The sequence below is a fragment of the Halobellus salinus genome, from assembly GCF_014646875.1.
Taxonomy (GTDB): domain Archaea; phylum Halobacteriota; class Halobacteria; order Halobacteriales; family Haloferacaceae; genus Haloquadratum; species Haloquadratum salinum.
In genome coordinates this window covers 1-56621 of the sequence record NZ_BMOC01000010.1, presented here as the reverse complement: position 1 = coordinate 56621, position 56621 = coordinate 1, and the positions used below count along the sequence as shown (strand labels likewise).

Sequence of the window (56621 nt, the reverse complement as noted above, 5' to 3'; positions counted from 1 at the left end):
GCTCCACCTCGAAGTCATCACCCAACGCATCCAGAAAAACCAGGGCATCCCGGTCCAGACGGGTGAGCCGATCGTGGTGTTCCGCGAGTCGGCGCAGTCGAACTCCCGCGAGGTCGAAGGCGTCTCGCCGAACCGTCACAACAAGTTCTACATCACCGTTGAGCCGCTCTCGAACGACATCGTCGACGCGATCAAGCGCGGCGAGGTCTCGATGGACATGCCCGAGCTGGAACGCCGCGAGGCGCTCCAGGACGCCGGGATGGGCAAGGACACCTCCCAAGAGGTCGAACACATCCACGGCACCAACATCCTCATCGACGACACAAAGGGGATCCAGCACCTCAACGAGACAATGGAACTCGTCATCGAGGGGCTCGAAGAAGCCCTCGACGACGGCCCCCTCGCCAACGAGCCGGTTCAGGGCTCTTTGCTCCGGCTCCACGACGCGAAGCTCCACGAGGACACCATCCACCGCGGCCCCGCGCAGGTCATCCCTGCCGTTCGGGACGCGGTCCACCGCGCGCTGATCGACGCCGACATCAAGCTGCTGGAGCCGATCCAGGACGTCCGGATCGACGTCCCCTCGGCGCACATGGGGTCGGCCTCCGGCGAGATCCAGGGGCGTCGCGGCCGCGTCGACGATATGTTCCAGGAGGGCGACCTCATGGTCATTGAGGGGATTGCTCCCGTCGAGGAGATGATCGGGTTCTCCTCGGACATCCGCTCGGCCACCGAGGGCCGCGCGTCGTGGAACACCGAAAACGCCGGGTTCCGCGTGCTCTCGGACAACCTCCAGCGCGAGAAGATCATGGGGATCCGCGAGCGGAAGGGAATGAAACTCGAGCTCCCGGCGTCGGTCGACCAGTTCTAAAACGGTCGACACCGACGTCGTGTTCCGTCGGCCCACTCGCTTTTTGCGGCTTTCGCTTTTCATACTGTCGGCTATAACTACGTGAAGATTTTCGACACCCCGGGGTGTCGAAATACGTCACGCGACTATAGCCGACAGTATCACTTCGCACACCGGTAGTTGGTCGGCCGGATCCATCCGCGCTCACTGGTGCGGTTCGTGTGTCGTTGAGCTGGCCGGAAGGCCGTCGTTGGGTCGGGCTGAAAGGGGCCGCGCTCTCCTCCGCACCATCTGTCACGAGTCGGCTTCTCACGAGTCCAGCTTTCGCCACACAGTACCGTTCCGGCGGCGGCAACGCGTGCCACCGACGAAGGCTTATATCGGTCGGGGAGTTGAGGTAGTGGTATGCGTACGGGTACGACCCCACGACCGAGAGCCGTCGACGCGAGACCCGACCGCAGTGCCGCCGTGTCGCGCCCGACACCGGTCCGTGGGACGCCGTCGGGGGAGGGTCGACGGTGACGTCCACGCTCGGCTCCGACTCCGACTCGGAGGGATCGCGTGCGGGTGAGGACGCGGGCCACGACGGCGCTCCGCAGCCCCACACGATCCGGCTGGAACTCGCGGACGAACCGGGGGAACTGCTCGCTGCGCTCGAACCGATCTCCGAGAACGGCGGCAACCTGCTGTCGATCTTCCACGAGCGGGGGAGCATCACCCCGCGGGGCCGGATCCCGGTGGAGGTCGACGTCGAGGCCACCCCCGACCGCTTCGAGGCGATTGTAGCCGCGCTCCGCGACGCCGGCGTCAACGTGGTGCAAGCGGGCGCAGAGCAGTACGCTGAAGAACTCGTGGTCGTCCTCGTCGGCGACATCGTGGGTGCCGACCTTTCGGATACGCTCCGACGGGTGGAGGCGTGTCCATCGGCGTCGGTCGCGGACGTCTCCGTGAACGCCCCAGCGGGGAGGGGCGAGTCATCGAGCGCCCGGCTCCGGTTGGCGACTCGGGCCGGCGGTGGTTCCGAAGCGCTCCAGACCGTCCGAGACTTGGCCGAAGAGAAGGGGCTGCACGTGATCGAGCCGCTCGCCGGAGGTGGGGTATGACCGCGGGCAAGCGGCTCGCGGTCGTCGGCGCGGGCGCGGTCGGCGGGTCGGTGGCCGACCTCGCGGCGGCGTACGGCCACACGGTCGTCGCCTTCGCCGACTCCTCGTCGGCGGTCGTCGACAGCGGGGGCGTCGACACCGACGCCGCTATCGAGCAGAAGTCCGCAGACGGCTCCGTCGGTGACGCCGACCCCGAAGAGGCACTGCACGCCGACTACGACGTCTTGGTGGAGGCGACGCCGACGACGCTCGACGACGCCGAGCCCGGCTTTTCGCACGTCCGGGCCGCGTTGGAGCGGGACCGCCACGTCGTGCTCGCGAACAAGGGACCGGTGGCCGAGCGGTACAGCGACCTGCGGGGGCTGGAGCGCGACAGCGACGGCGCAGTCCGGTTCGAGGCCACCGTCGGCGGCGCAATCCCGATTCTCTCGACGGTGGGAGACCTCAACCCCACACACGTCACTGCAGCCCGGGGGGTGCTCAACGGGACGGCTAATTTCATCCTCTCACGCATGGCCGCGGAGGGAATCGACTACGAGCACGTGCTGGCGGAGGCTCAGGACCTCGGCGTCGCGGAGGCCGACCCAGCGTTCGACGTCGAGGGGACCGACGCCGCGCTGAAATGCGTTATCCTCGCGAACGTGCTCGCGGGTGACGACCAGGAGTTCACACTCGAGGACGCCGACGTTGCGGGGATCACTGACGTCCCCGGTAGCGCCCTCGAGTTGGCTGCTGAGGACGGCCGAACCATCCGGCTGGTCGGGGAGGCGACCCGCGAAGGGATCCGCGTGGGGCCGCGGTTGGTGCCGCAAAACGCCGCGTTGGCCGTGACCGGCACCCGAAACATCGTACAGTTGGAGACCGCCCACGCGGGGCAGTTGAACCTCAGTGGCCGCGGTGCCGGCGGCGAGGAGACCGCGTCGGCGGTGCTGGGCGACGTCGGACGGCTGGGATAGCCGAACGTCTCGGAGCCTGCACGGACTGACGGCACGCGGTGTCCCCGTGAGACGTGCTCGCACAAACCGCGATACATCGGCGCCTCGGCCGCCTACGTATCGAAATGGTTTTAGGTCTTTCTGGCAAAATATCACGGTACACAGCGCCTTAGCGCGTGACACACACCTATGAGTGACAAACCGCACCAGAACTTGGCCATCATCGGCCACGTCGACCACGGAAAGAGCACGCTGGTCGGACGGCTTCTGTACGAGACAGGCTCCGTTCCCGAGCACGTAATCGAGCAGCACAAAGAGGAAGCCGAAGAGAAGGGCAAAGGTGGCTTCGAGTTCGCCTACGTTATGGATAACCTCGCCGAGGAACGCGAGCGCGGCGTCACCATCGATATCGCCCACCAAGAGTTCGACACCGAGGAGTACTACTTCACCATCGTCGACTGCCCGGGCCACCGTGACTTCGTGAAGAACATGATCACGGGAGCTTCCCAGGCCGACAACGCGGTGCTCGTCGTCGCGGCCGACGACGGCGTCGCGCCCCAGACCCGCGAGCACGTCTTCTTGGCCCGCACGCTGGGCATCAACGAGCTCATCATCGGCATCAACAAGATGGACCTCGTTGACTACAGCGAAGACTCCTATAACCAGGTCAAAGACGAGGTCAACAAGCTCCTCAAACAGGTTCAGTTCAACTCCGACGACGCGACGTACGTCCCCATTTCCGCGTTCGAGGGCGACAACGTCGCCGAGAGCTCGGACAACACCGCCTGGTACGGCGGCGAGACGCTGCTGGAGTCGCTCAACAGCCTGCCGGAGCCGGAGCCGCCGACGGACGCGCCGCTTCGACTCCCGATCCAGGACGTGTACACCATCTCCGGCATCGGGACGGTTCCGGTCGGACGTATCGAGACGGGGACGATGAGCCCCGGCGACGATGTCTCCTTCCAGCCCTCGGACGTCGGCGGCGAGGTCAAGACCGTCGAGATGCACCACGAGGAAGTGCCGCAGGCCGGCCCCGGCGACAACGTCGGGTTCAACGTCCGCGGCATCGGCAAGGACGACATCCGCCGCGGCGACGTGTGTGGTCCCGCCGCCGACCCGCCGTCGGTCGCCGAGACGTTCACAGCCCAGGTCGTCGTGATGCAGCACCCGTCGGTCATCACCGCGGGGTACACGCCGGTCTTCCACGCCCACACGGCGCAGGTCGCGTGTACGGTCGAGTCGATCGACCAGAAGCTCGACCCCGCCTCCGGTGAAGTCGCCGACGAGGATCCGGACTTCATCCAGTCCGGTGACGCCGCGGTCGTCACCGTCCGGCCGCAAAAACCGCTCAGCATCGAGCCATCCGGCGACATCCCCGAACTCGGGTCCTTTGCCGTCCGTGACATGGGACAGACCATCGCGGCGGGGAAGGTCCTCGAGGTCAACGAGCGATAGATGCAGCAGGCACGTGTCCGTCTCGCCGGGACCAGCCCGGACGACCTCGATAACATCTGCGATGACGTTCGCGAGATCGCGTCGAAGACGGGGGTCAGCCTCAGCGGTCCGATCCCGCTCCCGACGAAGACGCTGGAAGTGCCCGCACGGAAGTCCCCGGACGGCGAGGGGACCGCCACGTGGGAGCACTGGGAGATGCGCGTCCACAAACGGCTCATCGACATTGACGCCGACGAACGCGCGCTCCGGCAGCTGATGCGGATTCAGGTGCCCAACGACGTCAGCATCGAGATCGTCCTCGAAGACTGATACGGATCGTTGCAACGAATCCCCGATCATCGCCGAATCGTGTGGGCGATAATCGTGGATTGACTACAACGGTCCGTATACCGGCGCGGACCGACGCACGGCGCTAAGGCGCGCCGCCGCGGGGTCGCCCGCGGCGCCCGATTCGAAAACAGAAGGTACAAACGGGACACCGCCGTTCCGTGTAATGCGGGCTCGTAGATCAGCGGTAGATCGCTTCCTTCGCAAGGAAGAGGCCCTGGGTTCAAATCCCAGCGAGTCCACTTAAGTTTCGAATCGTCGGACAGCGGCGGTCGTTTTATATTGGATTTGCTGGAGAGTTCGTGATGATTCGTACCAGGAGTACCCGCTGGCTTCCGATTCGTAGATTCAACACAGGGAGTCAGAGAGATACTCAATCGTCCATCGGTCAGTACAATCTAACGAAATGGTCCCTACAGCCGGGTGGGTGACTTTGATCCATCCACAGGTGAACAACCCAGCCACTCGGCGGACGGAGATCATTTCTCGTCGGCGTCCGGTGGCTGTTGTACTGGAACTCTGAACTTGACGCGTGTCTTCGTGCCCGTCGCCTGTGCTGTTATCTCACCCCCAACCGTTTTGATCATCGTTCTAACAACCCAGATGTCGAGTCCCTGTGCGTGTGTAAGTGCTGTCTCTTCTCCGGTGGCGAGTACTTCCGTATCCGTCTCAGCCAACCCGGATCCGGTAATGAATATCTCAACCTCAACCCACCTGTCAGTCGTATCCGATAATGACACCGTAACCCCGGTATCCGAATCCGTCGCCCGGCGGACTGCGATCGTGATCAACTTTTCCAGTGCTTCCTTGACCGCACCAGGGATCCATACGGTCTGGTCATCTGACACGGTTGAGTCTACGTCGAGAGTGAACTCAGTTTCTTGGTTCCACGCTGTCAGGTACTCTGTGACTGACCGCACGTCGATAGCTGGCCACTGGTCCTCAGAGGAGTTGGTGAGTTGCCGGATCTGTCTCATCCCTTCGGTCATTGCTTCCCACCCGTCAAGTATCGTCTCGATCCGGTCGAGATGTGCGGCCCTCGCATCGGCGTCTACTTCCTCTGCAAGCACCTGTGTCCACCCGCGTACCTTGTTGAGATCGTTTCGCATATTGTGTCGCATCACCCGTTGCACCATCGCCATCTGCTGTCGTTGGCGGCGCTGGTCCGTGATCTCTCGGCCCTCGACGACGAGCAGGGTCACTTCACCAGCGTCGTTCGTGACCGGCTTCGCTGAAAAATCGATGGTTGCAAGCCCCGAAACTCCACGAACGTCCGTCTCGTACCGCACAAACTCTCCGGTGGCCGCCGTGTCGAGCGCGTCACGAAGTCGCTCCTGTACTGCCGTCGAGTGAGTCCACCACGATGCCTCGTCGAACGGCTCACCAATAATCTCCTTGCGGTCAAACCCGCCGAACTCAAGTGCGGCGTCGTTGGCATTGAGTACCGTTCCGTCCGGTTCCAACAGCCCAGCGAAGCTGAACGTGCCGTTAAACAGGGCTTCCAACCGGCGCGTCCGTGCCTTCGTTGCCGTCACGTCACGGAGATACAAGAGCATCCCATCGATGGCGTCATCGTCAAGCATATTCCGACACCGAAGCTCCATCTCACGCCACGCGCCATCGTTCGACTGGAACCGGCAGTCGATCTGGAACGTCGCTTCAGGATCCTCGGTACCATTGAAGAACGCTTCCATCGCTTGGGTACGATCGTCCGGATGTAACTGGTCGAAGAGGTTCTTCTTTGTGAGGGCCTCGTGTTCATACCCGAGAACCCGGTCCGACGACCGGCTGGCATAGGTGATGGTTCCGTCGGGGTCAACGATGGTCACCACGTCTTCCGATTCCTCAACGAAGCGTTCAGTCCGCCGTCGTTGTTGACGTTCGTCCGTCATATCACGAACGATCTGAGCGTACCCCTTTGAGTCGCCGTCGTCACCTTCCAGAGCGGCATAACGGACATCAGCGTAGAACTCAGAGCCGTCGGCCCGCACGCGCCACCCCTCGTCGCTGGCCTCGCCGGCGTACCGGGCCTGCTGAAGCAGGCGGTCCGGCAGTCCCGCCTCGCGGTCTGGCGCAGGGTGAAGTTCACCCATCGGCATCCCCACTGCGGTTTCATCGTCATACCCGAAGAGGTTCGCTGCGCCGTCGTTCCATGTCGAAATCGCGCCGTCCTCGTCAACGACAAGGAAGGCGTACTCGTCGGTACTCTCGATCAACAACTCGAACCGTTCGCGCTCTGCCTGCAGCTCGCGTTGGCTCTCCCGCACCGCTGTCACGTCCTGTTGGATCCCGACGTGATTCACTAACTCGCCAGCCTCGTCGTAGATCGGGGCCACCGAGAGGCGGTTCCAGAACTGCTCACCGTCCTTCCGGTAGTTTCGGAGCTCAACGGTTATGGGTTCGTTACTGGTGATTGCCTCACGGAGATCATCAAGCGCGGGCTGGTCTCTATCATCTCCCTGCAGGAACCGGCAGTTTCGGCCGAGGACTTCCGCGCGGTTGTACCCGGTCTGATCGACGAACCCATCGTTGACGTAGATCAGCGGGTTGTCCTCTTGGGTCGGATCGCTGATCGTGATCCCCACACTCGCTTCGTCCATCGCGCGTTCTTTCAGTTCGAGTTCCCGCTTCCGGGACTGACGCTCGGTGACATCTCGAACGCTGGCGACCAACCCGACGGTTTCAGCGCCGGCAGTCATCCGATTAGCTATCACCTCGAAATACCGGGTGGACCCGTCGATGTCAACAGTGAATGTGTCTTCGCTATCGAAGCCGTCACCAACAGGTCTGAACGCCTGCTCAAAGGTCTCGACGGTTGGGCATTCAACGCCGATCTCCGACTGCAGCTTCTGGGCCTGATTATTCATTTCGACGAGCTTGCCGCCGGTGTCGTACACGAACGTGGCGTCGTCGGCCTCTTCGAAGAACTTTGAGCGAGCAGACTGCTCAACCTGGCGGAACGGCTCTTCGACAGTCACCAGTACCCCCAGTAGGAATGCGGTTACACCGACCGGTTCGAAGCTTAATCCCAGGATTAGGGGTGGAAGTATCTCGTTGGGGAGCGCTTGGATGGCGGCACGTGGCACAACCGGCGACAGCGAGAGGACCGCGAGTGCGCCGAGCCCTACGGTCGGAGACGACGACTTGCGGAACGTCTGTATCAGCCAGTAGAAACTGATCGCCACGAGGGTGTAGGTGAGTGAAAACGAGACCCAGTAGAACAGTTGCGGCTCAACGACGAGGTGAGGGTACGGACTCTGTTGCAGTTCCGTTGAGACGTACAGCCCGTACAACGGGTTCGTGAGCTTAACCCCGATGAGCCCAACGTAGATGCTGACGGCGAGCGCGCGATAGCGTCGGTCGCGGTGGTACGACCGGCCGGTGTACGCGGAAACGAAGTACACCCACGCGCCGACACCGGTGAGGCCACAGATCAGACCGCCAATGTAGAAGACACTACTCAGGCCCCCGTCGGTGGTCACCAATCCGAACACTTGGAAGCTTAACCACAATCCGTTCGTGATGAGTACTGCTCTAAGCCCAAGCTGCGTATCTCTCCCCTGCAAGCGCGATCCGCGGGCAGCACCGACGAAGCAGCCGATAGAGATGGCCAGAAATAGGATAATGAGCAGATAGTGGGTTGTGCTGAAGTTGTCAAATATGATCATAAGCTACTATACAATTTTCAACTGATAACCCTATCTACTATCCACACCTCAGGCTGAAAGACAACAGCGAGAGTGCCCGCATCAAGATCTGGCTTGCGGCGACCCGGAGCGACACAAGCCGCTGTTACGTGATACGGTATGATGCTGCCGCTGTTCAGCCTGTCGTCCAATTGAACGAACCCTTCGGCTCAAAAAACCTTAGCGATCAGATCTGAGCAAGTTGTAAAAAGAAACGGCTTCTCGTATCAATCGAACCGCCAGACAACGTGGAGATTTAACCAGTTCTTTCACACGATGTGACGAAACCCCAGCGAGTCCATCCCGAGGCCGCTTTCTCCGTACTCCGCAGCCGGTGTAGAGGCGCTTATAAAGAACGAGGAGAATACCCGCGGCTTTAGCCGCGAGATGAATCCGACACTCTGACTGTCACTCTACCGACGCCACTCCAACTTGACATTCAACGCTCGGTCGTTAGTTTCTAGCACTTATGTTCTCGTAATGTATTATGAAGCCAGTTCGATGCTAGAGACAACCCGCACCTACGTTGCACGCATCACGAACCACTCACAGGTTCGTGACGACCTCAACCAGTACGGGTTCTCCGCGTCCAAACTGTGGAACGTCGGCCGATACTACATCCGAGAACGGTGGGATGACTGCAGTGAGGTACCCGACGAACCCTCTCGAACCACTCGACCCCGAGGCAATTTACAGGCTGTTCAAGGCGAATGCCACGGGGCTTGACCCCGAGGCGGTTCACGTATTTAGCTTAGACACTCTCAGATATACTTCAAGCTTACTACCGTCTGAAAAATAAAAGATGACAGTAATGTCAGAGTTCGACTCGCTGTTGACTAAGTCGTAGGTGCTCTTCACATTCCCTTTGTTCAATTCACCCATTAACACATCAATTTCAGTTCCGTCTTCAAAAATAGCAGTCGTGTCTAGTGATTCCGCTCCATCAGTACCAATATTATATTTTCCGTTCCAATCGCCGGCTTGATTATTTCCTGTAGTGACCGTAGGGTCTAACTCCACCTCTTCCTCGTTCCCGGTTCTTTGTAAACTATTAATGGGATCAACATTATTCTGATTGCCTGGCTTTGTTACTTCGAAACTCACAATATCTGCATAAGCTCCATCCTCAGCCTTGAGTTTGAAATCAAGGAACGGCGACTCACCGCTTGGGGTTGAGCCACTAACGATGCTCACACCCTCACTTATGGGTTGAGCTGGTGCTGGAGTTGAATCTCCCTCCCCAGTGGTACTCTCACTACTCCCAGTACCCACTCCTTGACGTGCTGACTCTTGACGTTCGGGCGCCGAATTTATTCCAACGGTGTTGAAATTGAGTGCGTCGGCCTCGACAGTCAGAACCACCCAGTAAATGTCTGATTCTCCAGGGTATGACTCGGTTCCCTCATACGACAGGTTATCCGATTCGGTTGTATCAATCGCCTCATCCCAATACGTGGACCCATTCAATCGGCTGGGTACTTTGACCGTTATATCCCCGGTTAAATCGCTGGTGGTTATACTAGCGTTCTCGGTTGGATACAGATTTACTGTTACCCTACCGCTTGATGAGACGCGAAATTCGTTTTGTAATGCGGTTACACGCGCTTCCTCATTTCCGGAGACAATGTTCTGATCTTGATAAATTACTATTTCTCCGCCCATGCTTCGCTCATCGAGATAGAGAACAGAATGTTCGTACCATAGTGACCCAATGCGCATTTCATTGTATCCATTCTGGTATTTAAGAAAACGGGTTGACACAGTCTTTGGATCGGCGCCAGTTTGATTCGTTATACTGATATTATACGGTTGGCTCGTTCGCAAGGTCCCAGACGGTGGAGGGGGATTGACCGTGACCACACGCGTCGGATAATATGTCCCGAGTTTCACTGTCGGAAATTGGGAAACGTCTGCTTGTCCGGCCGTGGAAATCGAACTCCGGACTTCGATCATATCATTCCGCACTTCTTCGAAGTGCTGGAATTCCACCTCGCTGTTTTGCTGGGGAATTATATATGCTTGGTAGCTTGAGAGTGCGATAATAAAAAAACCGAAAAGTATGATAAATCCAATAAGCGGTGCTACCCCCCGATCATCTTGACGAAGTACTGAGTCAGATGGGGATTTTGTCACCTCAACCCGCACCTCCGTTTGCTGGCATTTCGGGAGTAACTAGGGCTGATCGAAGGTCAGCAGGGCTTGGTGAGGTATACAACAACCAATTGATCCCAACAAGATAGTGTAAGTAATACGGGCCGATATTTTGGAGTCGTTTCCACAATCCGCTTTGGGTAGCGACAACCACAACTATAATTCCGACAAACAGCGGGGCAAGTGCAACGAGTCGGCATCTACGCTGGCTAACGGGATGGTCAAAACCAACCTGCAATCGGAATGGGACGTATGAAACGATGTCAACCGAAACAGGAGATAGCGTCCGAGCGGCTGCTAGGTGCGTTATTTCGTGTAATCCAAGCATTATTACTGGCAATCCAACAATCAGAAGGGCGAGTTGAAGAGCGCCCACTATCTATTTATTGCCAACCCACGCATTTGAAATTGGTGGATACATAGCCCTGGTGTTCTGGTCTAATACTGTCGGCTATAACTACTGAGGCTCACAGCACCCCGTTGCGCTGCTATGAGAGCTACCGCTGGACGTCCGGATCGGGTCCAGAACATCGCCCGACTGGAACTTTTGTACATTGAGTGACTATACTCAGCACGTCGTCTGTATCACTTCCGAGGGTTCCAACAGAGCCACATGGATCCATACTGACCACCCGTTTCAGTAGGTGTTCCGACGTCCTAGCGGTCTTGCAGGCGGTTTTTTGGGGCGACGACCGCTTCCCGGTGGCTCCGGAGGCGCGGTCGGATCACAACGATGGCTGCAAACCCCGGGGCTCACACCGCCCGGTTGAGCCATCCCAGAGCGGGAGAGCCTCTTTGATCCGCGATTGGTACCAGTGAATCGGTGGCCTCGGCACTCATAGGGTTCGTCATTGCCGAGCGCCACCCCGGCTCGGAGCGGTGCCGTCGTCATCGGCCGAATGGGACTACGAAAAGCGAACAAAAGAACGTTCCGCGCCGCCGCTTCCGACCTACACCACGCGAGCGAACGCCAGCGTCCCGCTGGTCCGTTCGACGATCGCCCGGACCGTCTGGCCCTCTTGTGCGCCCGTGACGAAGATGGTGAACTTCCCCTTCTCGGCGACGCCGTCGCCCTTCCGGCCGGTACCGGTGATCTCCAGTTCGTAGGTCGTGCCCTCCTCAACGGCGGGCCCGGACTGAGAGGTCTGCGTGGACGCCGAGCGCTTCGCGACCGGCCGGAAAGCGCCGCAGGCCTCACACCGGAGCATATCCACGCCGTCCTCGGTCACCAACCGGGTGTCGGGGAGGCCACACTCCGAGCACGCCACGTACTCGGTGACGTACTCGTCGATTGCGGCCTCGAAGTCGGCCACCGTGAACGACCCGTTGTACCGCGCGCGGTCGTCCTCGAGTTGGCCGTTGGTCCCCAGTTCGCCCTGGATGTTCCGGTGGACGTGTTCGACCTCGCGACCGAGGGCGTCGGCGATCTCCCCGAGGTTCGTGAGGCGTGTGAACGCCCCATCGGTTTCGCCTTCCGGGTCGGGGACGTTCAGCCGCGACTCCTCTACGTTCCGTTCGGGCAACTCCTCGAGCGCTCTGTCGAGAGAATCGGCGTAGTTCATACTATGTGGTGTGGTTGGGGGCGTAAATCCGTTCCGTGAGACGCGTGTGCATCGTGCACTTTCGGGGGTGACGTGGCCGACCCCTCGAGCGATCGGGGTCGGACTCGCACACAAGCTATTTGCTTTACTCGGCGGAGACGGGTGTATGGCCCGGTTTCTGATCTCCGATCACCACTTCGGCCACGCCAACATCATCGACTACTGCGACCGGCCGTTCAGTTCGGTCGGGGAGATGGATACGACCCTGCTCAACAGGCACTACGAGACCGTCGACGCCGACGACCTCCTCGTCCATCTCGGCGACGTCGCGATGGACATGTCGACCGGCGAAGACACCATCGCGTACTTCAGCCAACTCGACGGGGACCTCCTGGTTCGCGGCAACCACGATGTCGGGTTGAATCCCGAGGACGCCCCGTTCCCGGTCGTCGACCACTGCACACTCTCCCACGACGGGTACGAGTTTTACTGCACGCACCGCCCGGCGGACGTCCCCGAGACGTGGGATGGGTGGGTGCTCCACGGCCACCATCACAACAACGACACCGAGACGTTCCCGTTCGTGGCTCACGACCGGCGGCGTGTCAACGTGAGCAGCGAACTCCTGGACTTCCGGCCGCTGCGACTGGACGCGCTGACGGCTCTCCTCGACGAGTGCCCCGACGGGTCCCGGTTCCGAGACGTCGACGCCGCAAGCGAGTGCCTCGACCGCGGTGAGTGATCGGCTCGGAGACGGGCGCCACGGGGACGCAGTCCGCGACTCCGCCCGACCGCGCGCTACTCCCGCTCGCCGGCCCGTTCGCGCGCGGCGGCGACGACCAGCGGCAGCGTGACCGTCGCGTCGCCGACCACAGTGGCGTTCCGCGCGGACTTCTCCAGTTTCCCCCACGACCGCGCCTCGTCGAGCGTCGCGCCCGACAACCCTCCCGTGTGGTCGGGGTCCATAGTCAGCTGGACGGCGTAGTCGTACGCGTCGGGAATCGTCAGCATCGTCTGGAGCACGTAGTTCTTCGGGACGCCGCCGCCGACCACCATCGCGCCCGCCCGGTCGGCGTCGAACGCCAGGTCCGAGAGGTGGGTCATATCGCTCAAGGCGTCCAGCCCGAACTCCGAGGTCTGCGAGTAGATCCACGCCTGGATCCCCAGCACGGAATCCTGGATCGCGGGGCAGTAGATCGGGACGTCGCTTTCGTACGCCGCGGCGGCGATCCCGCTGTCTTCGTCGACATCGCGCTCTGCGTTCTGCGCGGCGTTCGCGCGTCCGAGCTCTGCGGTAAACTCCTGAATCGACACCCGGCGCTCCACGGTCGGAAACACGTTGTCCCGGAGGTGGGTCTCGAACAGCGCGAAATGCTCCTGCGGGAGGTAGACGTTGTAGATGCGGTCGACACCCTCGTCGCGGAGGGTCTCGTCGTGTTCCCGCGCGGTCTCACTCCCGTTGCCGCTGCCATCGCCGGCCCCGCTGTCGCCGGCGGGGTGTGGATCGTGGGGGTCGGCGCGGCCGTGGTGGTGTTTTCCGCCGATCGCCTCGATCGAGTCGTGGGTGAGGTTCGCGCCCGTCGTCACCAGGGCGTCGATGTGGCCGTCACGGATCAGATCAGCGACGATCGCCCGCATCCCGGTTGGGACCATCGCGCCTGCGAGCCCGAAGAGGTTGGTCACGTCATCGCGGGCCAGCATCTCCGCGTAGATGTCGACGGCCTCGTCGACCGTCGCGGCGCCGATCCCGGCCTTCCCGTACTCCGTGGCGAGTTCGCCGACGGTCATCCCGCCGCGGACCTCCGCGTGGCCGATGGGTGCCTCGTGGAACTCCTCGCGGTTGGGGCCGTGCCCTCCCTGTCCGTGGGTGTCGTCGGAGTCGTCGTGCATACGACCCCGTGGACGGCCTGCGGGGTTAGGTGTCGCGGTCCGGCGCGGCGACGGTCTCGGAGGTGGCGTCCGGTGTCGGACCCGCTCGGTCCCGCTCTCCGATCACAGCCCGGTCGGGTGCGAGAGACTCGTCGTCTCGACGCCCCAGTCGGCGACGAGATCGGCGAGCCGTTCGACGCCGACGGTCTCGGTCGCGTAGTGACCGCCGAGCGCGACCGTGATGCCCGCCTCTCTGGCCTCGTGGTAGACCTGCTGTTTCCCCTCGCCGGTGACCAGGGCGTCGGCGCCCGACGCGACCGCCTCGTCGAGCCAGTCGACGCCCGAGCCGGTCACGATCGCGACCTCCTCGATCTCGTCGGGACCGAACTCCAGTACCTGCGGCTCCCGGCCGCCGGTGGCCAGCTCCGACAGTCGCTCGCGGAGGTCATCGGTCGAGTACGCGTCGGCCGCCCGGCCCTGTCGCCCGATCGTCACGGGGCCGATCGTCCCGAACGGTGTCTGGTCGTCGAGGTCGAGGTGGTCGGCCAGCCCCGCGGCGTTCCCCAGCGAGGGGTGACCGTCGAGCGGGAGGTGTGAGACGTACAGCGCGATGTCGTGATCGACGAGCGCGGCGACGGCGTCGTACTCCCGACCGGTCACCCGGTCCATCCCACCCCACACGAGGCCGTGGTGAGTCACGAGCAGGTCGGCGCCGGCGGCGGCGGCGTCCTCGATGGTCGCGGCCGCGGCGTCGACCGCGAACGCCGCGCGCTCGACGGTGGCGTCGTCGGGGCCGACCTGGAGGCCGTTGGCGCTGGCGTCGACGTCGGCGTACTCTCCCGTCCGGAGCCGGTCGTCGAGTCGATCGACGAGGGTCGAAAGCTCCATACCGCCTGTGTCGGCCGCCGGCGGCTTGTACCCCCCGGTCGGCGGCTCTCAGTCGGACTGTTCCCGGCTGTCGGCGTGCGCGTACACGAACGCCCGACACAGCTTCGCCGCGAGCGACGCCGCCTGGCCGTCGTCCCGGTCGTTGACTTCGACGACATCGAACCCCTCGGCCGACGGCGCGACGGTACGGACCACGTCGCGCATCGTCCGGGGCGCCAGCCCGAACGGCTCGGGGGTCCCCGTCCCCGGCGCGAACCCGGGGTCGGCGGCGTCAATGTCGACGCTCAGGTACGCACTCCGGCCGTTCACGCGGGCGTCGAGGTCGAACTCGGGAACGTCCTCGGGGGCGACAACGGTGACATCCGGCCGCCCGGCCCGATCCCACTCCGCAGGCGAGCCGGTTCTCGCCCCGATGATGACCACCTCCTCGACGCTGCTGGCGTCGTCTCTGCTTCCGTCTCGGCCGACGCCGGCGCCGACCCGGTCGAGAATCCGCCGGGTTACGGTGGCGTGGCTGTACCCGTTGCCGTCGTACTCCTCCCGGAGGTCGAGGTGAGCGTCGAGACAGACGAACACCTCGGGGGCGACCGCGTTCACGCCCGCCGCCGAGACCGTGTGTTCACCGCCGAGCACCACCGGGGTGGCGCCGTCGCCAACGACATCACGCAACGTACCCGCCAGCCACCGTAGGTACTCCGGGATGTCGTCCCACGCGCGGACGTCGCCGCGGTCGTGGACGGCAAGGTCAGAAAACCGCAGGCCGCTCGCCCGGTCGTAGTCGTCGAACGGCCGGGCGAACCGTCGGATCCGCTCGGGGCCGAACCGGGTTCCCGGGTGAAACGACGTGGACGCGTCGAGCGGAGCCCCCACAACGGCGTACGCCGCCTCCTCCTGTGACGCGGTCGCCCCTGGGAACATCCGCGTCGCCTCAGACGATCTTCCGCTGGCCCTCGTACTCGAGGTACTCGATCTCGTCGTCGGGCGAGAGCGCCTCGTCGTCGGGGATCAGCATCGTGAACGTCTGGTAGGTCTCGAGGTCCATGATCTGGGCGTCATCGCCGGTCACCGAGACGACCTGCCCCTGCTTCCGCTCGATGATCGGGACCCACACCTTCGCGTCGACCGGCTGGCTCAGCGATCGCTTCCGGCCGTCGAAGACGCCGCGACCCTCGACGCGGGCCTTCGCGCTCCCGTGTTTTCCCGGTTTCGCTGTGCTGTAGGCGTTGATCTTACACGGCGACTCGTCCATCATCACATAACTGCCCTCCTGCAGATCACGGACCTGCTTCTGCTCTTTCGGCATACCTCGGGATTGTCGTGTGGCCGGTATAAACGGTTTGGAAACGCGGCCTCACGGTGTTCGCCAGCCGGTACCGCCACCCCGGGTGATTGCTTCGCAGGCGGTATGAGGCGGATGCCCCGACCCCTGCACTCGGGTCGGAAGCCGACACCCGAAGACATAAGCCACGCTACGGTGGCAGTCTGACTCCCCAATCATTTGCGTGAGCGACACGTTCAGGCCTTTGCAACCAGTCACTGTTCCTGATCCTCGATTGGATTCACGGAAAATCGAAGATTTTCCTGAAGTCGAAAACGCTTCGCGTTTTCGGAATTCACCGCTGGCTTCGGAAGAAGCCGCCCTCGACGTTGGCGCGAACGACCTTATCGCCTGTTCCACGACCACTGGTTCGCAGTCCCGCTGCGACGGTCGGGAGTTGTTCGGACGGGTCCGCGAGACGACCGACGAAATCGCCCGGCGACAGTCGAAACTCGCCGAGGGACGCAGTCTCTCGGAATCACGGAAAACGGAGTCTTCCGGACGACTCCGAGAGAGACGCTACAGTTCCAAGCGGATTCGACGGCTGTACCGACAGCGGACGAGACGACGTGACCACGCACAGAACGCGTTGGTGCGCGATCCCGTCGAACGACTGTACGGCGACGGCGTACGTGGGCGAGTTGACCGACATGCCGGAAACGCACTGGTCGGCCAGGGTGAACGAGAGGGCGCACAACTCTCGGGCGTTCAAGAAGTTCATCCACTGTCTCGCGTGCGTCTGTGAGGAGTACAGCAGTAGTCTCGAAGCCGAGGCTGAAGCGTGGACTTCTCAAACGCGTCCTGCGTGTGGCGATCACGAGGAGACGGTTCGCCACGGAGAGACGCTGACGTGTTCGTGTGGCTCCGAGGGGCACGCCGACCTCACGGCGTCAGAGACGCTCCTTCGAGAACGCGGCGATTGCGAACTCAGGCCGATGGCACGGCCCGTGCGATTCGAGTGAGACGACCGCGGGTGGCCGGGGCAACCACACCACGACAGCCCCAACGAAGCGCGTACAAACCCGCAAGTTGCCTCTGCGGGTCGGTAGCCGACCCGCCCGACGCAGGAATCCTCGCGCTTTAGCGCGGGGAGGATGTCACGTCTCCTCGGCGTCGCCCCCGGACGGGGACTGCCCCTGTCGGTCGGTCGCGTCGTCGGACCTCTTGCGGTCGTCCTGCCGCCGCGTCAGGCTCCCGAACGCCCCGGCTGCGACGTTCGGGAGGCTGGCGCTCAACAGAAGCAGCGCGGTCGCCTCCCCGGCGGTGTCTAACAGCGGCACCAGAAACTCGATGGGGAACGGGAGCGGCGCGTCGGTGACGACCGACAGCACGACCAGCCCGGGAATGAGGACGATTCCCCACGCCATCGCGGTCAGGAGGCCGTGCCACGCCCCCTCGGCCAGTTCCTCTCCGACGACGTAGCCGGCGAGGGCGCTCCCCGCCAACCCCCCGATCAGGGTCACCCGCCCAGTCATAGCGAACACGAGCGCCTCGCTGGAGGCCGCAAGCGCGAACCCGGCCCCGACAGCCCGCCACCGAGCCATACCGCCCGAATCCACGCATCCGGACATAAAACCACGCGTCACACACTCAAACCTGATAACTGCGGCGGCCATCCACCGCGCGGACACACAGGCTCCGGTGTTCCACAGAAGACCAAGCCGAGTGCCTCGGGGCTTGACCCCGAGGCGGTTCACCTGCCCGGACGCTCCTCTTGATCGCGACCCTCGCGCATGCTCTGGCGAGTGAACTGGGGTTTCGCCTTGAGTCCGCGCTTCTGGCGGAACGACCGGTAGAGCGCGATCAGCGGCGGGATCGAAAGCGCGGCGGCCACCGCTGCCGGCAGGACGCTCGTCCCATCGAACGCAAAGAGGATCGCAGTCGAGAGCGCGCCAACCGCGACGAACAGCCCGTAGACGATCCGGCGCGCAAGCTGGTCGAGTACGTCGTTGTCGTCCTCCAGCCGGACGTTGACAGTGAGGTTGTCGTTTTCGACCCGGTCGAGCGTCCGGTTCAGCTTCGGCGGCACCTCGAACAGTGCCCGGGTGGTCGCCTGGATCTGCTGGCCGCCCTCAGTGATGAGCTGTTTTGCGGTCTCCTCGTAGTAGCCCTCCTCTTGGAGGTAGTCGGTCGCGACCGAAATGAAGTCGAAGTCGGGGTCGAGCGTGACACAGACGCCCTCGACCACGGTCGCGACCCGGAGGATCAAAGCGAGGTTGCGCGGCAGCCGGAGCGGGAACTCGTAGATGGTCGACTCCACCTGCTCGATGATCTGCTGGACGCGGTACTGCTCGATGTCTTCGCCCCGTGCGTCCGCGATGGCGAGTTCCATCACGTCGCCCATGACCTGGCGGTCGGCCTCCGGCGACAGCGTTCCCATCTCGATGAGGGTATCGAGGATAGCGTCGATGTCCTGGTTTGCGACCGCGAGATAGAAGTCGATGATCTTGTCTTGGATGAAGGGATCGACCGTCCCCGACATCCCGAAGTCGTAGAAGATGATCTCCCCGTTGTCGGTGACCGCGAGGTTCCCGGGGTGGGGGTCGGCGTGGAACACCCCGTCGTCAACGATCATCTGGAGGTAGACGCGCTGAAGCGTCGTCGCCAACTCGGTCCGGTCGATTCCCTTCTCGTCGAGGGTGTCGGTGTCGTTGATCTTGGTCCCCGGGAGATACTCCATCGTGAGCACGCGGGGGCCCGAGCGGTCATCGATCGCCCGCGGGATCCGGATCTCCGGACTCTCACGGAAATTCCCGCCGATCTCCGCTAAGATCCGCCTCTCCCGGCTGTAGTCCATCTCCTGACGGATGGTCTTCGAGAACTCGTCGGCGAGGTTCTCCAACGAGAAGGCTCGGCCCTGCCCGATGAACCGCTTCACGAGCGGGAGCGACCACTTGACAACCCGGAGGTCGGCTTCGACCAACGACTCGATCCCCGGCCGGCGGACCTTCACCGCGACGGGGTCGCCGTCGTGCTTTGCGGTGTACACCTGGCCGAGGCTGGCGCCGCTGATGGGGTCGCGGTCGAAGTCGTCGAACGCCTCGTCAACGGGGCCGAGTTCGTCCTCGATGACCCGCTGGGACTCGTCCCACGGGGCGGGCGGCACGTCGTCTTGGAGGCTGGATAGCACATCGATGTACGCCGGCGGGAGGATGTCCGGGCGAGTCGACAGCAACTGCCCGAGTTTGATGAACGTCGGCCCGAGCGTGAGAAGCGAGTTGAGCAGGATGTCCGCCCGCTTGAGCTGCGTCTCGGGGTCGACCCGCCGGGTCCCGCCGAAGAGGACGTACCTCCGACGGTCGCGGGTGTAGGCGACGATCAACGGGAAGAACTGCCGGATGACGCGGAGGAACCGCCAGTACGCGCGGAGATTCACGGGCGGCGGTTACGCGTCGTCTCCGGCCGACGTGATCGGGATTGACTCCTTGGGGGCTGCCTCCCGCTTCGGGATCTGTACCTCGAAAACCCCGCTGTCCGACTCCGCGGACGCCCCCGCACCGGTCGCGTCCGGTGGCAGCGGGAGTTCGGCGTCGACGAACAGCGACCGCTCCTCGTCGACGTAGCGGAACTCCCCCGGTACGTCCTTGCGACGCCGCGCCTCAACGACGAGCCGGCCGCCCTCGACGCGGAGCTCTGCGGTGTCGGCGGTCACCCCGGGGAGGTCGAGCACGATGAGGTAGGCGTCGTCGGACTCCAGCAGATCGGCGAACACCGACTCGGGGAGGTCCCGAAGCGCGTTCCGCAGTCCTTGCATACCAGTCGGTAGTGACGGGAGGTCGAAAAAGGCCGCGGTTGTGGTCGTTGTCCCGGCCACAAGGGATATACTGTTCTCGCCAGAGCAGGCCGCGGACCTTTTTGCGTCCGCGGGCGCAATCGACCGTATGGACTCCGCGGACACCGACGACGCCCCCGACCGCCGATCGGCCGGGTTCAAGAACCGCACCCGCATCGACGACGCCCGCGAGCGCGTTCTCGACGCCGTGACACCCCACGATCGGACCGAACGCCTCGCACTGATCCCCGCCGACGGCCGCGCGCTCGCCGACCCCGTCGAATCGCCGCGGGCGGTTCCCGACTACGACCGAGCCGCCATGGACGGGTGGGCTGTCCGCGCGCAGGACACGTTCGGGTCCTCGGACCGCTCGCCGGGCGCGCTCCGCGTCGCCGACGACACCGCCGAGTCGTCGCCGGAGACAGCGGTCGCCGACGGGTCTGCCGTTCGGGTCCACACCGGGAGCGAACTCCCCGACGGCGCGGACGCAGTCGTCATGATCGAACACGCCGACCACGTCGGCAGCGAGTTGGAGGTGTTCGATGCGGTCACTGCAGGCGAAAACGTCGCGCCGGTCGGCGAGGACGTCTCGAAGGGGCAGCCACTGTTCGACCGCGGCCACCAGCTTCGACCCTCCGATCTCGGGCTGTTGAAATCCGTCGGCGTTGACCGCGTGACCGCCTATGAGCGCCCGACCGTCGGCGTGATCCCCACGGGCGAGGAACTCGTCCAGTCGGATCCCGACCCCGGCGAGGTCATCGAGACCAACGGACTCACCGTCTCCCAACTGGTCCAGCGGTGGGGCGGCGTCCCCACCTACCGAAACGTCGTGACCGACGACGAAGCGGCGCTTCGCGCGGCGGTTCAGCGCGACCTCACCAAAGACATCGTGGTGACGACCGGTGGGTCCTCGGTCGGCGCCCGCGACCTCATCCCGGAGGTCGTCGACGACCTGGGGGAGGTCCTGGTCCACGGGGTCGCGCTCAAACCCGGCCACCCCGTCGCGCTCGGCGTGGTCGACGAAACGCCGGTGGTGATGCTCCCCGGCTACCCGGTCGCCGCCATCGTGAACGCGGTGCAGTTCCTCCGGCCGCTGGTGAAACGGCTGGGCCACCTCCCGGACGACCCGCCGCCGACACTCCGAGCGCGGCTCACGCGGAAGATCCCGAGCGAACCCGGCGTCCGGACGTTCGCGCGGGTTGAACTCGACGAGGAGGGTGACGCCGATACAGCGCCGGACGACGCCGGCGACGCCTCCGTGCCCGCCGCGACACCCACCCGCGCGTCGGGGTCGGGGGTGCTCTCCTCGGTCGCGCTCGCGGACGGGTGGGTCGCCGTCCCCGAGGGGCGGGAGGGGTACGACGCGGGCGAGACCGTCGCGGTCGAACGGTGGGAGTGGTCGGCGTGAGTGACCGGAAACAGTTCCGTGACCTCGCCGCGCCCGAGGCCGCCCACGACGCCATCGACTCGCTGGATCTCGCCCCGGACCCGGAGACGGTCCCGCTGTCGGACGCCCGGGGACGGATCCTGGCTGAGCGGGTCGACGCCGACCTCGACGTGCCCGGGTTCGACCGAGCGAGCGTCGACGGCTACGCCGTCCGCGGCCGCGACACCTTCGGCGCCGACGAGGCCGACCCCGTCGCGTTCGATCTGGTCGGAACCGTCCACGCGGGTGCGGAGCCCGATGTCGTCGTCGGCGAGGGCGAGGCCGCGGAGATCTCGACGGGAGCGGTGATGCCCGACGGCGCGGACGCGGTCGTGATGGTCGAGCGCACCGAGGAGGTGGAGGCCGACGGCGCGGTCCGCGGCGTCGAGGCCCGGACCGCGGTCGCGCCCGGCGACAACGTGATGCTCGCGGGCACCGACATCGCCGCGGGGGCCCGTGCGCTCGGCCCCGGGACCCGGCTCACGCCCCGGGAGATCGGGCTGCTGTCGGCGCTCGGGGTCGACGAGGTCCCGGTCCGTGGCCGGCCCACAGTCGGTATCGTCTCCACCGGCGACGAACTCGTCCGCCCCGGCGGAGACCTCCGGAGCGAGGCGGGACAGATCTACGACGTCAACAGCTACACGGTCGCGGCGGGCGTCGAGGAGGCCGGTGGGGAGGCGAAACTCTACCCACACGCCGGCGACGACTACGAGCAGATGGAACAGCTCCTGTTCGAGGCCGCATCCGAGTGCGATCTCGTGCTTTCCTCGGGGTCGACGTCGGCGTCGGCGGTTGACGTGATCTACCGAGTGATCGAAGAGCGCGGCGACCTCCTGCTCCACGGCGTCGCGGTCAAGCCCGGCAAGCCGATGCTAGTGGGCGAACTCGGCGGGGGTGCCTACGTCGGCCTGCCCGGCTACCCGGTTTCGGCGCTCACCATCTTCCGGACGTTCGTCGCGCCCGCGATCCGTGAAGCCTCGGGACTCCCCGAACCCGAGACCGCGACTGTCCGGGGTCGGATGGCCGTCCGCGAGCGGTACGCCGAGGGCCGGCTCCGGCTGATGCCCGCGGGGCTCGTGACCGACGCTGACGGCGACACGCTTGTGTACCCCGTCGACAAGGGCTCCGGTGCGACCACCTCCCTCGTCGACGCCGACGGCGTCGTTGCGGTCGACCCCGACACCGAGTATCTGGGCGCGGGCGACGAGGTGGCGGTCCAGCTCTTCTCGCCGGATGTCCGTCCGCCGACGCTGCTTGCGGTCGGCGAGGACGACCCCGCGCTCTCCCGGCTGCTCGACCGGCTGGACTCGCCGCGGTTCCGCCCCGTCGGCAGCCGCGAGGGGCTGCGCCGACTCCGCGGCGGTGTTCCCGACGTCGCGGTCGTCGCCGGCCCGACCAACCGGGAGGTCGACGCCGTCGATCTCGGGGGATGGACTCGCGAGTGGGGGCTGGTGGTCCCCGCGGGCACCCCTGACGACACCGAGAGCCTCGGGGACCTCGTCGACCGCGATCTCGGGTTCGTCAACCGCAACACCGACGCCGGACTCCGGTCGAGTCTCGACGCCGCGGTCGACGACCTCGCGGACACCCGTGGCGTGGCGCGCTCGGATCTCACCGACGCGATCCGCGGGTTCGCGGTCGGCACGAAAGGGGTCGAAAGCCCCGCGCGAGCGGTCGCCCGCGGCGACGCCGACGCGGGGCTGGGGCTCCGCGCGACCGCGGAATCGCTGGGGCTCGGATTCGTCTCGCTCGGCACTGAGTCGGTCCGGGTGCGCGCGAATCCCGACCGCGTGAAAAAACCCGGTGTGGAGCAGCTCTCGGCCCGACTTGACGCTCTCGACCCCGTCACCGATGGGCTCGCCGGCTACGACCCGGAGTGAGACGGGTCGGTGTCGGCCCCACCGGTGGCCCGAACCCCCACGTCCGACAGTTCCGCGAACGACGAGATCCGCCGGTCGGCGAGAACGCAGTGCCCCCGCCGCGTCGGTGAGTGTCGCTCGATGTGAATCCCGTCGAGTCCCGCGTTCCACGCCGCCCCGATGTCACTCGCGCCGTCGCCGACGAGGACGCCACGCCCCGGCTCTGTCGGGTCCCGCCCCAGCTGTTCGATGGTGTGGTACACCGGTCGGGGGTCGGGTTTCCACCCCAGATCGGGGGTGCACGACACGAACGCGTCGAACCACCCGCCGATGTCGAGGCGGCCGACCACCGGCTCCGCGAGGAACTCCTGACAGTGGGTCACCACGCCCACGGGGACGTCCGCGGCCGACAGCTCCGAGACCAGGTCGGCGGCGTCGTCGTGAAGATACGTTGCTTCCGCACGAGCCGTGGGGTTTTCGATGTCGTGGAACGCGCTCCAGAACCGGTCGGGGTCGACTCCCCATTCCCGAAGCTTCCGGTCGCGTGAACCGTCGAGGCCGTGCCAGATCACCTCGGCCTCCCGGTCGGTGAACGCCCGTCCGAGCCGGTCTCCCACCCGATCGAACACCGTGCGCGTGTAGGACCACTCCGCGTCGACGAGCGTCCCGTCAAGATCGAACAGCCAGAAGTCGTAGCCGACGTCGTCACCACTCATCGCGTTCGAATACGGTCCAGGGCAGCAAGTGGGTTTCGTCCCGTGTGTCCGGAGACGGGGTCGGCCGCGACCGATCAGTACTCCGCGTCGAAGAGGTTCGCCAGCCGGATGTCCTGCTCGGTGATTCCACCCTCCTCGTGGCTGGTGAGCCGGACTTCGACTTCTTTGTAGCCCACGACGATCTCTGGGTGGTGGAACTCCTCTTCTGCGACTTCGCCGACCTGTGTGACGAACGAGATTCCCGAGAGGTAGTCCTCGAACCCGTAGGTGCGTGTTATTTCGTCAGCGTCGCGCTCCCAACCCTCCGGTAGCTGCGATCGGACCTCCTCGTCTGATAGTAGTTCCGGCATACCTCAACTCTCTCCCGCCGGCCGCATAACGTTTCTCCCGGCCTTCGACTGACAGCCCCGCCTCAGTCGTCGGAGGTTCCCTCGATCGGGAACCCCGGTTTCCCGCCGTCACGGCGCGGCGGTCCCGGCGCCCCGTCGGTCCCGTCGACCGGCACCCCGTCGGGGGGGTCGTCGCCGCCCGGCCCGGCGTCTCCGAACTCCGGGTCGAAAAGCTCCATCGCGGTTCGGATGGTCGCCCAGTCGTCCTCGACGGCAGCCTCGCGCAGACTCTTTGTGGGCGCGGCGAGCAACTGCCCGACCAGAGCGTCCGCCATAGACTCGACGACCTCCCGCTGCTCGTCGGACAGGTCGCCCCCGGCCTCCAGTTGCGAGACTGCGGTTTCGACCTCCCGGGCCTTCATCCGCTCTGCGGCCTCGTACATCGTGCTGATGACTTCGTCGGCCTGCCGTCGCTTGTACTCCTCGAGCAACCGGTTGAACTCCGCGTCGATCATCGCCTCGACCTCCCGGGCGGCCGCCTCCCGGTTCGCGCGGGTCTCGGCCGTCACCGACTCGAGGTCGTCGATGTCCCGGATCTCGACCGCGTCGACGCCCGCAGCCGCCGGGTCGACGTCTCGGGGCTGTGCGAGGTCGATCACGAACGTCTCGCCGGCGACCGCCACGTCCTCGGGGTCGACGAGGTACTCCGAGTGGCCCGTCGCGGTCACGACAACGTCGGCGTCCGGGAGGACATCCCTGACGTCGTCCAACGCGACCGCGTGGGCGTCGGCGTCGACGTAGCCCGCCACGTGTTCGGCGTGTGGAATCGTCCGGTTCGCGACGGCCACCTTCGCGACGCCCGCGTCAGCGAGCGCCCGCGCGGCGAGTTTCCCCATCTCGCCCGCGCCGACGACCAGGGCGGTCGCACCGTCGAGGGTCCGCTCGCGTTCGGCGAGCCTGACGGCCGCCGACCCGACCGACGTCACGCCGTCGTTGATCACCGTTTCAGTCCGGGCGCGTTCACCCACGTGGACCGCTTTCGTCAGCCCCGTCTCCAGTGTGGGGCCGAGTCCGCCGGCGCCGCGGGCGATCTCGACGGCGCGTTTGAACTGTCCGAGGATCTGGTCTTCGCCGATAACCAGCGACTCGAGCCCCGACGCGACCCGCATAAGATGCCGGAGGCTCTCCTCGTGGCCCGTCTCAGCGACCACACTCCCGTCGTCGAGCCCGGCGCCGAGCAGACTGAGCGCCGCCCGCCCGGCCTCGGTGGAATCGGCGACCACGTACGCCTCCGCGCGATTACAGGTCTGGAGCGCGAACGCCTCCGCGATGCCGTCGTGTGCGAGCAACGACTCGACAACGCCCCGGGTGTCCTCGCCCGCGGCCGTCTCGATCTGGCCGACGCTCGCTCGCTCGTGCGACACACGAGCCCCACGGATCACCTCTGTGTCCATCGGTCACCCCCCATCGTGTTTCGTATCACGCGTGTCGCCTCTTGGCGGGGGTTGGAGGTCCCCGTACGTAAAGCCTTCCAAACATCAGGCGCCCGAACCACCGCCCGAACCGCATCACGGCGCTCGGACGGAGCCAGCTCCGACGACCGGAGTTCCGCCCGGAGATCGGCGGTGAGTGCGGCCATCCCCTCGGCGCCGTCGACCACCGACTCGATCCGCTCGCGGAGGTGTTTCGCGAGCGCCGGGCTCCGGCCGCCAGTGGAGATCGCGACCCGGACGTCGCCGTCGGCCACGGTCGCCGGGACCACCACGTCGATCGGGGGGCCGTGGGTGTCGGGGCCGTGGGTGTCGGCCCCCCCGCCGTCCCCGGTCGCTGCACTCCGGTCGGCCCGGTTCACGAGGATGCCGCGCGCCCGCGCCGCCGCCGCCACCGCGTTGTTCACCCCGTCGTCGTCGGTCGCGGCCACGGCCAGTGCGGGGGCCGTCCGGTCGACCCACGCCCCAACGTCACCGGGAGCGGGTCGCGCCCGAACCAGTTCCGCGTTGCCGAAGTCGTCGGCGTCGAACGCGGGACTCACGACGACCACCGCCGCCTCCTCGGCGAACCGCCGGGCCTTCCGCGCGCCGATCGGGCCGCCGCCGAAGACCAGGACCGTCTCGTCGGTGAAGTCGTGGTACAGCGGGATCATCCGTGCCTCACTCCGTGTTGGCGTCGGCGCGCTCGTCCAGCCTGATCCCGGTCTTCTTCAGGATCTCCGTCGAGAACAGCGAGTCCCAGTCGCCGCTGTCGACGTCCCAGTACTCCGCCATCTTTTCGCTTACTCTCTGGATCCGGCGGTCGCTCTCGGCCTCCGAGCGCCCGTGGGTCATGGCGAAGAAGTTGTACGGCCACACCCCGTCATGACGGGGGCGCTGGTAACAGTGCGTGACGAAGGGCAGCGACGCGACCGCGGGCCCGACCTCATCGACCAAGTCGTCGGGCACGTCCCACACCGTCATGCCGTTCTCGGTGTATCCAAGCGCGTAGTGGTTTGGGACGACGCCGACGCGACGAACCTTCCCCTCCCGCTCGAACCGCTTGATCGTCTCGACCACCCACGCCGTCTCCCGTCCGACCGCGTCGGCGACACCCGCGTACGGGGTGTCGGTAATCGGGAGTCCACCCTGAATCTCGACGACCAGGTCGCGTTCGGCGGGCGTCAACGTCCGCCGGTCGGTCGGTGTCACCTCGGGCCCGAGGTGCGAGAGGTCGACGTCGCCGCCCTTGATGGGACCGTCGACCAGGAACTTCGCCTCGACCCGGAACTCCCGCTGTTTCGGCATGTTATACGTCTCCTGGCCGGTTTCGGCTTCAATCTCGTCGAGCACTGCCCTGACCCGGTCTTCGTCCGCCACGCTGACGACGAACCACATGTTCAGGTGGGGGTGCGCCCGCTCGTAGTTGTGTGCGACCTCGCGGTGGGCGTTGACCGCCTCTGCGACCTCGTCGAAGCGCTCCTCCGGGGCGTGCATCGCGACCAGTGTGGCGGTGCCGCCGATCTCCTCGGCGTTCACCAGTGCACCGAACCGGCTCAGGGTCCCCTCGTCGTCGAGGCTGGCCACCCGCTCGCGGAGGTCGGCCGCGGTCACGTCGACGCCGCGGTCTCCCAGCGCTGCCGCAGCGGGCTCGAACGGCCGCTCGACGACCGGGAACCCGCCTTGGAACGCGTTGAGTATCGCCCGGTCGAGGCGGGCCAGTTCCCCGGTCTCGGCGTGTGCGTCGCTCATACTCGAAGTGGGGGTGCGAGGAGGATAAGCGTCTCGAAGCGGTCAGACGCCGGGGCCGCCATCCCGGTGTGGCGCGGCCTACGGAACCGCGGTCACGCCGTCGACGTGGGCCAGTGCTGCGAGGTCGTCGACCAGCGACGCCTGATCGACCGTCGCCTCGTAGTAGAAGACGATGTCGAAGGTCCCGTCCCGGAGGAGTTGCTGGCACTCCCACACGAACGACTCCTCGTCGAGGGTCAGCCCTTGGAACTGGTTCGACGCGAACTCGTCGGTGTCGTTGCCGGCGTAGATGTAGGTCTCGCCCTTCCCGGCGTGGTCGGCGATGCTTCGGTTGATGTCGACCGTGAGCTCGTGCATCTCCAGGTCCTCCTCGCCACCGAGGTCGGTGTGGACGACCGCGCCGAGGAGCTCGATCTCTCCGGGCTCGAGCAGCGCCTTGGTCCGCCGGTAGAGGTCGTCGTCGAGTGTCTCGCCCATGTCCGGATGGTGGTCGGCACCGAATAAACGGGTGGCGGTTCGCCGCTCCGGACGGTCCGGCGGCCCGCTGTGACCTCTCCGCGCTGGCTCGCCGACCCACTGCGGAACGCTTTTTTCGCCGCCGGGCGGCCCTCGGGTATGGCAATCGGGGAGCTGTACTCGGTCGACGCCGCGAGCGATGTCCACTACGTCGACGTGGGGACGCACGGAGTCCCGAACTACGGGTCGGTCTATGTCGTCGACGCCGCGGAACCGGCCATCGTCGACACCGGAACCGGGCAGAACAACGACCTCGTGCTCGACGCGCTCAACGACCTCGGTGTCGACCCCGAGGCCGTCCGACACGTCCTCCTGACGCACGTCCACTTGGACCACGCCGGCGGCGCCGGCCACCTCGCGGAGGCGTGTCCGAACGCGACCGTCCGGATTCACGAGGCGGGCGCTCCCCACCTCGTCGACCCCGAACGCATCGTCGCGGGCACGAAGGAGGCAGTCGGCGACCAGTGGGAGTTCTACGCCGACCCGATTTCGATACCGGCGGCGCGCGTCGCGTCGCTGACCGACGGCGACGCGGTCGACCTCGGCGACCGGACGCTCACCGTTCACGGCGCGCCGGGGCACGCGCCCCACCAGACGACCTTCTTCGAGCCCAACGACGGTCTGCTCTTTACCGGGGATGCGGCCGGGATCTACGTGCCCGGGCGTGCGGTGGTCAAAGAGACCTCACCGCCGCCGCAGTTCGATCTTGAGGCGTGTCTCGACGACGTCCGGGCGATCGAGGCCATCGACCCCGACACGCTCTGTTTCGGCCACTTCGGGTCACTCGCGTACCGTCCGGAGCTGATGGCGAACTACAAACGGACCCTGGTGGAGTGGGTCGAAGCGGTCCGGCAGACGCGTGCCGAACTCGGCGACGACGACGCGGTGGCCGCCCACTTCGCGGACACCGCCGAGTTGGAGACGGTGTGGAGCGACCGGAAGGCACGCGCCGAGGAGCGCCTGAACGCACGCGGCGTGCTCGTGGCGTTGGATCGCGGCAAGGCGTAGGCGTCGGCGGACGGGTACACCTCCCGACAGTCGCGCGGCTCGGTGCCGATGCCTCCGTCAGAAAGCGGGTTCGCGTGGTTCGATCCCGCCCGCCGCCCGATCCGGCCGGGCGTGTCGTGCCGGCGCGTCAACGCGCCGTGCCGACACCCGGGATTCGGGACCGCACCAAATCAGCGTTGTCGTCTCGGGCTGTCGTCGGGGCGGCCATCACCACGCGGACGACCCGGAACCGGCCCGACGCCGACGGATCCGATCAGTCGTCGGCGGGCGCGGGGCTGTCGCCGGTGGAGACGCCCGTGCCGGGCCCGACGTCGATCCCGAGCTCTTCGAGGCGCTCGTTTGGGACGACCCCGTCGACCCACCCGCGGCGGTCGTAGTACTCCTGCTTCATCTCATCGAGTTCACACAGCTCGCCCTCCATACCGCCCTGGCCGGGAATGGCCTCGTCGTGGCCGTCCACGAAGCGTCCCGGCAGCGAGTCGTCCGCGCCGTCGAAGCCGGCGAGGTTGTTGTAGTAGCGTTCGAGGGTGTAGATCCGGTCGCCGGCCTCCATGAGTTCGTCCTCGGTGACGTCCCGGCCGGTCATCCCGTTGTACTGGGCGACGTACTCGTCGATGCCCTCCGCGAAGGCGTTGAACTTGCAGATGTCGAACGAATCCGAGATCGCGTGGAGGTCCTGGAAGAGCGCACACAGCTCGCCTTTGCCTTCCCACTCGGTGGGGTCGACCTTCTCCGGGATCCCCAGAATCTCCGCCGACGGGGTGTACCCGCGGAGGTGACACGCGCCGCGGTTCGAGGTGGCGTAGCCGATCCCCATCCCTTTCATGGCACGGGGGTCGTACGCGGGAATGGTCTGGCCCTTGACCGCAAGCGAGTTGTCGTGGGCGTTCCGCTCGTCCGCGACCCGGCGGGCGCCTTTCGCCAGCAGGTCGCCGAGGTCGGAGTCGCGGTGGGCCATCTCCTCTAACAGGTCGAGCATGTGCTCGGTGTCGCCCCAGTCGAGGTCGTCGTCGAGGTCGTCGAGTTTGCCCTCCTCGGTCATCTCCATGGCCATCGCCATCATGTTGCCGGCCTCGATGGTGTCCATCCCGAGGTCGTTGCACATATCGATCATGACCGCGATGCTGTCGCGGTCGTCGTTCATGGAGTTGGGGCCGAGCGCGAACGCCGACTCGTACTCGTAGGACTCGCCGCGAACGTTCAGTTCTTCGCCCTTCCGCTCGTACGTGACTTCGGTCTCCTTCTTGCACGCGACCGGACAGGAGTGACACGTCGGCTCGTCGACCAGGATGTTCTCTCTGACGTTCTCGCCGGAGACCTTCTCGGCGTCGATGTTGACGTCGTCGGGTTCGGCCTCCGCCTCGGAGTGCGTTGAGGTGTACTTGCCGTTCCGGGTCGGCAGCCCGTCCATCTCCTCGGTGAGATTCATGAGGACGTTAGTGCCGTACATCGAGAGCCCGCCCTCGTTGGGGGCGGTCACGTCCGACTCCTGAATGAGCTGCATGGCCTGCTGGTAGCCCTCGGTGAACGTCTCGGGCTTTGCGGGCTTCGGCATCCGCGTCCCGGACTTGACCACGACGGCTTTCAGGTTCTTCGAGCCCATCACGCAGCCGGTGCCACCGCGGCCGGATGCGCGGTCGTCCTCGTTGACGATGCAGGCGTACTTCGCGCCGTTCTCGCCGCCGGGGCCGATCGCCATCGCCGAGAGGTTCTTGCCGAACGCCCCCTCGTGTTCCTCCTCGATCAGGTCCATCGTCTCGTGGACGCCGAGCCCCCACAGGTCGGAGGCGTCACGGAGTTCGACTTCGCCGTCCTCGACATAGGCGTAGACCGGGGCGTCGGCCTCGCCCTCGAACATGAGGCCGTCGAAGCCCGCCCACTTGAGCCGCGCGCCGGACCAGCCGCCGTGGTGGGAGTCGGTGACTGTCCCGGTCAGCGGGGATTTGGTACAGACCGCGATCCGACCGCTCATCGGGGCCTGCGTCCCCGTGAGCGGCCCGTTGGTGAACGCGAGCAGGTTCTCCGGGCCCTCGGGGTCGACATCGGGACCCTGATCGAAGACGTATTTCACTCCGAGCCCGCGGCCGCCGATGTACTTCTCGGCGTCCTCCTCGTCGATCCCCTCGTACTGCACGTCGTCGCCCGACAGGTCGATCCGGGCGATGTGGTCGTTGAATCCGCCTAATTCGGTCATTGTTAATGTACATTATCTACTACACCCTCTACTATGTTAGTCGTTACCCCGGAGGAGTAATCAAAAACGGTTTCGTGACGTCGGGTGAGGGGGTGTCGGCGGCTGGGGGTCGCCCGGTCCCGCTCCGATGAGGATTTACCCCGGGGTCGGTTATCTGCGTCCAATGAGCCAGCCGAGCCCGGAGGTCTACGAGCAGGGAAAGGGTATGGACGCCCACAACCAGGTGATGCGGGGGATTCGCGCGGAGAAGGACAAACACTACGACCCGCACGAACCCACGCGGGTCTGGCTGGACGAGGACAACACCCCCGACGGGGTGGTCCGGTCGCTGACGATCATCCTCAACACCGGCGGGTGTCGGTGGGCCCGCGCCGGTGGGTGCACGATGTGCGGGTACGTCGCCGAGTCCGTCGAGGGCGGCAGTGTCGCTCACGACGCGCTGATGGACCAGATCGACGTCTGTCTGGAACACGAGGCCGAAAACGCAGCGGAGCCCGCGGATCTGATCAAGATCTACACCTCCGGGTCGTTCCTCGACGAGCGGGAGGTCGGCGCCGAGACCCGACAAGCGATCGCGGACACCTTCGCGGATCGCGACCGGATCGTCGTGGAGTCGCTGCCGGACTTCGTCGACCGGGAAACCATCGCAGACTTCACCGACGTGGGCCTGTCGACCGACGTCGCGATCGGGTTGGAGACCGCGACAGACCGCGTCCGTCACGACTGCGTCAACAAGTACTTCGACTTCGCGGACTTCGAGGCCGCCTGCGCCGAATCCCGCGCGGCCGACCGCGCGGCCGACGGCGTTGACGCCGGCGTGAAGGCGTATCTCCTGTTGAAACCCCCGTTCCTCTCGGAGTCGGAGGCGATCGACGACATGGTCTCGTCGGTCCGGCGGTGTGCGGCGGTCGACGGCTGCCACACCGTCTCCATAAACCCCACCAACGTCCAGCGGTACACGATGGTCGACGAGCTGTTCTTCCAGGGCGGCTACCGCCCGCCGTGGCTGTGGTCGGTCGCGGCGGTCCTGGAAGCCACCACCGACGTCGACGCCATCGTGGTGTCCGATCCCGTCGGCCACGGCTCCGACCGCGGCCCGCACAACTGCGGCGAGTGCGACGACAGAGTACAGAAAGCGATCAAGGATTTCGACCGCCGGCAGGACCCGTCGGTGTTCGAGCAGGTGCGCTGTGAGTGTGAGACGACCTGGGACTACGTTGTCGACGCGGAGACGAGTTACGGGATGCCGCTTTCGCGGTAGGGCGTCTCCTCCCGGCCACCGGTCACCACGTTCGGGCCCGCGCAATCAGGAACCCAGTCCCCGCAACGACGAGGAGGACCGCCCCGACGACGACTGCCTCGCTCCGGGCGGCAGTCCCGACCGCGACGCCCGCCCACGCGACCCCGAAGATCCCGTGTGCGATCCCGAACACCCGGCGGCCGCGCCGGAGGAACACGGGTGCGCCGAGACAGAACCCCGCGGCGAGGGCGACCGTCGAGAGCGCCACCGGTCGGGCGCGGACCGGCCCGACCGCGACCGGGCCGACCACCGGTTCTAAGAGGAAGAGGAGGCCGCCCAGCCCCACCAAAAGCCCGACCGCGGCGGGCCAGGGCTCGACGTCGAGCGCGGCGACGATGGCGCCCCCCGGGCCGTCGCCTCTGTCCGACTGTCCGTTCACGGCGGCCAACGCCTCCCCGCTCGCCGCGTTCGTTGGAATCGGTTCACACCACCGCTTCGACCCGAACGGATTGAACCCTTTCGCCGGCGTCGAGTCTGCCGTTGAGGAGTCAGCCGAACACCTGCAGAATACCCCGCCCGTCGACACTACGATTCAAATCCGGCAGCGACGCCCGTTCGGGGTGAGGCATCAGCACGGCAACGGTCTCCCGCTGCCCGAGGATCCCGGCGACGTTGCCCTTCGAGCCGTTGGGGTTGGCGTCGTCGGTGACGTTGCCGTCGGCGTCGCAGTAGCGGAACAGGACCCGGTCGTCGGCGACGAGGTCGTCGTACCGGTCGTTGGCAATCTCGAAGCGTCCCTCCCCGTGGGCGATCGGCACCGACACGATCTCGCCCTCGTCGTACGCGGCGGTCCACGGCGTATCGGCGTTCTCGATCCGGAGGTGGACGTACTCACACTGGAAGCGGGCGCTGGCGTTGGTGGTGAACGCGCCCGGAGTGAGCCCGGCCTCGCACCCGATCTGTGCGCCGTTGCAGACCCCGAGGACGGGCACGCCGTCGGCGGCGGCGTCACGAACCGCGTTCATAATCGGGGAGTGCGCCGCCATCGCCCCCGCGCGGAGGTAGTCGCCGTAGGAGAACCCGCCCGGGACGACGATCCCCTCGGTGTCTTCGGGCAGGCCGTCCTCGTGCCAGACGCGCTCGGCGTCGACGCCGAGGTGTGAGAGCGCGCGGACGGCGTCGCGGTCGCAGTTCGAGCCGCCGAATTGGACGACAGCAACTGTCACGGCGACCACCTCTTGTGGTGGAAAACGACAGTTGGTGTCGTACCCTCGGAAGCCATCGTCATTCCGGGTCCTCACCCTCGACCTCGACGTTGTAGTCGTGTATCGTGGGGTTCGCGAGCAGCCGCTCGGCCATCTCGTCGGCGCGGTCGGCCGCTGCCGACGCGGAGTCGGCGTCGAGATCGACCTCGAAGCGGTCGGCCGATCGGAGGGCTTCAAGCTCGAACCCCAGACGTTCGAGCGCCCGCTTCGTGGTCTCGGCTTCGGGGTCCAACACGCCCCGCTTGAGCCGAACGGTCACCGTCACGGTGTACGTCATCATCGACCCCAACTCCGCGGTGACGTGGCAAAGTCGTTTTGGACCGGCCGGCGGCACCGACCCCCGACGCGACACCGGCTCACAGTTCGCGTACTCGATCCACCGCGGCGTCCACCGCCGGCGCATCGAACCACTCGGTCCCGGTGTAGGCGTTCGCGCCCGCGGCGTAGAGGTCGGAGACGGCACCGAGCACCGACTCCGGGAGCGGCTCCGGCGTCGGCTCACACAACCCCCGCCAGTCGGCGACGCCCTTCTCTCGCGCCCGCGATTTCGCCGCCGAGACCGCCTCGACCCACTCTGGGTCGGTCCGCCGGTAGTACTGTCTGATCACCTCCTTTGAGACCTCTTGACCCCGGTAGGCGAACCGGTTCTCGTCGAACGTCCCCACCACGTCCGCGACTTCGATCGTTCCGTCGTGGTAGAGACACTCGATCTTGCCGTCCTCGTGGTGGAATCCCTGCGACTCGGCCTGCCGGGTCAGGACGTCGTTGACCGCGAGCGCGACCGACTCCAACTCGTCGAGGTCCGCCGCGCCCGCGATCCGGTCGGCCTCCTCGCGGTCGAGGTACCGGTCCTGTTCCTCGTATTTGGTGGAGAACTCGACCACGGGCTCCGGCAGGTCGACGGTCTCCTCGGGCCAGGTGTCGGTGTCGAGGCCGTAGTCCGCCGGCGACCCCCGCGACCGGAGGCTCGACCCGACGGGGACGGTGTTCCGGAAGACGATCTCCAGCGGGACCAGGAAGTTCCCGTCAGCGGCGTCGTGGTAGGCGTCGTAGTCGTACTCGGCGTTGAGGTACGGGAGGTCCGGAACCCGCGTGAGGTCGATCGCCATCGCGGTCGGTGCCGCGGCACAGGCGTCGAGACCGACGGGGCGGTCGCCCTCGCGTACTTCGGGCCCGTAGACGCCGCGGTAATGCGTCGGGACGCCGTCGTCTTCGAGCACCTCGAAGTTGTGCGCACCCATCGTACACAGCGACGCCCCCTTCTGCGGGACGTGATCGGGCATCTCCCCCCAGTCGAAAACGGAGTACCGGTCGGTGAAGACGAACCGGCCCCGCCCGAGGTCGGTGCCGGTCGGCTCCTGTGCCACCCGGAACTCCTTGACGCTCGTCATACGCCGAACTCGCGGTGCCGTAGCACAAAAGGGTTCACCTCCGCGCCTCGGCGACGGGTCCGCGACCGTTCGATGGGTTCCGGTACCACCGCTGTTTTTGCCGTCCGACGCCCTCAACCCGGTATGCGCGAGTCACCCGTCCCGGCGGACGACGACTTCGAGTTCTCGATTGTCCCCGAGACGGACCAGTCGTTCGAGAACGCCCTCGCGACCGCCCGGGCCGGCGACCGGCTCGCGGTCGACGACGGAATCGAGCTCATCACCACCGGGACCGACACCGACGGGATCGACCCGGTCCGGAAAGAACAGGTGCTGGAGGCCGCAGACAGGCGGCGCGCGGCGGTCGTCGGCGACGACGTGACGTTCGTGGCCAACCTCAACAACAACGTCACCACCGCGTGCAACACCGGCTGTCTGTTCTGCAACTTCAAGGACAGCGCTCACCGCTTCGAGGCCGACTCCGACGCCGACCACGCCGGGTTCACGAAGACGCCGGCGGAGTCCCGCACGGCCGTTGAGGACGCGCTCGAGATGGGGATCTACGAGGTCACGTCGGTGTCGGGACTCCACCCCGGGTTCGCGCTGAACGACGAGCACCACGAGATCCTGGCGGGGTACGACGACCCCGCGACGCAGGTCGACTACAAGCCGCCGACGGTCTACGACACGGACCCGGGCACCTACCTCGACCAGATGCGCGCGATGTCGGTCGGCGACGTCCACCTCCACTCCGTGACCCCCGAAGAGGCCGCCCACGCCCGCCGCGGCACCGAGTGGTCCTACGAGTCGGTCTACCGAGCGCTCCGGGCCGCCGGCCTCGACTCCGCGCCCGGGACCGCCGCCGAGATCCTCGTTGAGGAGGTCCGCGACGTGATCTGTCCCGGGAAGATCGGCAGCGACGAGTGGGTCGCCGCGATGGAGGGCGCGATCGCGGCCGGGCTCGACGTCACCGCCACGATGATGTACGGCCACGTCGAGAACGCCGCCCACCGGATCCACCACCTGAAGACCGTCCGCGACCTCCAGGACCGGACTGGCGGGATCACGGAGTTCGTGCCGCTCTCGTTCGTCCATCAGAACACCCCGCTGTACGAGCGCGGCGTCGTCTCCGGCGGCGCCAGTGACGCGGAAGACGAACTCGTGATCGCGGTGTCGAGACTCTTCCTCGACAACGTCGAGAACCTCCAGTCGTCGTGGGTGAAGTTCGGCGACGCGAAGGCGCTGAAACTCCTCAACTGCGGCGCAAACGACCTGATGGGGACCATTCTCTCCGAAGAGATCACCACCCGCGCCGGCGGCGACCACGGGGAGTTCCGGTCGTTCGCCGATTATATGGAGATGATCGGCGCGATCGGGCGCCCGGCGGTTGAGCGCTCCACCGACTACCGGACCCGGCGCCGGATCGATCCAGACGACCCGCCGTACGGCCCGGAACTCGGGCCGCGTGCGGACGGGACACCAATGCTCGGCGGCCGGGCGGCCGTCAGCCGCGACGTTGCGAGCGCGGACGACTGAGTCGGGCGGCCGTCGGCCACGGCACCGCGGTGCCCCCACCACTGTCCAGCGGACGCTGTCGCCGCTCAATCGCCACTGACGGGACGGGGAACCGCAAGCGGCCCCTCCCGGCGGGCGACGCTTCGGTACCGCTGCCCGTGGACGTCGTCAGCATCGATCGCGTCGGTGACCCGTTCCGGGAGCCACCGGCCATCGGCGGACCGTCCGCCGAAGCTGTCGCGGCGGACCCCGGTGGGAAGATACCGGTCGTAGACCGGCAGCCGCTCGTGGAGTGGGACGCCGGCAGTGTCGGCAATCTCACGGAGTTCCCGGAGCGCGGGCCACTCGTACTCGGGGTTGATGTAATCTTTGGTGACCGGCGACACGCCGCCCAGGTCGTCAACGCCGCAGTCCAACAGCTCCCGGGTCGGCGAGAGGTTCGGCGGCACTTGCACCGACACCTCCGGCGGGAGCGCGGCCCGGGCCATCGCGACGGTCCGGCGCATCGTCGCCACGGCGGGCCGCTCGAAGTCAGACCGTTCGTTGGGGACGACGTTCTGGACGATCACCTCCTGAATGTGGTCGTACCGATCGTGGAGGTCGGCGATCGCGAGCAGGCTCTCGGCGCGGTCCCGCCACGTCTCGCCGATCCCCACGAGGAGCCCGGTGGTGAACGGAACTCCGGCCTCGCCCGCGGCCCGGATCGTGTGCAGCCGCTGGCCCGGTGTCTTCCGGCGGGATCCCGAGTGGGCGGCGACGTCAGCGGTGGTTTCGAGCATCACGCCCATGCTCGCGTTGACCGGCGCGACCCGCTCGAAGTCGGCTGCGGTCAGGTCACCGGGGTTGGAGTGGGGGAGCAACCCTTCCTCCAGCGCTATTTCACAGCACCGTCGGAGATACCCGACGATATCGTCGTACCCCCACTCGGCCAGCTGATCGTGGATCCGGGTGTACCTGTCGTCGGGGTCGTCGCCGAAGGTGAAAAGTGCCTCCGTACACCCCGCGTCAGCACCGACACGGACGCGCTCGCGGACCTCTTCGGGCGATAGAAGCGTCGCCTCCCCCGGCACGTCGTAGTAGGTGCAGTACGTGCACGTATACCGGCACGCGGTGGTCAGTGGAACGAACACGTTCCGCGCGAACGTCAGCTCCGCGGTCGCGTCGACGTCCGCCGGCGTCGTCGAACGCACCGCTGCAACGTCTGACTCGTCGAGGTCGATCTCGACGCCGTACTCCTCGGCCGCGGGGAACATCGTACTCGGACCTGAGCGGTCGACGCACAAAAACTGTCGTGGTACCGGATCCCGGCTCGGCTACCGCCTGTCAACCTCGCCGCACCCCGACGCGACCACCGGAGGCGTCGAGTTCGACCCCGGCGTCGACCAGCCACCCGCGGGCGCGTCCGTCACCGTGGAGCAGCACCTCCGCAAGATCCGCCGGCTCGTCGATGTCGGTCGCGAGCCGCATTGAGTCCACGACGCCGACCGACACGCCCGCCGTCGCGGCTGCCTCGCGGTGATCCCGGTACGACGCGCCGTGGTAGTCCACCGAGAATGACGGCTCACGAACCACCAACGCGTTGGTGCCGCCCCCGCGCCCCGGCGCGATCCCGACCTCGCCGCCGACAGCCGTAAGCCGGCGGAGCGCCGCCGGGGTCGCAAGCGCCAGATCCGCCATCACGATCCCCACCTCGGCGACGCCCTCGCCGAGCCGGTCGAGAACGGCGTCAACGGCGGGCGTCAGCGCTCGGTCGTCGACAGTTGTCGGCACGCCGTCGACGCCGACAGCCGTGTCCGCGTCCGCGAAGTCGATCGGCGCCGGAACCAGGAGTTCGGGTTCGTGGCCCGCGTCCCGGACGACCGCGACGACGTCGCCGAGCATCACACGCGCGAAGGCGCGACGCTCCGGTTCCGAGAGCACGGGGGCTAACCGACTCTTCGGGTCGCGGTCGGTGTACGGGATGACAACGCGCATCGGGCCGTTCAGCCCAGCCTGTCCGGGCCGTCCTGTTGGGACCGCCAGTAGAGGAACCCGCCGATCAACACCCCAACCACGACCAGCGCACCGGCGCCGTACAACGCGAACCGGACCAGCCGGTTCGACTGCTGGGTCTGATCGGCCGTCTCCTGTGCTCGGTTCGCGAGGTCGACCGCGAGCGAAAACTCCTCGCCGCCGCCGTTGTACGCCTCGATCGCGCTCTGGAGATCCTCACCGGCTTCCCGGGAGTCGACACCCTCAATCGCCGCGGCGGCGTCGTCGATCTCGTTCCGCGCCTCGCGGCTCTCCTCGGTGTAGTGGGTCGCAGACCACGAGTCGATGTCGTTGCTCGACCCCCCTTCACGGGCCTGGGTCAGATCCAGCACTATGAACGACTGCGCCGGGTCGTAGGAGTACTCCGTCACCGCGGGAACTGTTCCGGTGATCCGGACCTGGACCTCGCTGGTTCCGTCCTCGGCGGCGATGTTCGCACCGGAGAACGACTGGCCGTCGAACGACTGTTGGTTCACCCTCGCGCCGGTCTGGTCGTAGTATTCCACCGTCCACGTCACGTCGGTGAGTTCGGTCTCGCCCTCGAGCGTCCACGCCTCCAGGGAGGGGTTCTGGTACGGTTCGGTCAGCGTGACCGTTGCCGTGACCTGCTCGCCGACCGCCGCGTCGCTCGTGACTGTCGAGTCGCCGACCGAAACGCCGGCAGCGGGGACCGAAGCCACCGAGAGGCCCAGGAGACAGACCACCGCGATCTTAAAAAAGCGACTCCAGCTCGTCTTCGTCATCGTTGATGAGATCGTCAAGGTTGTCTTCGCTTTCCTGTCTGATGTCGTCGATGTTGTCTTGCGCCTCGATCGCGACCTGCTGGAGCTCCTTGATCCGCGGCACGTTGGTGACGCCCGAAAGCAGGACAACCGACGCAACGCGGCCAGAGCTGGTGATAGGGTAGTCGCCGCCCCGGACCTCCATGCTTCCGGTCTGCTCTTCGATCCACTTCCGGCCGCGCTCTATTCCCTTCCGGTTGAGATGCTGTGGCGGACCCGCAAGAACCAACAGCGCACGCTCGGACCCCTCGATCTCACACGGGAGGGTCAGGCGGCCGAGGGCGGCCTTCCGTACGAGAGAGGTGATCCGGTTCGTGGTGTGGGTGGTGTCGAGGTCGTCGGTGTCGTTGCCACCGGTGATCCGGGAGAGGAAGCCGCCACCGGAGGAACTGGTCTCGACCGTCTCCGAGGCGTACCCGATCGTGGAGACCCCACCACCCTCGAGGGTGTTGATGATCTCCGAGGAGTCGACAACGCTTTCGGCCACCTCACCGCCCTGGCCGATCTCGCCCGCACCGAAGAGCACGCCGAATCGGGTGACGATCTCCTCGTTGATCTCGTCGTAGCCGCCCTGGACCGACTCGCCGGTCTTCCGCCACGCGTCGTTGTCGAAGACCAGCAGGTTGTCGACCTCCCGAACGAACGTCTGAAACGACCGCGCGGCGTTAAGCGTGTAGATCCCTCCCTCGTCGCTGCCGGGCAGCACGCCGAGACCGTAGACGGGTTCGGTGTAGATGTGCTGGAGGTGTTTCGCGAGCACGGGCGACCCCCCGCTGCCGGTCCCGCCCCCGAGGCCGGCTACGATGAGGAACGCATCGACCTCGTGGACGGGCACGCTGTCGATCGCGCCTTGGATCTCGTCGATGTCTTCCTCGGCGACCTCCGCGCCGAGTTCGTTGTCCGCGCCGACCCCGTGGCCTTTCACCCGCGACTGGCCGATGAGGACCCGCTTTTGATCGTTGTCAGGGATGTGCTGTAGTCCCATCAGGTCGGCCTTCGCGGTGTTCACCGCGATCGCGTCACGAACGATTCCCGATCCGTGTTTCTGATCGTACTCGAGGAACTTGTCGACGATCTTTCCCCCGGCCTGCCCGAAACCGACCATTGCGAGTTTCATATGTCGGGTCCCCTCTCCATTGGGTATATGCCAGTAGTAACGCGGACATAAACCTTGTGATGGTGTGAAAACCGCGCATTCGCGGCGCAAACCCGGAAACTGCACTACTGCGACAGGGTGGTTCTCTCCGATTCCGCTCCGGTCAGACCTGCGTCAGACGCTGTTTATATCGGGTATGCGCAACGGGGTGTTGGTCCACCTCACGGGTTGACCGACCACGCGTCGTCACGGTTGTCGACCCGCGGCCCGTCCGTACCCCACATCCCCGGCGCCTACGACGTTGCGGCGGCGTCGGCTGTCCCTCCGGTTCGGCCGCTGAGATACGCCTTGAGCGTTGTGAGCTCGCTCGTTCCGACGCCGAATTCTCCGGTATCGTTGTCGTCGGTGACGTTGTCGAACCGCAGCGACCGGTACTGGTCTTTCCCCATCGGGAACCCCGGGATCAGGTCGCCAACGCTCAATCCGAGTTTCGCGAGCGCCATCGGTACCGGAACCACGGTGGTCGACCGGCCGTCCGAGCGGTGGATCAGGCGGGCGATCTCTGCGAGCGTGAGTTTGTCGGGGCCGCCGATCTCGTAGGTCTCACCCGCGTGCTCCTCGGAGCCGATAGCGTCAGCCAGCATCGGGACGAGGTCGCCAACCCAGATCGGCTGGAACCGGGTTTTGCCGCCGCCGGGGAGCGCGCTGACGTACGGCGGCGCGAGCAGTTTCGTGAAGGAGACGAACTCACCGCCGTCGCCGAAGACGACCGACGGGCGGAAAACGGTGTACTTGAGATCGGCGCCGGTGACGGTCGCTTCAGCCCGCCCCTTCGAGCGGATATACGCCGTCCCCCCGTCGGGGTCGGCGCCCAGCGCGCTCATCTGGACGAGTCGATCGACACCGTGGTCCTCGGCGGCACGGACGACGTTTTCAGTCCCCTGTCGGTGGATCCGGTCGTGCATCGTGTCGCCGCCACTGGGCTTGAACAGTGGTGACAGCGCCACGAGGTTGTACACGGCGTCCATCCCCTCGAACGCCCCGCTGATGGAACCGTAGTCGGTCACATCGCCCATCGCCTTGTTCACGCCGTCGGGCAGGTCGCCCCCGCCCGGGTTGCGCGACATCGCGGTCACGTTGTGGCCGCGGTGTTTCAACTCCGAACAGAGGGAGGTTCCGATGAATCCGGTGCCGCCGACAACGAGCACTCTCATACGTCTGAAGCCACCCCGCGACGACGTAAAAGTAACTGCCGCGAGGTCGACGCCTGATACGGCCGGCCGTGGTCCGTTGCCGGTCACCACCGGCCCCGTCCCCCGCGATGACCGGCGACCGGTCACAACACTCCGCGCGGCTTCGTGAGGTTTTACTCGCACACCCGCCACGTAGGAGTATGCTCCTCACGCTGGAAGGGCTGGACGGTAGCGGCAAGACCACCGCGTGGGAGGCGCTCGCGGGGTCGCACCCCGACGTGACCTTCACCCGGGAGCCGACTAGTTCGCGGTACGGCGACGCCGTCGCCCGGTCGATGGGTGACGACGACGCCGACCCGCTTGCGGAGTTGTTTCTGTTCACCGCCGACCACGCCGATCACCTCTCGCGAGTGATCCGCCCCGCGCTTGCGGCGGGGTCGGTGGTGGTCTCGGACCGCTACTCCGACTCGCGGCTGGCCTACCAAGCGGCGTCGTTGTCGGACTCTCGACTCGCCGACGACCGCGACCCCCTCTCCTACATCCGGGCGGTCCACGAGCCGTTCTCGCGACCCCCGGACGCGACGATCTACCTCGATATCGACCCCGAGACCGCTGCCGCGCGGGCGGGCGCAACCAACAAGTTCGAGCGCGCCGCCTACCTCGAAGACGTCCGGGAGAACTACGAGCGGCTGATCGACGCTGACCCCGACCGGTTCGTGCGCGTCGACGCCACCCGATCCGAATCAACTGTCGTCGACGCGGTCGAACGTCACGTCGAACGGTTGGTCGACGGCGCGTAGCCGGGCGCGGGCGGTCCACAGCGTTCGGTCGCACGCGGACCGCACCCGTTCGAGCCGGGTGCTACGTCCGTTCGGGCAGGTCGTACTCCTCTGGTGCGGGCACGTAGAGCGTGTCGATGGTGAACCCCAGCGCCAGAGGGAGTCCGACTGCGACCCCGAGAAACGCCGGCGGTCGCAGGTCGAGTCCGCCGTCGATCCCCAGCACCCCAAAAAAAACCAACGAGGTCGCGAGAAGCACCACCGGGATGGCCAGAAACGAGTACACGACGTACCCCCACTGTGTCTCGAGCCGGAGCCGGAAAAACCGGGTCGTCACCGCCGCGAGCAGGGTGTGTACCAGGAGGACGACCCCGAACGCAACGAGTCCGACGACCGATACCATATGCTGCGTACGGGTGCGGAGAACTTTACGCGTTCGGCTTCGGTCCGCTACTCGTCCATCGCGATGTACGTTTTGGTGTCCATCACCGATTCGAGGTTCCGAATCCCTGTCGAGGCAGTGCTGAGCACCTCGTACACCTCCGCAGCGTCGGCCTCAGCGACGATGTCGTATCCACCGGCGACGACGTGCGCCTCAACCACGGAGTCGAGCGCTCGGACCGTCTCCAAGAGCCCCTCGGACTCGCCCGGTCCGGTCTCGATCATCACGAACGCGTGAACCATACACCGCGGTACGTGACACCACGGCATAGAGTTTGCGCCGTCGTTCGGTTCCACCGACGCTGGCGGCCGCGGTCAACGACCCGACGACCGCCCGGAGAAACATTATTGACACCCGCCGGCGTACCACGTCGTATGCGGTTCGTTATCATTGGTGCAGGTCGTGTCGGACTCCGGACGGCCCGTGTCCTGCGGGAGGAAGGGCACCAGGTCACGCTGGTCGAACTCGACCGCGACCGGGTCGAACACGCCCGCGACGCCGGCTTTGAGGTGATACACGGCGACGGCTCTCGGGAGGAGGTCCTCCGCGAGGCCGGAATCGAGGACGCCGACGGGCTCGGGGCGCTCACGAGCGACCTGAATGTCAACTTTGCGGCGTGTTCGATCGCGAAGCACAACCGGACGTGGACCGTTCTCCGGGTCGACGAGGACTACCGCGAAGGGGTCTACCAGGCGTACGCCGACGAGGTTGATGAGGTGGTCTACCCCGAGCGCCTCGGTGCGATCGGCGCAAAGAACGCGCTCCTCGGCGGGTCGATCCGCGCGATTGCCGACGTCGCCCAGCATCTTCAGGTGGTCCTCATGACCGTGACCGAGGCGTCACCGATGCGGGGCTACACGATCGAGGAGGTCCAACTTCCCGCCAACGCCACCATCATCGCGTTCGGGAAGGCTGAGGAATCGATGGGGCTGCCGCTGTCCGACGACACCTTGGCGGTCGGCGACCGGTTGGCCGTCCTCGCGGACTTCGATGTTCTGGAGGAAGCCAGACAGCTGATCGTCGGCGAAACGCTCGCGCCAGAAGGGGGGACGGCCTGATGATCACCGCCTACGTGATGGTGAAAGCGTCCAGCGGCGACGTCGGCCGACTGAAACGCGAGATGGCAGCGGCCGACGACACAGTTGAGGGTGTCAGCGTCGTCGCTGGCGACATCGACTACATCGTGAAGCTCCGCGTCGACGGCCCGAGCGACGTCAAGGCGGTCGCCGCGTCGATTCACGAGATGGTCGGGATCGAAGACACCCGGACCTACATCGCGATGGACTAGCCCCGGCCGCCTACAAGGGCGTCCCGCCCTCGCTGCCGCCGGCGGCGTCGGTCGCCTGCCGGACCAGAAGCGTCACCGGCTCGGTGTACTCGTACCCGGGAACGATGCCCTCAACGTAGGTCCCCTCGACGTACTCCACGACCGCGACTGCGTCGGCGGCCGCTCGAGTCGCGTCAAGGTCCCGGAGTTCGACCGCTACGACCGCCTCGTCGCCGTCCTGGCTGACCGACACGCTCCCGTCGTCGCCGCGGATCGCGCCGTCGACGTCGCCGATCCGGAGCTCGAACGTCTCGAACCACCCCTCCTCGACAACCGGCGCGACCGCGTCCTCGGTCACGGCGTCAAGCATCGGCACGGCCACGGTGACGTTGAACACCACGGCTCCCCCGTCAGCATCGATCTCGACACTCCCCTCGAACGCCGTCGTCCTCACCGCGTAGGTGCCGTCCTCGCTCGGCTCGAACGACTCGTTCGCCCCGGCGGCGCGCCGGGCCCGCTCGATGGTGTCGGACTCGCTCATTACCATCCCATAGGGATCGTAGCGTCAAAAGCGGCTCGTGTCGGTTGTTCCGGTGGGAACGGCCCGAGTGACGACACTCGTTTCCGCCTGCGGCACAATTAAGTGAACCCCGTTGTTTGTGTCACGTGACGCTTCGTCTGGAGGGCCGAAGCGTCAGCGGGGACCAATTCAGGGCGGCAGCGGCCGTCCGGGCTGTTCCCGGACGGCTGCTTCCATTTCGCCGTTAGCTCCCGAGTCGCAACCACACGCCATCCGGCCGCGGCTCCTTCGAGTCATTCAAGTACTCACCGCGTCGAAGGCTCCGTATGAAGGATCAGGGACGCTCAAAACGGAAACGCACTGGGGGCCGCCGCCGCCGGTCGCACAAGAAAACCCGCCACCAACTCGGCCGCGAACCATCGGAGACCACCGTCGGGGAACCACGGTTCCAGGTGGTTGACGCCCGCGGGACCGGGACGAAGGTCCGCGCGCTCTCGACGGACACCGCCCAGGTCGCAGACGACGGCGATGTGACGACCGCGACGATCGAAGACGTGGTCGAGAACCCCGCAAACGTCAACTACGTCCGCCGGAACATCGTCACGAAAGGCGCCATCGTTGAGACCACCGAGGGTCGGGCGCGCGTGACCTCGCGACCGGGCCAGACCGGCCAGGTCAGCGCTGTCCTCCTCGACGAGTAGCGGTCTCCGCACAACGCGCACTGACGCCTACGGCGTCGGCGCCGCCTTCTGCAGCGCGGTCTCGGCGACGTTGCCGCCGTAGTCCGCGCTCCGCGACACCGAATCCACGATGAGCCCCAACAGGTGCGCCCGTGCGGGGTCGAGACTGCGAAGGAGTTCATCGATCCGTCGCGCCCGCTCGTTGATCTCGTACACCGACTCCCTGGCCTCGTTCGCCAACCGAGTGGCCTCCTCGGTGTCCTCCGCGAGGAGCGCGTTCATACCGCCGTCGATCGTCGATTGCGCCTCTTTGTGGAGCTCCGAGACCGCGTTGACCACCTCGTCCGGAACCGGATCCTCGAACTCCAGCGTGAGGTGGGCGATCTTCGCGGCGTGGTCGGCGACGCGTTCGAGTTGGCGCGCCGCGGACTGGTAGTCGAAACACACCTCGCGGGGGAGTCCAAGCTCTTCTGCGGCCTTCGGGGTCCGGAGCGTCGCCCGGAAGATCCGCGAGACCACCATCCACAGCCTGTCAATGTCGTCGTCGCGTTGGATCACGTCCCGGGCCATGTCGGCATCGAGTTCCGCGAGGGCGTCAACGGCGTCTCTCAGCATAGACAGGGAGATGAGGCGCATCCGCCTGACAGCGGTGTGAATCGACAGTTCTGCCGAATCCAGCAGGTCACGGATCACCACCTCGTCTCTGGTCTCCTCGAGCACCTCTAAGCCGACGAGGCTCTGGGTGGCCTCCCGGACGGTCCGACGCTGGGCTGTGGTGATCCGAGAGCTCTCGAGTGAGATGATGTCGAACCCGCTGACGTACATCGTCATAACGGCGCGGGTCAGTTCGTCGCTCGTGAGGTCGGTGATGTCGAGCGTCCCCTCGGTTCGATCCTCTTTCCCGTCGGTTGGAGCCAAAAAAAGCGAGTCGCCCTCCGGGTAGAACTCGACGGTGCTCCCGGCCGAGACGTCGTTCGCGGTCGCCCACTCTTTCGGAATCGAAACCGTAAACGTCGAACCACCGGTTACCTGGACCTTCCGCGTTTCGACCATACCCGCGGTTGCTGACGCCACAGTATAAACCTGCCCATATATATAGAGAATCCCAGCCGCCACCCCGGCCCAGCGATGGGTGAACCACAGCGACGATGTGACAACCCCCAACAGACGCGGCCTCCCAAAACTCCACATAACCGTTGAGAGAGGACAGAACGGACGGAATGACGGGCCGTAGATCCCGGAGTAGCCGGGCGGATGTGACCGACTCCGGAAGCGGTCGAATACATAGCAAAAAGTTAGATATATATTACTATTTATTTTTGGATGGCTCGGCGCCACCGGCGATCAGAAGATGTTGGCCTGTCGGTAGACACTGATCCCCTCGTTAGTCAGGTCGTATGGTTTCGTCTCCCGGGAGTGGTTCGCGTCACGGATCTTCTGGATCTCGATTGCGAGCCGGGTCTCCCGGAAGTCGCTGGGGCGGACGTACTGGAGCACGAACACCGCGTCGGCGAGGTACTCCACAATCCCGAACCGCGAGGCGTACGCGTGATCGCGGTCCGCCTCCGACGTCAAAAGGGTGGTGACCCCCGCCTCTTTGAGCGACCGCGCGAACTCGAACACCTGGCTCCGCCGCTTCGGCGCGCTCTCGTACATCATCTCGAGCAGTGACACCGAGTCGAGTACCAACCGGTCGGCGCCGAACGCTTCGATCAGGTCCGGGAGGTCGTTTTGGATGCTGTCAAGACTGTTCGCCATCTCGATCGGATCGATGTCGATAATCGCCAGCCGGTCGTCGTCCGCGTACTCCCCGAACCCCCACCCCTTTTCGTCAGCGGTCGCCACAATCCGATCGTACCCCTCCTCTAAGGTGATGTAGACTGCATCCTCGCCCTGCGTGAGCCCGTGGTGGAGAAACTGGAGCCCGAAGGTGGTCTTCCCGGTCCCGGCCGACCCGATCGCGACCATCAGCGACTGCTCGGGCACGCCGCCGAGGATCATCTGATCCAGCCCTCCGATCCCGATATCGAGCCGGTCGAGGTCAGACTCGAACTCCCCGTCCCGGTCGAACGACGCCGGTTCCTCCCCGCCAACGCCACCGAACCCGAACTCGTCGTTGCCACTCCCGAAGGGTGAGCCGGTCTCTTCGCCACTCCCGCCACCGAACGGGTCGGAGCCGCCGCCCCGCCCGCCTCCGCCGGTCGGTGATCGGCCGACGTCCGGATCGGGGGCGTTCTCGAACGCCGACTCGAAGTCCTGCTCGAACTGGCTGTCGCCGTCGTCGCCATCGCTGTGGGTGGTCCCATCGCTGACGTTATCCTCGCCCCCGCCGTCGTGGTCCGCTGCAGCCGTGTCGCCCTCGTCACGGACGATGCCGCCCTCGCCGTGCGTGCCGCGTCCGGCACTGTCTGTGTCGTGCGCGTCGTCTTCCCCGGCCGCCGCTTCCTCTGCGGTGTCGGTCTCGCTGTCGCTCGAATCCGCCGCCGACTCGGGACCCGCCTCGTCGTCCTCGCGGAGCGCACGCTCGAACCAGTCGTCGTCGTCACTCACGCCAACCACCCGCCCCTGCGACCGGGTTGTGCCGCTGAATTCGGGTTGCTCGCCCCGCGCCCGACCGGGTGCGTTCCATCGCGTGGTCAAGTTCACGGCCGGGGCGGGCATCAATGTTGCCCGTGTGACCCGGACTGTCCCGGGTCCGCGACCGAGCCCTTTTGACCGGGTGCGGCAAACCCCTACGGGAATGCAGGTTGCCATCGTCGCACAGTGGGGTAACGACCGAACCGCCGGGCTGGCGGCCGACATCCGAGACCGCCTCCGCGAGGCCGGGGTGTCGGTGTGGCTCGATGACGCGACCGCCGAGCGGTTCGAGGCTGAGGGGCGGCCGGTCGGGGAGTTTCACGCCGCCGACCTGGTGGTGAGCATCGGAGGCGACGGCACGTTCCTGTTCGCCGCCCACGGCGCGGGTGACACGCCCATCCTGGGTGTCAACCTGGGCGAAGTCGGGTTTCTCAACCCGGTCCGCCCGGACGATGCGGTCGACGCGGTGCTGGCGCAGGTCCGGCAGTTCCAGGCTGCGGGGTCGGTCCCAACCCGGTCGCGGCCGCGGCTCACAACCCACGGGGACGGGTGGACGCTCCCGCCGGCGGTCAACGAGGTGGTGGTACAGGGGCAGCGCCGCGGCCACGGCGGTGGCGCCGACCTCGCGGTTCAGATCGACGGGTCGGCGTATTCGCGTGGCCACGCCGACGGCGTGTTGATCGCGACCCCGACCGGGAGCACTGCGTACAATCTCAGCGAGGACGGTCCGCTCGTCCACCCGGGGGTGTCGGGGTTTGTCGTCACAGGAATGGCGGCCACACGCGGGATGCCGCCGCTTGTCGTTGACGCCGACTCGATCGTGTCGGTGTCGGTTGAGGACGCCGCGGAAGCGGTTGTCGTTGTCGATGGGCGGATCCGCGAGCGGGTCGAAGTCCCGACGGAGGTGACCGTCAGGGCCGGGGAGGAACCGCTCCGGACTGCCGGGCCCGCCTCGGACTTCTTCGAGGCCTTGGAGAAACTGGATTGACACCTTCCCGCTCCGGAGCGCGGGGCCTTCTCCTCACGTTTCGGGTATAACCACTGGCCACCGACCGCGGCGCCGGCGCGCGGCTGTCGAATGCACACATGTCTCACCCGACAGCTTGAGTTTCGTTGCCCCCGCCGGCCGCTCGTCACACGCTCGTCCACCCACGTATAGCAATCCACATTAACCCCGAAGCCAAACCGCAGGATATGACTCAGTCGTACGTGATCATCGGCGACGGCGTCGCAGGCAGCTCCGCCGCCGAAACCCTTCGGGAGGAAGAGCCCGATGCCAACATCACCGTCGTTACTGACGAGGGCGAGGCCCTCTACAACCGGATCCTGATCAAGGAGTTCGCCAAAGGGAAGCTCCCGGAGGCGCCCATCTCGATTCACGACGAGTCGTGGTACGCCGACCGCGATATCGACCTCGAACTCGACACGCTGGTCGTGGACATCGACGTCGACGCCCACACCATCGAGACCCACGAGGGTGACGTCCACGAGTGGGACAAACTGCTCGTGGCCGCCGGCGGGACCCCCACCCAGTTGCCGGTCGAGAACTCCGACGCCGACGGCGTCCACCACTTCTGGACGTTCGAGGACGCGCGGTCGATCAAGTCCCACATCGAACAGGCCGACTCCTCCGTCGTCGTGGGTGCGGGACTGCTCGGGATCGACCTCGCCGCGATCACGGCCGCCCAGGACGTCGAGGGGAAGTATCTGATGCGCGGAAACTGCTGGTGGCGCTACGCGCTGTCGGAGCAGGGTGCGGAGATCATCCACAACGCGCTCCGGGAACGCAACGTCGAACCCGTCTTTCAGTCGGGCGTCGACCGCTTCGAGGTCAACGACAGCGGCCGCGTGACGACGGCAATTGACCCCAACGGCGACGAGTACGACGCCGACTTCGTCGGGATCGCCATCGGGTTGGATTTCAACACCGAGATCATCCAAGACACACCCATTGAGGTCGACGACGGCATCGTCGTTGACGAGTATATGCAGACCAACCAACAGGACGTCTTCGCCGCGGGCGACATCACCGAGTTCGAGGATCTCATCCTGGGCGAGCGCGGCCAAAACGGCGCGTGGGGCTCCGCGAAAGAGCAGGGGTCGATCGCGGCACAGAACATGGTCGACTACGGCTCCGAACCCTTCGAGTGGGTGTCGTCGTATTCGATCACCCACTTCGACTTCCCGTTTCTGTCCTTCGGTCACCCGACGCTTGGCGACGACGAGGCCGAGGCGAAATACTCCGATTCCGAGTGGCGGCGGCTGGCGTTCAAAGACGGCCGGATCGTCGGCGGCGTCCTGATCGGCGACCTCTCGCCGCAGACGAAGTACAAACAGCTCATGCGCGAGCGACGCCGGGTCGCGGGTCAAAAGGACGTGCTGATGCAGCAGACCTTCGAGCTCGACGACCTCGACGCCCCCGAGACCGCGGCCGAATAGCACCGCTCGCCCCCGGCACTGACTCCGGCACCGGCACTGACTCCGGCACCGGCACTGACTCCGGCACCGGCACTGACTCCGGCACCGGCACCGGATCGAGCTGACGGGGCGCGCGGCGGCGACACCCCGCCACAGACCGATGCTGTTTTCGTCCGGAGACCGGTAGCGGTTGTATGAGCAACGACGCTTCGTCGGGTGGCGGCCCGGGCGGCGGTGACGCCGACATGACCTTGGCGTTCGAGTTGGGGGCGCTCCAAACCCTCGCAGACCCGGGCGCGGTGTTCAACGACGCCAGGCAGTGGACGGAGTATGTCGGCGTCGTGAGCGAAAAACCCACGTACGTCGTGACCAACTTCACCCGGAAACACCGGATCAGACAGGACTTTTTCTCCGGTCCGCGCGGGGTCGTCGAGAGCCTGGGGAACGTGAAAGAGCAGTTCGACACCGACCGGCACGTCCTCGTCGGAACAGCCGACGACGACGCCGCAGCCGCCGAGTCAGCCGAGTGGGAGTATCTCCCCGTCGACCGGGCCGCGGACGCCGCGGGGTGGGCTGTCGCGGACGGCGACGACGACTCCGAGGATCTCTTCAAGGAAAGCGACCGCGACGACTGGCCCTGACGCCGCCGTCCGCCGGGCGTCCAGCCGGCGCGGGCGTGGCGCCGGTCCCCGGTCTGCGTCTCCACTACCTCCGTATCGACTCTCGATACGACCCTCCGGGCTCGACCCCGGCTCCGGCGACAACCCTCTCGAGAACCGTTAACGAAAGCGTTAATCAAACTGGGTCCCTCCCGTTTCACGATGAGTCACCAGCTGCCTGACGTACAGGCGAGCCAGCCCGACATCTCCGTCGGCTTGAGTCAGGTCGGCGTGACGAACGTCGACAAACTCGTCAAGATCGCTCGTGACGGCAAGCGACCCTTTGTCCTGATGGCCGACTTCGAGGTCTTCGTCGACCTCCCGAGCGGCCGGAAGGGAATCGACATGAGCCGGAACATGCAGGTCATCGACGAGATCCTCGAAGACGCGGTCTCGGAGCCGACCTACCGCGTTGAGGACATGTGCGGCGACGTCGCCGAGCGGCTCCTAGAGAAACACGACTACACCTCGACCGCCGAGGTCCGTATGACCGCGGACTTCGTGGTTCGGGAGGACACTCCCGCGAGCGAGCTCCCGAGCCAGAGTACGATCACCATCGTCGCCAGCGCGGAGGCGACCGAGGAACGTACCAGAGCCGAGATCGGCGCCGAGGTCGTCGGGATGACGGTCTGTCCCTGTTCGCAGGGTATGTCGGCGTCCCGCGCCCGTGACGTGCTGCGCGATCTCGACATCGACGCCGAAACCATCGACGAGTTCCTCGAACAGGTCCCCCAGCCCGGCCACTCCCAGCGGGGCCACGCCACCCTGACGGTCACCGCCGACGGCTCCCCCGAGGTGGATCTGATGGACATCGTCGAGATCGCACGCGACTCGATGTCCGCCCGGATCTACAACCTCGCGAAGCGCCCCGACGAGGACTACATGACCTACCACGCACACGCGGACGCGAAGTTCGTTGAGGACTGCGTCCGGTCGATGGCCGAGCAGGTGGTCGAGGAGTTCGACCACCTTCCCGACGACGCGGTCGTTCACATGAAACAGTCGAACGACGAGTCGATCCACCAGCACAACGCCCACGCCGAGCGGGACGTGCCGGTCGGGCGCCTCCGAGACGAACTCGACGGCCGGATCTGATCGGCGGCCACACTGCCGGCCGCGTCAACGCCTACTCCTCTACCAGCGCTGACAACGGGAGCGGCTCGGCGGCCTCCCACTTCGGATCAAACATCCCGCGGACGTTCGCGGCGAACTCCGGGTCCTTCAGGTCGATCACGGCGAACGCCTCCCCCGGGTCTAACGGGTTCGGGACCTCGATACACACCTCGGCGTCGTCGATGAGCTCGAACGTTCCCGAAAGCCCTGGCGCCGTCCGGGCGACGAACGCGTCGTGGTTCGCGAGGCGCTCGGTGTACACGCCCCCGATCCCGGCGGGCAGCAACGCGATGAGGTCCGGCTCCATCAGAAGCGAGACGTCGACCCCGCGATCAACCGCCGCCTCCAACTCAACGGCGACCCGCTCGCCGACCGTGCCGAAGTCGAACTGCGGGGACACGCCGCCGGCGACGACCACGAGCGACTGTTCGGCCGCCGCCAGCCGCTCGACCAGGAGGTCGACCGACGCCTCGGCCCCGACCGCCGCGGTCCAGAACTGGCCGTCGATCGGGGCGGTGGCCTCCAGGTCCGCAGTGAGTTCCTCAACCGCGGCCTCGTACTGGTCGATCCGGGTTCGGAGCTCCTCGCGCTTGCTCTGTAGGAGCCGGTCCAAGGCGGTGTCGGGTTCGACCGCGGCGTACTTTTTCGGCCGGCCAGCGGTCTGGCTCCGCACCAAGCTGTGTTGCTCCAACGCGTTCAATACGTCGTAGATCCGACCCATCGGCACGTCACTGGCCTTGGACAACTCCTTTGCGGTTGTCGGACCGGTTCGGAGTAGCGACCGGTACACCCGCGCCTCGTACTCCGACAGCCCAAGATCTCTGAGGTCAGCCACGGCCGACGTTCCACACCCGTGGTAAAAAAACACGTCGGAAGTTCATTTCTGGAGTCGCCCGGTGGCGACACTCCGGCTCACTCGCTCGCGTGTCAGCCGTCGGTGAGCGCGGCGACGGCGTCGAGGAGCTCCTCGGGGGCCGTCGCGTCGCGGCGGTCGGCGCCACGGTGGATGGTCGCGACTCCTTCGGGGGTGTTGGGGGCGGCGGGCACAACGACGGCCTCGTGGTCTGCGACCCGGAGCCCGGCGCGGTGGAGGTCGCTCCCGGCGCCGTCACCGACGGCAACGACGAGGTTCGGGCGGGTCAGCCGCGACGCCACCGAGCCGTACCCCGCGACCTGGACCCCGAACCGGTCCCACGCGCCGGCGAAGGCGGCGACTGCGTCGTGGGCGGCGGCGGCGTAGTCGTCGCTCCGGTGGCCGTCGCTATCGGCCTCGGGGTCGTCGACGACGTCGGCCACTGCAGCGAGGTCGACGAGCGCGTCGGCCACCTCGACGGTCCCGTCGAGCGGCCTGAGCGGTTCTGACACCAGGCCGACGCCTTGCGGCGGTCCGTCGCGGAACGCGCCCGCCGGCTCCTGCAGCGTCTCGATCGCTTCGTCGGCGACGGTCCCTGCGACGGTCAGCGGATCCACCGGGAGCGCGTCGGGGCCGAGCACCTGTCGGGCCGTCGCGAACGCGGCGATCACCCGGGCGTGGTCCTCCAGTAGCCCCGCCGGCGGGTCCGGGTCGTCGGCTCCCACGTCGCTTGGCGCGATGTGTGACACGACGCCGTCGTCGACGAATGACTCCTCGAGCGTTCGCAGAACCCGCTCGGCGTACTCCCGAGACGCTTCGTCGTCGGTGTAGGCCGCGACCGTGAGCAGCGCCTCGGCGGCCAGCGCGTTTCCGCCGGCGTACCCGGTGTGGTCGCGGCGGGGCTCGCTGTCGTCGTCGGGCGGGGCGACGCTTCCCCCGAATGCGGCCCCGTTCCAGAGCCGATCGGTCAGGAACTCCTGTGCCCCCGTAGCGGGATTCAAGAGCGACTCCTCGCCGGTGTAGAGGTACCCATTGGCGAACGCTCGGATCAGGGCGGCGTTGTCGGTCAGGAGCTTCTCCCTCTCGGGCTCCGACCAGTCCCGCGCGGCGGCGTACCGGTAGAACCCGCCGGCGTCGTGGTCGATGAGCGACTCGGCGATCGCGCGCAGTGTCTGGGTGGCTTTCGGTCGGTCGCGCTTCAGCGCGAACTCCACGGTTTGCGGGAGGGGAAACTTCGCGTCGTCGCCCCACCCGCCGAACCGGTCGTCCCACTGTTCGTCGAGTTGCCCCGCGAGGTGCTCTTCGATCCGCTCGTCGACGGTCCCGCCGGGCGTGGGGTCGCCGGCGAGCGCCCGCGGCACCCGACCGGCGTCGTCGCCGCGGTCGGCCCACACCTCGCGGACGGAGTCAAGCACCTGGCGCATCCCGTCGGGGCCGAGGTAGCCCGCGCCGGTGATGACGTCGCCGTCGGGCGTACAGAAGACCGTCGAGGGGAACCCGCCCATGTTGTACCGCTCGCGGATCCGCGGGCGGCGGTCGACGTCGACTCTAACGGGAACGAACCCGTCGTTGACGTTGGCGGCGATCCGCGGCTCGGCGTAGGTCTCCCCGTCCATCTCGTGACAGCTGTCACACCAGGTGGCGGTCAACGAGAGCAGTACGGGCCTGTCGGCCGAGCGTGCCTCCTCGAACGGAGCCGCCCCCCATCCCCGCCACTCGACGTGTGTCCGACCTGCGGTCATACGCCCGTTCGGGTTCGGTGGCGGGTAAGGGCTTCGAGGGGTCGTCGTCCCGAGCGACCCCCGGGTTGCGGTTGCTGGCCCGACACCCGCGGAGACGCGGGGGCTTTCGGGATCCGCCTGTTCCCTTCACCACAGTCGTCGCTCGACCCACATCCCACCGGGACACAAGGGCTATGAACGACCACCGCAAAACCGAGATATGCGCACACGCTGGGTCATCGCGATCCTGCTGGCGATCCCGCTCGTCGATACCCTGCTTTTGCTCCCGGTCGCGGGAGCCATCGGGTTCGTCCCGACCGTTCTGCTCGTCGTGCTCACCGGCCTCGTCGGGATGCTCCTGGTTCGCGCCGAGGGCCGCCACACCCTCGGAAAGCTCCGGCGGAAGGCCGCCACGGGGGAGGTGCCCACGAACGAACTCCTCGACGGCGGGCTCTTGATCGCGGCGGGGGCGTTCCTCCTGACGCCGGGGATCGTGACCGACGCGCTCGGGTTCGCGCTGGCACTCCCGGTGACTCGGTATCCGATCCGCACGGTGCTGAAGCGGTACGTGGTGACGCCGTACCTCGACCGGGCGACCGGCGGGTTCGTCTCCGGCAACGTCTGGGTCGGCGGGTTTCCCGACGCCGACGCCGACGCCGAAGCCGACGACGTGGTGAACCTCGATCCCGAGGAGTACGGCCGGTCGGGCGACGACAGTTAATAATACCGACCGTCGTGGTGGCAGTGTTCAGATGAGGGCGGTGCGACTGGAGACACCTCGAAAGCCCCGCTTCGCTTGAGTCGGGGAGCTCGCTGCGCACGCTCCCTGCGATCGTGTGCTTGTGCCGCCCGCCTTCCTTCAGCGAAGCGCCCATTTCAGTCCCCGCCGGCGACGGCCGGTTAGCCAGCCGATGGGCGGGACTGATACTGTCGGCTATAGTCGCGTGACGTATTTCGACACCCCGGGGTGTCGAAAATCTTCACGGAGTTATAGCCGACAGTATGAAACGGGCCGGTCGCTCGTCAGCCGAGACGACGTAAGCACCGCAACGTAGTGAGGAGCGCAGCGAGTCGCAGGCGGGGAGGGACCTGCGGTCCCTCCGGCAGCCGGCGCAAAGTGCCGGCGACGGCGAGCGACCGGGGGCTTTCGAGGTGGTCACAGGGTCACCTGAACACCACCGTCGTGGTCGACTACTCGATCCGTACGGCTCCTAGATGGCGGGCGTTGCTGAAAGGAAACCCTTAAAATCCTCATCGAACTACCCATAGATGCGCTCGCCTGGGCCAATAGCTCAGTCAGGTTGAGCGCTCGGCTGATAACCGGGAGGTCCACGGTTCAAATCCGTGTTGGCCCACCTACAACGCTCACGGTCTTTGGCCGTGGCGTGTTAGGGGCCGGGAACTCCCCAGCCACCTAATTCCGTTGGACTAACTCCTGAATAGAAGCGCATATCTCTTATTGGTTGAACCGTCGTTCTCACGCACCTCTATGATGTCCGTCGATTCTGCTTTGCCGCCTCAATGAAGAATAATTAAAAGACTTACTAAGATGTTTGTTACAGCATTTTTAGAGTGAATTGTTCACTGCAGGGGAGCTACGAATCGTTTGGTACAGGGAACTCACAAGTGGATTGGTTCAAGAAGTCCAGAGACTGGTTGACGTGTCAAAAGACAATTCATCGACAGCAACGTCTTTTTACATTATCGGCATAAAAGCGCAGTTGTGACGCACTGCCCCTATTGTGAGCGAGACCTGAGTAAGGGAGATATTCAGTTTGACGGTGTACCAACAGATACGAATGCCAACGCACACGTTTGTGGCTATTGCGGTGCTGTACTCGGCATATCGAATGTGAATATCTAACTCCACGGCTCCATTGAATCACTAGACAGCGTCGGGATAGGCCGGTAAATCAAAGTAGTTGAAGCGGGTGAG

General features: G+C 65.9%; 53 protein-coding genes, 2 tRNA genes and 2 pseudogenes (1 of these 57 running past the window's edge). 24 read left to right on the top strand and 33 right to left on the bottom strand.

Features of this window, described 5'->3' with window-relative positions; translation table 11 throughout:
• The 6 genes from IEX72_RS09050 to IEX72_RS09025 all read left to right on the top strand — a co-directional run.
• On the top strand, nt 1–871 hold the end of the coding sequence (locus IEX72_RS09050; protein WP_188787059.1) for an elongation factor EF-2. The gene continues 1319 nt to the left of window position 1, outside the view; 871 of the gene's 2190 nt are visible here — the last part of the coding sequence; its start codon lies beyond the left edge, outside the window; its stop codon occupies nt 869–871.
• A gap of 497 nt (nt 872–1368) precedes the next feature.
• Nucleotides 1369–1953, top strand: coding sequence for an amino acid-binding protein (locus IEX72_RS09045; RefSeq protein WP_394354601.1), 585 nt, complete (start codon nt 1369–1371; stop codon nt 1951–1953).
• Nucleotides 1950–2909: a homoserine dehydrogenase gene (locus IEX72_RS09040; RefSeq protein WP_188787058.1), complete on the top strand. Its 960-nt coding sequence runs from the start codon at nt 1950–1952 to the stop codon at nt 2907–2909. Before IEX72_RS09045 ends, IEX72_RS09040 begins: the two co-directional genes overlap by 4 nt.
• Nucleotides 2910–3077: 168 nt before the next feature.
• Nucleotides 3078–4343 (top strand): translation elongation factor EF-1 subunit alpha, encoded by a 1266-nt coding sequence (gene tuf, locus IEX72_RS09035; protein WP_188787057.1) that lies wholly within the window; start codon nt 3078–3080, stop codon nt 4341–4343.
• Nucleotides 4344–4652 (top strand): 30S ribosomal protein S10, encoded by a 309-nt coding sequence (rpsJ, locus tag IEX72_RS09030; RefSeq protein ID WP_188787056.1) that lies wholly within the window; start codon nt 4344–4346, stop codon nt 4650–4652. It abuts the gene before it with no gap.
• Nucleotides 4653–4840: 188 nt separating this feature from the next.
• Nucleotides 4841–4912 (top strand) — tRNA-Ala (locus tag IEX72_RS09025).
• A gap of 237 nt (nt 4913–5149) precedes the next feature.
• On the opposite strand, the gene IEX72_RS09020 is transcribed toward IEX72_RS09025, so the two are convergent.
• Nucleotides 5150–8338, bottom strand: a complete 3189-nt coding sequence (locus IEX72_RS09020; RefSeq protein ID WP_188787055.1) for a PAS domain S-box protein — start codon at nt 8336–8338, stop codon at nt 5150–5152.
• Nucleotides 8339–8857: 519 nt separating this feature from the next.
• On the opposite strand from IEX72_RS09020, the pseudogene IEX72_RS09015 reads away from it, so the two are divergent.
• Nucleotides 8858–9016, top strand: a pseudogene (locus IEX72_RS09015) (RNA-guided endonuclease TnpB family protein); the annotation flags it as partial.
• Between the two features lie 78 nt (nt 9017–9094).
• Here the strand turns inward: IEX72_RS09015 and IEX72_RS09010 are convergent.
• Nucleotides 9095–10018 carry a hypothetical protein gene (locus IEX72_RS09010; protein ID WP_229663803.1) on the bottom strand — a complete coding sequence of 308 codons (924 nt, stop codon included), beginning with the start codon at nt 10016–10018 and terminating at the stop codon, nt 9095–9097.
• Nucleotides 10019–11457: 1439 nt separating this feature from the next.
• Nucleotides 11458–12069: a translation initiation factor IF-2 subunit beta gene (locus IEX72_RS09005; RefSeq protein WP_188787053.1), complete on the bottom strand. Its 612-nt coding sequence runs from the start codon at nt 12067–12069 to the stop codon at nt 11458–11460.
• 145 nt (nt 12070–12214) lie between these two features.
• Between IEX72_RS09005 and IEX72_RS09000 the strand changes: the two genes are divergently transcribed.
• Nucleotides 12215–12790 (top strand): metallophosphoesterase, encoded by a 576-nt coding sequence (locus IEX72_RS09000; protein ID WP_188787052.1) that lies wholly within the window; start codon nt 12215–12217, stop codon nt 12788–12790.
• A gap of 56 nt (nt 12791–12846) precedes the next feature.
• Here IEX72_RS09000 and IEX72_RS08995 read toward each other — a convergent pair whose 3' ends face one another.
• From IEX72_RS08995 to IEX72_RS08980, 4 genes are all read right to left on the bottom strand, one after another.
• On the bottom strand, nt 12847–13938 hold the full coding sequence (locus tag IEX72_RS08995) for a deoxyhypusine synthase (RefSeq protein WP_188787051.1): 1092 nt from the start codon (nt 13936–13938) through the stop codon (nt 12847–12849).
• A 102-nt stretch (nt 13939–14040) separates the two neighbouring features.
• Nucleotides 14041–14805, bottom strand: coding sequence for a Nif3-like dinuclear metal center hexameric protein (locus IEX72_RS08990; protein WP_188787050.1), 765 nt, complete (start codon nt 14803–14805; stop codon nt 14041–14043).
• Between the two features lie 48 nt (nt 14806–14853).
• The gene (locus tag IEX72_RS08985; RefSeq protein ID WP_188787049.1) at nt 14854–15723 is read right to left on the bottom strand and encodes an arginase family protein; all 870 of its coding nucleotides are present in this window, start codon (nt 15721–15723) and stop codon (nt 14854–14856) included.
• A 10-nt stretch (nt 15724–15733) separates the two neighbouring features.
• A complete protein-coding gene (locus IEX72_RS08980) occupies nt 15734–16108 on the bottom strand; it encodes a translation initiation factor IF-5A (RefSeq protein ID WP_188787048.1) in 375 nt (124 codons plus the stop codon).
• A gap of 199 nt (nt 16109–16307) precedes the next feature.
• On the opposite strand from IEX72_RS08980, the pseudogene IEX72_RS08975 reads away from it, so the two are divergent.
• Nucleotides 16308–17172: pseudogene (locus IEX72_RS08975) on the top strand (transposase); the annotation flags it as partial.
• 48 nt (nt 17173–17220) lie between these two features.
• Here IEX72_RS08975 and IEX72_RS08970 read toward each other — a convergent pair.
• The 3 genes from IEX72_RS08970 to IEX72_RS08960 all read right to left on the bottom strand — a co-directional run bounded on the left by IEX72_RS08970 (nt 17221) and on the right by IEX72_RS08960 (nt 19877).
• A complete protein-coding gene (locus IEX72_RS08970) occupies nt 17221–17667 on the bottom strand; it encodes a DUF5518 domain-containing protein (protein ID WP_188787047.1) in 447 nt (148 codons plus the stop codon).
• A 149-nt stretch (nt 17668–17816) separates the two neighbouring features.
• Nucleotides 17817–19499: an ABC1 kinase family protein gene (locus IEX72_RS08965; RefSeq protein WP_188787046.1), complete on the bottom strand. Its 1683-nt coding sequence runs from the start codon at nt 19497–19499 to the stop codon at nt 17817–17819.
• Between the two features lie 9 nt (nt 19500–19508).
• A complete protein-coding gene (locus tag IEX72_RS08960) occupies nt 19509–19877 on the bottom strand; it encodes an Hsp20/alpha crystallin family protein (protein WP_188787045.1) in 369 nt (122 codons plus the stop codon).
• A gap of 127 nt (nt 19878–20004) precedes the next feature.
• Between IEX72_RS08960 and IEX72_RS08955 the strand changes: the two genes are divergently transcribed.
• Complete coding sequence (locus IEX72_RS08955; protein WP_188787044.1) at nt 20005–21303, top strand: molybdopterin molybdotransferase MoeA; 1299 nt, start codon at nt 20005–20007, stop codon at nt 21301–21303.
• Complete coding sequence (locus tag IEX72_RS08950) at nt 21300–23201, top strand: molybdopterin biosynthesis protein (RefSeq protein ID WP_188787043.1); 1902 nt, start codon at nt 21300–21302, stop codon at nt 23199–23201. Before IEX72_RS08955 ends, IEX72_RS08950 begins: the two co-directional genes overlap by 4 nt.
• Here IEX72_RS08950 and IEX72_RS08945 read toward each other — a convergent pair.
• The 6 genes from IEX72_RS08945 to IEX72_RS08920 form a co-directional block, all read right to left on the bottom strand.
• Nucleotides 23186–23896, bottom strand: coding sequence for an HAD family hydrolase (locus IEX72_RS08945; protein WP_188787042.1), 711 nt, complete (start codon nt 23894–23896; stop codon nt 23186–23188). The two genes, IEX72_RS08950 and IEX72_RS08945, sit on opposite strands and share 16 nt — an antisense overlap.
• A 74-nt stretch (nt 23897–23970) precedes the next feature.
• Nucleotides 23971–24246 carry a 4a-hydroxytetrahydrobiopterin dehydratase gene (locus tag IEX72_RS08940; protein WP_188787041.1) on the bottom strand — a complete coding sequence of 92 codons (276 nt, stop codon included), beginning with the start codon at nt 24244–24246 and terminating at the stop codon, nt 23971–23973.
• Between the two features lie 62 nt (nt 24247–24308).
• Nucleotides 24309–25679 (bottom strand): glutamyl-tRNA reductase, encoded by a 1371-nt coding sequence (gene hemA, locus IEX72_RS08935; RefSeq protein WP_188787040.1) that lies wholly within the window; start codon nt 25677–25679, stop codon nt 24309–24311.
• Nucleotides 25664–26368 (bottom strand): precorrin-2 dehydrogenase/sirohydrochlorin ferrochelatase family protein, encoded by a 705-nt coding sequence (locus IEX72_RS08930; RefSeq protein WP_188787039.1) that lies wholly within the window; start codon nt 26366–26368, stop codon nt 25664–25666. The genes hemA and IEX72_RS08930 overlap by 16 nt, the downstream gene beginning before the upstream one ends.
• A gap of 7 nt (nt 26369–26375) precedes the next feature.
• The gene (gene ahbB, locus IEX72_RS08925; RefSeq protein WP_188787038.1) at nt 26376–27446 is read right to left on the bottom strand and encodes a siroheme decarboxylase subunit beta; all 1071 of its coding nucleotides are present in this window, start codon (nt 27444–27446) and stop codon (nt 26376–26378) included.
• A gap of 78 nt (nt 27447–27524) precedes the next feature.
• Complete coding sequence (locus IEX72_RS08920; RefSeq protein WP_188787037.1) at nt 27525–27923, bottom strand: DUF5778 family protein; 399 nt, start codon at nt 27921–27923, stop codon at nt 27525–27527.
• A gap of 138 nt (nt 27924–28061) precedes the next feature.
• Here IEX72_RS08920 and IEX72_RS08915 point away from each other — a divergent pair, with 138 nt between their 5' ends.
• On the top strand, nt 28062–28970 hold the full coding sequence (locus IEX72_RS08915; RefSeq protein ID WP_188787036.1) for an MBL fold metallo-hydrolase: 909 nt from the start codon (nt 28062–28064) through the stop codon (nt 28968–28970).
• A 253-nt stretch (nt 28971–29223) separates the two neighbouring features.
• On the opposite strand, the gene IEX72_RS08910 is transcribed toward IEX72_RS08915, so the two are convergent.
• Nucleotides 29224–31164: an aldehyde ferredoxin oxidoreductase family protein gene (locus IEX72_RS08910; RefSeq protein ID WP_188787035.1), complete on the bottom strand. Its 1941-nt coding sequence runs from the start codon at nt 31162–31164 to the stop codon at nt 29224–29226.
• A 163-nt stretch (nt 31165–31327) separates the two neighbouring features.
• Between IEX72_RS08910 and IEX72_RS08905 the strand changes: the two genes are divergently transcribed.
• On the top strand, nt 31328–32425 hold the full coding sequence (locus IEX72_RS08905) for an archaeosine biosynthesis radical SAM protein RaSEA (protein ID WP_188787034.1): 1098 nt from the start codon (nt 31328–31330) through the stop codon (nt 32423–32425).
• 22 nt (nt 32426–32447) lie between these two features.
• Here the strand turns inward: IEX72_RS08905 and IEX72_RS08900 are convergent, their stop codons facing one another.
• The 4 genes from IEX72_RS08900 to IEX72_RS08885 form a co-directional block, all read right to left on the bottom strand.
• Nucleotides 32448–32843 carry a hypothetical protein gene (locus IEX72_RS08900; RefSeq protein WP_229663802.1) on the bottom strand — a complete coding sequence of 132 codons (396 nt, stop codon included), beginning with the start codon at nt 32841–32843 and terminating at the stop codon, nt 32448–32450.
• Between the two features lie 109 nt (nt 32844–32952).
• Nucleotides 32953–33630, bottom strand: coding sequence for a phosphoribosylformylglycinamidine synthase I (gene purQ / locus IEX72_RS08895; RefSeq protein WP_188787033.1), 678 nt, complete (start codon nt 33628–33630; stop codon nt 32953–32955).
• Between the two features lie 58 nt (nt 33631–33688).
• Nucleotides 33689–33949, bottom strand: coding sequence for a phosphoribosylformylglycinamidine synthase subunit PurS (purS, locus tag IEX72_RS08890; RefSeq protein WP_188787032.1), 261 nt, complete (start codon nt 33947–33949; stop codon nt 33689–33691).
• A 76-nt stretch (nt 33950–34025) separates the two neighbouring features.
• Nucleotides 34026–35060, bottom strand: coding sequence for a phosphoribosylaminoimidazolesuccinocarboxamide synthase (locus IEX72_RS08885; RefSeq protein ID WP_188787031.1), 1035 nt, complete (start codon nt 35058–35060; stop codon nt 34026–34028).
• A 123-nt stretch (nt 35061–35183) separates the two neighbouring features.
• Between IEX72_RS08885 and cofH the strand changes: the two genes are divergently transcribed.
• Nucleotides 35184–36575: a 7,8-didemethyl-8-hydroxy-5-deazariboflavin synthase subunit CofH gene (cofH, locus tag IEX72_RS08880; protein ID WP_188787030.1), complete on the top strand. Its 1392-nt coding sequence runs from the start codon at nt 35184–35186 to the stop codon at nt 36573–36575.
• A gap of 65 nt (nt 36576–36640) precedes the next feature.
• On the opposite strand, the gene cofG is transcribed toward cofH, so the two are convergent.
• From cofG to IEX72_RS08855, 5 genes are all read right to left on the bottom strand, one after another.
• Entirely contained in the window at nt 36641–37807 is a 1167-nt protein-coding gene (cofG, locus tag IEX72_RS08875; protein ID WP_188787029.1) for a 7,8-didemethyl-8-hydroxy-5-deazariboflavin synthase subunit CofG, read from the bottom strand.
• A gap of 70 nt (nt 37808–37877) precedes the next feature.
• Entirely contained in the window at nt 37878–38528 is a 651-nt protein-coding gene (gene cofC / locus IEX72_RS08870) for a 2-phospho-L-lactate guanylyltransferase (protein ID WP_188787028.1), read from the bottom strand.
• A gap of 8 nt (nt 38529–38536) precedes the next feature.
• Nucleotides 38537–39328 (bottom strand): hypothetical protein, encoded by a 792-nt coding sequence (locus IEX72_RS08865; protein ID WP_188787027.1) that lies wholly within the window; start codon nt 39326–39328, stop codon nt 38537–38539.
• Nucleotides 39297–40484 (bottom strand): tubulin/FtsZ family protein, encoded by a 1188-nt coding sequence (locus IEX72_RS08860; protein WP_188787026.1) that lies wholly within the window; start codon nt 40482–40484, stop codon nt 39297–39299. Before IEX72_RS08860 ends, IEX72_RS08865 begins: the two co-directional genes overlap by 32 nt.
• 272 nt (nt 40485–40756) lie before the next feature.
• Nucleotides 40757–41677, bottom strand: coding sequence for a complex I NDUFA9 subunit family protein (locus IEX72_RS08855; protein ID WP_188787025.1), 921 nt, complete (start codon nt 41675–41677; stop codon nt 40757–40759).
• A 179-nt stretch (nt 41678–41856) separates the two neighbouring features.
• Between IEX72_RS08855 and tmk the strand changes: the two genes are divergently transcribed.
• Nucleotides 41857–42456, top strand: coding sequence for a dTMP kinase (gene tmk / locus IEX72_RS08850; protein ID WP_188787024.1), 600 nt, complete (start codon nt 41857–41859; stop codon nt 42454–42456).
• A 61-nt stretch (nt 42457–42517) separates the two neighbouring features.
• Here the strand turns inward: tmk and IEX72_RS08845 are convergent, their stop codons facing one another.
• Both IEX72_RS08845 and IEX72_RS08840 read right to left on the bottom strand, forming a co-directional pair.
• Nucleotides 42518–42838, bottom strand: coding sequence for a hypothetical protein (locus IEX72_RS08845; protein WP_188787023.1), 321 nt, complete (start codon nt 42836–42838; stop codon nt 42518–42520).
• Between the two features lie 47 nt (nt 42839–42885).
• Nucleotides 42886–43119, bottom strand: coding sequence for an Lrp/AsnC ligand binding domain-containing protein (locus IEX72_RS08840; RefSeq protein ID WP_188787022.1), 234 nt, complete (start codon nt 43117–43119; stop codon nt 42886–42888).
• A gap of 132 nt (nt 43120–43251) precedes the next feature.
• On the opposite strand from IEX72_RS08840, the gene IEX72_RS08835 reads away from it, so the two are divergent.
• Together IEX72_RS08835 and IEX72_RS08830 are read left to right on the top strand one after the other, a co-directional pair.
• Nucleotides 43252–43935 (top strand): potassium channel family protein, encoded by a 684-nt coding sequence (locus IEX72_RS08835; RefSeq protein ID WP_188787021.1) that lies wholly within the window; start codon nt 43252–43254, stop codon nt 43933–43935.
• A complete protein-coding gene (locus IEX72_RS08830; protein ID WP_188787020.1) occupies nt 43935–44165 on the top strand; it encodes an Lrp/AsnC ligand binding domain-containing protein in 231 nt (76 codons plus the stop codon). The genes IEX72_RS08835 and IEX72_RS08830 overlap by 1 nt, the downstream gene beginning before the upstream one ends.
• A gap of 10 nt (nt 44166–44175) precedes the next feature.
• Here the strand turns inward: IEX72_RS08830 and IEX72_RS08825 are convergent, their stop codons facing one another.
• Nucleotides 44176–44685 (bottom strand): DUF5813 family protein, encoded by a 510-nt coding sequence (locus IEX72_RS08825; RefSeq protein WP_188787019.1) that lies wholly within the window; start codon nt 44683–44685, stop codon nt 44176–44178.
• 305 nt (nt 44686–44990) lie between these two features.
• Between IEX72_RS08825 and IEX72_RS08820 the strand changes: the two genes are divergently transcribed.
• Nucleotides 44991–45365, top strand: coding sequence for a 30S ribosomal protein S8e (locus tag IEX72_RS08820; RefSeq protein WP_188787018.1), 375 nt, complete (start codon nt 44991–44993; stop codon nt 45363–45365).
• Nucleotides 45366–45392: 27 nt separating this feature from the next.
• On the opposite strand, the gene IEX72_RS08815 is transcribed toward IEX72_RS08820, so the two are convergent.
• Nucleotides 45393–46397 carry a phosphate uptake regulator PhoU gene (locus tag IEX72_RS08815; protein ID WP_188787017.1) on the bottom strand — a complete coding sequence of 335 codons (1005 nt, stop codon included), beginning with the start codon at nt 46395–46397 and terminating at the stop codon, nt 45393–45395.
• A 291-nt stretch (nt 46398–46688) separates the two neighbouring features.
• Nucleotides 46689–47894 (bottom strand): KaiC domain-containing protein, encoded by a 1206-nt coding sequence (locus IEX72_RS08810; protein ID WP_229663801.1) that lies wholly within the window; start codon nt 47892–47894, stop codon nt 46689–46691.
• Nucleotides 47895–48084: 190 nt separating this feature from the next.
• Here IEX72_RS08810 and IEX72_RS08805 point away from each other — a divergent pair, with 190 nt between their 5' ends.
• The 4 genes from IEX72_RS08805 to mptA all read left to right on the top strand — a co-directional run bounded on the left by IEX72_RS08805 (nt 48085) and on the right by mptA (nt 52093).
• Nucleotides 48085–48909: an NAD(+)/NADH kinase gene (locus IEX72_RS08805; protein WP_188787015.1), complete on the top strand. Its 825-nt coding sequence runs from the start codon at nt 48085–48087 to the stop codon at nt 48907–48909.
• 206 nt (nt 48910–49115) lie between these two features.
• On the top strand, nt 49116–50360 hold the full coding sequence (locus tag IEX72_RS08800; protein WP_188787014.1) for an NAD(P)/FAD-dependent oxidoreductase: 1245 nt from the start codon (nt 49116–49118) through the stop codon (nt 50358–50360).
• 173 nt (nt 50361–50533) lie between these two features.
• A complete protein-coding gene (locus IEX72_RS08795; RefSeq protein ID WP_188787013.1) occupies nt 50534–50980 on the top strand; it encodes a DUF7124 domain-containing protein in 447 nt (148 codons plus the stop codon).
• Nucleotides 50981–51160: 180 nt separating this feature from the next.
• Nucleotides 51161–52093: a GTP cyclohydrolase MptA gene (gene mptA, locus IEX72_RS08790; RefSeq protein WP_188787012.1), complete on the top strand. Its 933-nt coding sequence runs from the start codon at nt 51161–51163 to the stop codon at nt 52091–52093.
• A 31-nt stretch (nt 52094–52124) separates the two neighbouring features.
• On the opposite strand, the gene IEX72_RS08785 is transcribed toward mptA, so the two are convergent.
• Nucleotides 52125–52946 carry a TrmB family transcriptional regulator gene (locus IEX72_RS08785; protein ID WP_188787011.1) on the bottom strand — a complete coding sequence of 274 codons (822 nt, stop codon included), beginning with the start codon at nt 52944–52946 and terminating at the stop codon, nt 52125–52127.
• Between the two features lie 92 nt (nt 52947–53038).
• Nucleotides 53039–54706 (bottom strand): DUF255 domain-containing protein, encoded by a 1668-nt coding sequence (locus IEX72_RS08780; RefSeq protein WP_188787010.1) that lies wholly within the window; start codon nt 54704–54706, stop codon nt 53039–53041.
• A gap of 199 nt (nt 54707–54905) precedes the next feature.
• On the opposite strand from IEX72_RS08780, the gene IEX72_RS08775 reads away from it, so the two are divergent.
• Both IEX72_RS08775 and IEX72_RS08770 read left to right on the top strand, forming a co-directional pair.
• Nucleotides 54906–55406 (top strand): FxsA family protein, encoded by a 501-nt coding sequence (locus tag IEX72_RS08775; RefSeq protein WP_188787009.1) that lies wholly within the window; start codon nt 54906–54908, stop codon nt 55404–55406.
• A gap of 560 nt (nt 55407–55966) precedes the next feature.
• Nucleotides 55967–56040 (top strand) — tRNA-Ile (locus IEX72_RS08770).
• Nucleotides 56041–56621 lie beyond the last annotated feature (581 nt).

Coding starts and splice junctions, on each gene's coding strand:
- IEX72_RS09040 (WP_188787058.1), top strand. CDS start 1,950: ATGACCGCGGGCAAGCGGCTCGCGGTCGTCGGCGCGGGCGCGGTCGGC.
- tuf (WP_188787057.1), top strand. CDS start 3,078: ATGAGTGACAAACCGCACCAGAACTTGGCCATCATCGGCCACGTCGAC.
- rpsJ (WP_188787056.1), top strand. CDS start 4,344: ATGCAGCAGGCACGTGTCCGTCTCGCCGGGACCAGCCCGGACGACCTC.
- IEX72_RS09020 (WP_188787055.1), bottom strand. CDS start 8,338: ATGATCATATTTGACAACTTCAGCACAACCCACTATCTGCTCATTATC.
- IEX72_RS09010 (WP_229663803.1), bottom strand. CDS start 10,018: ATGGGCGGAGAAATAGTAATTTATCAAGATCAGAACATTGTCTCCGGA.
- IEX72_RS09005 (WP_188787053.1), bottom strand. CDS start 12,069: ATGAACTACGCCGATTCTCTCGACAGAGCGCTCGAGGAGTTGCCCGAA.
- IEX72_RS09000 (WP_188787052.1), top strand. CDS start 12,215: ATGGCCCGGTTTCTGATCTCCGATCACCACTTCGGCCACGCCAACATC.
- IEX72_RS08995 (WP_188787051.1), bottom strand. CDS start 13,938: ATGCACGACGACTCCGACGACACCCACGGACAGGGAGGGCACGGCCCC.
- IEX72_RS08990 (WP_188787050.1), bottom strand. CDS start 14,805: ATGGAGCTTTCGACCCTCGTCGATCGACTCGACGACCGGCTCCGGACG.
- IEX72_RS08985 (WP_188787049.1), bottom strand. CDS start 15,723: ATGTTCCCAGGGGCGACCGCGTCACAGGAGGAGGCGGCGTACGCCGTT.
- IEX72_RS08980 (WP_188787048.1), bottom strand. CDS start 16,108: ATGCCGAAAGAGCAGAAGCAGGTCCGTGATCTGCAGGAGGGCAGTTAT.
- IEX72_RS08970 (WP_188787047.1), bottom strand. CDS start 17,667: ATGGCTCGGTGGCGGGCTGTCGGGGCCGGGTTCGCGCTTGCGGCCTCC.
- IEX72_RS08960 (WP_188787045.1), bottom strand. CDS start 19,877: ATGCAAGGACTGCGGAACGCGCTTCGGGACCTCCCCGAGTCGGTGTTC.
- IEX72_RS08955 (WP_188787044.1), top strand. CDS start 20,005: ATGGACTCCGCGGACACCGACGACGCCCCCGACCGCCGATCGGCCGGG.
- IEX72_RS08945 (WP_188787042.1), bottom strand. CDS start 23,896: ATGAGTGGTGACGACGTCGGCTACGACTTCTGGCTGTTCGATCTTGAC.
- IEX72_RS08940 (WP_188787041.1), bottom strand. CDS start 24,246: ATGCCGGAACTACTATCAGACGAGGAGGTCCGATCGCAGCTACCGGAG.
- hemA (WP_188787040.1), bottom strand. CDS start 25,679: ATGGACACAGAGGTGATCCGTGGGGCTCGTGTGTCGCACGAGCGAGCG.
- IEX72_RS08930 (WP_188787039.1), bottom strand. CDS start 26,368: ATGATCCCGCTGTACCACGACTTCACCGACGAGACGGTCCTGGTCTTC.
- ahbB (WP_188787038.1), bottom strand. CDS start 27,446: ATGAGCGACGCACACGCCGAGACCGGGGAACTGGCCCGCCTCGACCGG.
- IEX72_RS08920 (WP_188787037.1), bottom strand. CDS start 27,923: ATGGGCGAGACACTCGACGACGACCTCTACCGGCGGACCAAGGCGCTG.
- IEX72_RS08915 (WP_188787036.1), top strand. CDS start 28,062: ATGGCAATCGGGGAGCTGTACTCGGTCGACGCCGCGAGCGATGTCCAC.
- IEX72_RS08910 (WP_188787035.1), bottom strand. CDS start 31,164: ATGACCGAATTAGGCGGATTCAACGACCACATCGCCCGGATCGACCTG.
- IEX72_RS08905 (WP_188787034.1), top strand. CDS start 31,328: ATGAGCCAGCCGAGCCCGGAGGTCTACGAGCAGGGAAAGGGTATGGAC.
- purS (WP_188787032.1), bottom strand. CDS start 33,949: ATGATGACGTACACCGTGACGGTGACCGTTCGGCTCAAGCGGGGCGTG.
- IEX72_RS08885 (WP_188787031.1), bottom strand. CDS start 35,060: ATGACGAGCGTCAAGGAGTTCCGGGTGGCACAGGAGCCGACCGGCACC.
- cofH (WP_188787030.1), top strand. CDS start 35,184: ATGCGCGAGTCACCCGTCCCGGCGGACGACGACTTCGAGTTCTCGATT.
- cofG (WP_188787029.1), bottom strand. CDS start 37,807: ATGTTCCCCGCGGCCGAGGAGTACGGCGTCGAGATCGACCTCGACGAG.
- cofC (WP_188787028.1), bottom strand. CDS start 38,528: ATGCGCGTTGTCATCCCGTACACCGACCGCGACCCGAAGAGTCGGTTA.
- IEX72_RS08865 (WP_188787027.1), bottom strand. CDS start 39,328: ATGACGAAGACGAGCTGGAGTCGCTTTTTTAAGATCGCGGTGGTCTGT.
- IEX72_RS08860 (WP_188787026.1), bottom strand. CDS start 40,484: ATGAAACTCGCAATGGTCGGTTTCGGGCAGGCCGGGGGAAAGATCGTC.
- IEX72_RS08855 (WP_188787025.1), bottom strand. CDS start 41,677: ATGAGAGTGCTCGTTGTCGGCGGCACCGGATTCATCGGAACCTCCCTC.
- tmk (WP_188787024.1), top strand. CDS start 41,857: ATGCTCCTCACGCTGGAAGGGCTGGACGGTAGCGGCAAGACCACCGCG.
- IEX72_RS08845 (WP_188787023.1), bottom strand. CDS start 42,838: ATGGTATCGGTCGTCGGACTCGTTGCGTTCGGGGTCGTCCTCCTGGTA.
- IEX72_RS08840 (WP_188787022.1), bottom strand. CDS start 43,119: ATGGTTCACGCGTTCGTGATGATCGAGACCGGACCGGGCGAGTCCGAG.
- IEX72_RS08835 (WP_188787021.1), top strand. CDS start 43,252: ATGCGGTTCGTTATCATTGGTGCAGGTCGTGTCGGACTCCGGACGGCC.
- IEX72_RS08830 (WP_188787020.1), top strand. CDS start 43,935: ATGATCACCGCCTACGTGATGGTGAAAGCGTCCAGCGGCGACGTCGGC.
- IEX72_RS08825 (WP_188787019.1), bottom strand. CDS start 44,685: ATGAGCGAGTCCGACACCATCGAGCGGGCCCGGCGCGCCGCCGGGGCG.
- IEX72_RS08820 (WP_188787018.1), top strand. CDS start 44,991: ATGAAGGATCAGGGACGCTCAAAACGGAAACGCACTGGGGGCCGCCGC.
- IEX72_RS08815 (WP_188787017.1), bottom strand. CDS start 46,397: ATGGTCGAAACGCGGAAGGTCCAGGTAACCGGTGGTTCGACGTTTACG.
- IEX72_RS08805 (WP_188787015.1), top strand. CDS start 48,085: ATGCAGGTTGCCATCGTCGCACAGTGGGGTAACGACCGAACCGCCGGG.
- IEX72_RS08800 (WP_188787014.1), top strand. CDS start 49,116: ATGACTCAGTCGTACGTGATCATCGGCGACGGCGTCGCAGGCAGCTCC.
- IEX72_RS08795 (WP_188787013.1), top strand. CDS start 50,534: ATGAGCAACGACGCTTCGTCGGGTGGCGGCCCGGGCGGCGGTGACGCC.
- mptA (WP_188787012.1), top strand. CDS start 51,161: ATGAGTCACCAGCTGCCTGACGTACAGGCGAGCCAGCCCGACATCTCC.
- IEX72_RS08780 (WP_188787010.1), bottom strand. CDS start 54,706: ATGACCGCAGGTCGGACACACGTCGAGTGGCGGGGATGGGGGGCGGCT.
- IEX72_RS08775 (WP_188787009.1), top strand. CDS start 54,906: ATGCGCACACGCTGGGTCATCGCGATCCTGCTGGCGATCCCGCTCGTC.